This window comes from Nesterenkonia sp. Act20, from assembly GCF_019173455.1.
In the GTDB taxonomy this organism is placed as follows: Bacteria; Actinomycetota; Actinomycetes; order Actinomycetales; family Micrococcaceae; genus Nesterenkonia.
This window is the reverse complement of the sequence record NZ_JADPQH010000001.1, coordinates 2006574-2062268: the sequence shown is the minus strand read 5'-3', so window position 1 is coordinate 2062268 and position 55695 is coordinate 2006574. Positions and strand designations below refer to the sequence as shown.

General features: G+C 66.9%; 54 protein-coding genes (2 of these 54 running past the window's edge). 29 read left to right on the top strand and 25 right to left on the bottom strand.

Translation table 11 applies throughout. The features are described 5' to 3' along the window. A protein-coding gene (locus tag IY716_RS09520) for a M20/M25/M40 family metallo-hydrolase (protein WP_218221280.1) crosses the window boundary here: on the bottom strand, positions 1-771 show its 5' portion. It extends 399 nt beyond the left edge of the window; 771 of the gene's 1170 nt are visible here — the first part of the coding sequence; its start codon is at positions 769-771; the stop codon falls past the left edge of the window. Between the two features lie 50 nt (positions 772-821). Here IY716_RS09520 and IY716_RS09515 point away from each other — a divergent pair, with 50 nt between their 5' ends. The 4 genes from IY716_RS09515 to IY716_RS09500 all read left to right on the top strand — a co-directional run bounded on the left by IY716_RS09515 (position 822) and on the right by IY716_RS09500 (position 3811). Next, positions 822-1637 carry a hypothetical protein gene (locus tag IY716_RS09515; protein ID WP_218221279.1) on the top strand — a complete coding sequence of 272 codons (816 nt, stop codon included), beginning with the start codon at positions 822-824 and terminating at the stop codon, positions 1635-1637. Next, positions 1634-2323, top strand: coding sequence for a MurR/RpiR family transcriptional regulator (locus tag IY716_RS09510; protein ID WP_218221278.1), 690 nt, complete (start codon positions 1634-1636; stop codon positions 2321-2323). Before IY716_RS09515 ends, IY716_RS09510 begins: the two co-directional genes overlap by 4 nt. Continuing rightward, positions 2323-3453: an o-succinylbenzoate synthase gene (menC, locus tag IY716_RS09505; protein WP_255316490.1), complete on the top strand. Its 1131-nt coding sequence runs from the start codon at positions 2323-2325 to the stop codon at positions 3451-3453. Before IY716_RS09510 ends, menC begins: the two co-directional genes overlap by 1 nt. A 79-nt stretch (positions 3454-3532) precedes the next feature. Then, entirely contained in the window at positions 3533-3811 is a 279-nt protein-coding gene (locus IY716_RS09500; protein WP_036476260.1) for an Lrp/AsnC family transcriptional regulator, read from the top strand. A 103-nt stretch (positions 3812-3914) separates the two neighbouring features. Here the strand turns inward: IY716_RS09500 and IY716_RS09495 are convergent, their stop codons facing one another. Next, the gene (locus tag IY716_RS09495) at positions 3915-6032 is read right to left on the bottom strand and encodes a TRAP transporter permease (protein ID WP_218221277.1); all 2118 of its coding nucleotides are present in this window, start codon (positions 6030-6032) and stop codon (positions 3915-3917) included. After that, positions 6029-7036, bottom strand: coding sequence for a TAXI family TRAP transporter solute-binding subunit (locus IY716_RS09490; RefSeq protein WP_218221276.1), 1008 nt, complete (start codon positions 7034-7036; stop codon positions 6029-6031). The genes IY716_RS09495 and IY716_RS09490 overlap by 4 nt, the downstream gene beginning before the upstream one ends. Positions 7037-7263: 227 nt before the next feature. Between IY716_RS09490 and IY716_RS09485 the strand changes: the two genes are divergently transcribed. Beyond that, a complete protein-coding gene (locus tag IY716_RS09485) occupies positions 7264-8226 on the top strand; it encodes a DUF4031 domain-containing protein (RefSeq protein WP_218221275.1) in 963 nt (320 codons plus the stop codon). Here the strand turns inward: IY716_RS09485 and IY716_RS09480 are convergent. Genes IY716_RS09480 through IY716_RS09460 form a run of 5 tightly spaced genes read right to left on the bottom strand, consistent with a single transcriptional unit; the run spans position 8213 to position 12138 of the window. Continuing rightward, a complete protein-coding gene (locus IY716_RS09480; RefSeq protein WP_218221274.1) occupies positions 8213-8518 on the bottom strand; it encodes a thiamine-binding protein in 306 nt (101 codons plus the stop codon). The genes IY716_RS09485 and IY716_RS09480 overlap by 14 nt on opposite strands. A 10-nt stretch (positions 8519-8528) precedes the next feature. After that, entirely contained in the window at positions 8529-9122 is a 594-nt protein-coding gene (locus tag IY716_RS09475; protein ID WP_218221273.1) for a type II secretion system F family protein, read from the bottom strand. Beyond that, positions 9115-9864 (bottom strand): hypothetical protein, encoded by a 750-nt coding sequence (locus IY716_RS09470; protein ID WP_218221272.1) that lies wholly within the window; start codon positions 9862-9864, stop codon positions 9115-9117. The genes IY716_RS09475 and IY716_RS09470 overlap by 8 nt, the downstream gene beginning before the upstream one ends. After that, positions 9861-11012 carry a TadA family conjugal transfer-associated ATPase gene (locus IY716_RS09465; protein ID WP_218221271.1) on the bottom strand — a complete coding sequence of 384 codons (1152 nt, stop codon included), beginning with the start codon at positions 11010-11012 and terminating at the stop codon, positions 9861-9863. The genes IY716_RS09470 and IY716_RS09465 overlap by 4 nt, the downstream gene beginning before the upstream one ends. Beyond that, on the bottom strand, positions 11005-12138 hold the full coding sequence (locus IY716_RS09460) for a hypothetical protein (protein WP_218221270.1): 1134 nt from the start codon (positions 12136-12138) through the stop codon (positions 11005-11007). The genes IY716_RS09465 and IY716_RS09460 overlap by 8 nt, the downstream gene beginning before the upstream one ends. Positions 12139-12253: 115 nt before the next feature. Between IY716_RS09460 and IY716_RS09455 the strand changes: the two genes are divergently transcribed. Further along, positions 12254-12988, top strand: a complete 735-nt coding sequence (locus IY716_RS09455; RefSeq protein WP_218221269.1) for a PIG-L deacetylase family protein — start codon at positions 12254-12256, stop codon at positions 12986-12988. 79 nt (positions 12989-13067) lie between these two features. On the opposite strand, the gene IY716_RS09450 is transcribed toward IY716_RS09455, so the two are convergent. Both IY716_RS09450 and nth read right to left on the bottom strand, forming a co-directional pair. Continuing rightward, positions 13068-13802 (bottom strand): CoA pyrophosphatase, encoded by a 735-nt coding sequence (locus tag IY716_RS09450; protein ID WP_218221268.1) that lies wholly within the window; start codon positions 13800-13802, stop codon positions 13068-13070. Beyond that, positions 13795-14586, bottom strand: coding sequence for an endonuclease III (nth, locus tag IY716_RS09445; protein WP_369699656.1), 792 nt, complete (start codon positions 14584-14586; stop codon positions 13795-13797). The genes IY716_RS09450 and nth overlap by 8 nt, the downstream gene beginning before the upstream one ends. Before the next feature lie 108 nt (positions 14587-14694). On the opposite strand from nth, the gene acs reads away from it, so the two are divergent. Continuing rightward, complete coding sequence (acs, locus tag IY716_RS09440; protein ID WP_218221266.1) at positions 14695-16704, top strand: acetate--CoA ligase; 2010 nt, start codon at positions 14695-14697, stop codon at positions 16702-16704. Between the two features lie 151 nt (positions 16705-16855). Next, positions 16856-17308, top strand: a complete 453-nt coding sequence (aroQ, locus tag IY716_RS09435) for a type II 3-dehydroquinate dehydratase (RefSeq protein WP_218221265.1) — start codon at positions 16856-16858, stop codon at positions 17306-17308. 61 nt (positions 17309-17369) lie between these two features. Here the strand turns inward: aroQ and IY716_RS09430 are convergent, their stop codons facing one another. From IY716_RS09430 to IY716_RS09415, 4 genes are read right to left on the bottom strand one after another with little or no spacing between them, the layout of a single operon-like run. Then, positions 17370-19238, bottom strand: coding sequence for an ABC transporter ATP-binding protein (locus tag IY716_RS09430; RefSeq protein WP_218221264.1), 1869 nt, complete (start codon positions 19236-19238; stop codon positions 17370-17372). Continuing rightward, positions 19231-21114: an ABC transporter ATP-binding protein gene (locus IY716_RS09425; protein WP_218221263.1), complete on the bottom strand. Its 1884-nt coding sequence runs from the start codon at positions 21112-21114 to the stop codon at positions 19231-19233. Before IY716_RS09425 ends, IY716_RS09430 begins: the two co-directional genes overlap by 8 nt. A 12-nt stretch (positions 21115-21126) precedes the next feature. Beyond that, on the bottom strand, positions 21127-22020 hold the full coding sequence (locus IY716_RS09420; RefSeq protein WP_369699655.1) for a metallophosphoesterase: 894 nt from the start codon (positions 22018-22020) through the stop codon (positions 21127-21129). A gap of 23 nt (positions 22021-22043) precedes the next feature. Then, a complete protein-coding gene (locus IY716_RS09415) occupies positions 22044-24242 on the bottom strand; it encodes a transglycosylase domain-containing protein (protein WP_218221262.1) in 2199 nt (732 codons plus the stop codon). Positions 24243-24371: 129 nt separating this feature from the next. Here IY716_RS09415 and IY716_RS09410 point away from each other — a divergent pair, with 129 nt between their 5' ends. From IY716_RS09410 to IY716_RS09400, 3 genes are read left to right on the top strand one after another with little or no spacing between them, the layout of a single operon-like run. Next, positions 24372-24539, top strand: a complete 168-nt coding sequence (locus IY716_RS09410) for a hypothetical protein (protein WP_166645872.1) — start codon at positions 24372-24374, stop codon at positions 24537-24539. A gap of 12 nt (positions 24540-24551) precedes the next feature. Beyond that, on the top strand, positions 24552-25025 hold the full coding sequence (locus tag IY716_RS09405; RefSeq protein ID WP_218221261.1) for a RidA family protein: 474 nt from the start codon (positions 24552-24554) through the stop codon (positions 25023-25025). Beyond that, positions 25015-26340 carry a hypothetical protein gene (locus tag IY716_RS09400; protein WP_255316488.1) on the top strand — a complete coding sequence of 442 codons (1326 nt, stop codon included), beginning with the start codon at positions 25015-25017 and terminating at the stop codon, positions 26338-26340. Before IY716_RS09405 ends, IY716_RS09400 begins: the two co-directional genes overlap by 11 nt. 92 nt (positions 26341-26432) lie before the next feature. Here IY716_RS09400 and IY716_RS09395 read toward each other — a convergent pair whose 3' ends face one another. Beyond that, on the bottom strand, positions 26433-27110 hold the full coding sequence (locus tag IY716_RS09395) for a Crp/Fnr family transcriptional regulator (RefSeq protein WP_218221260.1): 678 nt from the start codon (positions 27108-27110) through the stop codon (positions 26433-26435). 211 nt (positions 27111-27321) lie between these two features. On the opposite strand from IY716_RS09395, the gene IY716_RS09390 reads away from it, so the two are divergent. Then, positions 27322-28497, top strand: a complete 1176-nt coding sequence (locus IY716_RS09390) for a MarP family serine protease (RefSeq protein ID WP_218221259.1) — start codon at positions 27322-27324, stop codon at positions 28495-28497. Positions 28498-28660: 163 nt separating this feature from the next. Here the strand turns inward: IY716_RS09390 and purD are convergent, their stop codons facing one another. Continuing rightward, the gene (gene purD, locus IY716_RS09385; RefSeq protein WP_218221258.1) at positions 28661-30967 is read right to left on the bottom strand and encodes a phosphoribosylamine--glycine ligase; all 2307 of its coding nucleotides are present in this window, start codon (positions 30965-30967) and stop codon (positions 28661-28663) included. Positions 30968-31066: 99 nt separating this feature from the next. Between purD and IY716_RS09380 the strand changes: the two genes are divergently transcribed. The 8 genes from IY716_RS09380 to IY716_RS09345 all read left to right on the top strand — a co-directional run bounded on the left by IY716_RS09380 (position 31067) and on the right by IY716_RS09345 (position 38760). Continuing rightward, on the top strand, positions 31067-32149 hold the full coding sequence (locus tag IY716_RS09380; protein ID WP_218221257.1) for an asparaginase: 1083 nt from the start codon (positions 31067-31069) through the stop codon (positions 32147-32149). A gap of 195 nt (positions 32150-32344) precedes the next feature. Continuing rightward, the gene (locus tag IY716_RS09375; protein ID WP_218221256.1) at positions 32345-33721 is read left to right on the top strand and encodes an NAD-dependent succinate-semialdehyde dehydrogenase; all 1377 of its coding nucleotides are present in this window, start codon (positions 32345-32347) and stop codon (positions 33719-33721) included. Between the two features lie 13 nt (positions 33722-33734). Further along, complete coding sequence (locus IY716_RS09370; RefSeq protein WP_218221255.1) at positions 33735-34106, top strand: sterol carrier family protein; 372 nt, start codon at positions 33735-33737, stop codon at positions 34104-34106. Between the two features lie 137 nt (positions 34107-34243). After that, entirely contained in the window at positions 34244-34567 is a 324-nt protein-coding gene (locus IY716_RS09365; RefSeq protein WP_218221254.1) for a hypothetical protein, read from the top strand. Further along, a complete protein-coding gene (gene purF / locus IY716_RS09360) occupies positions 34554-36122 on the top strand; it encodes an amidophosphoribosyltransferase (RefSeq protein ID WP_218221253.1) in 1569 nt (522 codons plus the stop codon). Before IY716_RS09365 ends, purF begins: the two co-directional genes overlap by 14 nt. Further along, the gene (purM, locus tag IY716_RS09355) at positions 36119-37306 is read left to right on the top strand and encodes a phosphoribosylformylglycinamidine cyclo-ligase (protein ID WP_218221252.1); all 1188 of its coding nucleotides are present in this window, start codon (positions 36119-36121) and stop codon (positions 37304-37306) included. Before purF ends, purM begins: the two co-directional genes overlap by 4 nt. Before the next feature lie 130 nt (positions 37307-37436). After that, a complete protein-coding gene (locus IY716_RS09350; RefSeq protein WP_218221251.1) occupies positions 37437-38423 on the top strand; it encodes a hypothetical protein in 987 nt (328 codons plus the stop codon). Further along, positions 38416-38760, top strand: coding sequence for a GntR family transcriptional regulator (locus IY716_RS09345; RefSeq protein WP_218221250.1), 345 nt, complete (start codon positions 38416-38418; stop codon positions 38758-38760). Before IY716_RS09350 ends, IY716_RS09345 begins: the two co-directional genes overlap by 8 nt. On the opposite strand, the gene IY716_RS09340 is transcribed toward IY716_RS09345, so the two are convergent. Further along, entirely contained in the window at positions 38717-39037 is a 321-nt protein-coding gene (locus tag IY716_RS09340; protein WP_218221249.1) for a hypothetical protein, read from the bottom strand. The genes IY716_RS09345 and IY716_RS09340 overlap by 44 nt on opposite strands. A 75-nt stretch (positions 39038-39112) precedes the next feature. On the opposite strand from IY716_RS09340, the gene IY716_RS09335 reads away from it, so the two are divergent. The 4 genes from IY716_RS09335 to IY716_RS13895 are packed head-to-tail and all read left to right on the top strand — an operon-like array spanning position 39113 to position 43348. Next, on the top strand, positions 39113-40183 hold the full coding sequence (locus IY716_RS09335; protein ID WP_218221248.1) for a nucleoside hydrolase: 1071 nt from the start codon (positions 39113-39115) through the stop codon (positions 40181-40183). Beyond that, positions 40170-41114: a histidine kinase gene (locus tag IY716_RS09330; protein ID WP_218221247.1), complete on the top strand. Its 945-nt coding sequence runs from the start codon at positions 40170-40172 to the stop codon at positions 41112-41114. The genes IY716_RS09335 and IY716_RS09330 overlap by 14 nt, the downstream gene beginning before the upstream one ends. After that, positions 41092-41874, top strand: a complete 783-nt coding sequence (locus IY716_RS09325) for an energy-coupling factor transporter transmembrane protein EcfT (RefSeq protein ID WP_218221246.1) — start codon at positions 41092-41094, stop codon at positions 41872-41874. Before IY716_RS09330 ends, IY716_RS09325 begins: the two co-directional genes overlap by 23 nt. Beyond that, positions 41867-43348: an ATP-binding cassette domain-containing protein gene (locus IY716_RS13895; RefSeq protein WP_218221245.1), complete on the top strand. Its 1482-nt coding sequence runs from the start codon at positions 41867-41869 to the stop codon at positions 43346-43348. The genes IY716_RS09325 and IY716_RS13895 overlap by 8 nt, the downstream gene beginning before the upstream one ends. 40 nt (positions 43349-43388) lie before the next feature. Here IY716_RS13895 and IY716_RS09315 read toward each other — a convergent pair whose 3' ends face one another. The 5 genes from IY716_RS09315 to IY716_RS09295 are packed head-to-tail and all read right to left on the bottom strand — an operon-like array spanning position 43389 to position 47399. Further along, the gene (locus IY716_RS09315; RefSeq protein ID WP_218221244.1) at positions 43389-44000 is read right to left on the bottom strand and encodes a LysE family translocator; all 612 of its coding nucleotides are present in this window, start codon (positions 43998-44000) and stop codon (positions 43389-43391) included. Between the two features lie 9 nt (positions 44001-44009). Continuing rightward, complete coding sequence (locus tag IY716_RS09310) at positions 44010-44636, bottom strand: TetR/AcrR family transcriptional regulator (protein ID WP_218221243.1); 627 nt, start codon at positions 44634-44636, stop codon at positions 44010-44012. 16 nt (positions 44637-44652) lie between these two features. Next, positions 44653-46191 carry an MFS transporter gene (locus IY716_RS09305; RefSeq protein ID WP_255316487.1) on the bottom strand — a complete coding sequence of 513 codons (1539 nt, stop codon included), beginning with the start codon at positions 46189-46191 and terminating at the stop codon, positions 44653-44655. 59 nt (positions 46192-46250) lie between these two features. Continuing rightward, complete coding sequence (locus IY716_RS09300) at positions 46251-47195, bottom strand: Sir2 family NAD-dependent protein deacetylase (protein WP_218221242.1); 945 nt, start codon at positions 47193-47195, stop codon at positions 46251-46253. 3 nt (positions 47196-47198) lie between these two features. After that, positions 47199-47399 (bottom strand): DUF3073 domain-containing protein, encoded by a 201-nt coding sequence (locus IY716_RS09295; RefSeq protein ID WP_218221241.1) that lies wholly within the window; start codon positions 47397-47399, stop codon positions 47199-47201. Positions 47400-47676: 277 nt separating this feature from the next. On the opposite strand from IY716_RS09295, the gene IY716_RS09290 reads away from it, so the two are divergent. Together IY716_RS09290 and IY716_RS09285 are read left to right on the top strand one after the other, a co-directional pair. Beyond that, positions 47677-48276, top strand: coding sequence for a methylated-DNA--[protein]-cysteine S-methyltransferase (locus IY716_RS09290; RefSeq protein WP_218221240.1), 600 nt, complete (start codon positions 47677-47679; stop codon positions 48274-48276). Positions 48277-48424: 148 nt separating this feature from the next. Beyond that, positions 48425-49000, top strand: a complete 576-nt coding sequence (locus tag IY716_RS09285; protein WP_218221239.1) for a dihydrofolate reductase family protein — start codon at positions 48425-48427, stop codon at positions 48998-49000. A 100-nt stretch (positions 49001-49100) separates the two neighbouring features. Here IY716_RS09285 and clpB read toward each other — a convergent pair whose 3' ends face one another. Then, positions 49101-51737, bottom strand: a complete 2637-nt coding sequence (gene clpB, locus IY716_RS09280; protein WP_218221238.1) for an ATP-dependent chaperone ClpB — start codon at positions 51735-51737, stop codon at positions 49101-49103. Between the two features lie 141 nt (positions 51738-51878). After that, positions 51879-52391 (bottom strand): GNAT family N-acetyltransferase, encoded by a 513-nt coding sequence (locus IY716_RS09275; RefSeq protein WP_218221237.1) that lies wholly within the window; start codon positions 52389-52391, stop codon positions 51879-51881. Between the two features lie 606 nt (positions 52392-52997). On the opposite strand from IY716_RS09275, the gene IY716_RS09270 reads away from it, so the two are divergent. After that, positions 52998-53348, top strand: a complete 351-nt coding sequence (locus IY716_RS09270; RefSeq protein WP_218221236.1) for a hypothetical protein — start codon at positions 52998-53000, stop codon at positions 53346-53348. A gap of 33 nt (positions 53349-53381) precedes the next feature. Next, positions 53382-54347 (top strand): helix-turn-helix domain-containing protein, encoded by a 966-nt coding sequence (locus IY716_RS09265; protein WP_218221235.1) that lies wholly within the window; start codon positions 53382-53384, stop codon positions 54345-54347. Positions 54348-54548: 201 nt separating this feature from the next. Here IY716_RS09265 and IY716_RS09260 read toward each other — a convergent pair whose 3' ends face one another. Further along, positions 54549-55064: a hypothetical protein gene (locus tag IY716_RS09260; RefSeq protein ID WP_255316486.1), complete on the bottom strand. Its 516-nt coding sequence runs from the start codon at positions 55062-55064 to the stop codon at positions 54549-54551. Between the two features lie 255 nt (positions 55065-55319). Here IY716_RS09260 and IY716_RS09255 point away from each other — a divergent pair, with 255 nt between their 5' ends. Beyond that, positions 55320-55695: the beginning of a universal stress protein gene (locus IY716_RS09255; protein WP_218221234.1), read on the top strand. The gene runs 404 nt beyond the window's last position; only the first 376 of its 780 coding nucleotides appear in the window; it begins with the start codon at positions 55320-55322; its stop codon lies off the right edge, out of view.

The following is a 55695-nucleotide window of genomic DNA, read 5'->3' as shown; positions in this document are numbered from 1 at the left end:
GACGTTGGTCTTACCTCCTCCGGTCACCGTCCCGATGTTGCACAGGACATCTCCCGGCGCGGCGGCCTCTGCCGAGGCGATGAGGCTGCGCAGCGCAGTGAGCTGATCGACCAGCTCGTCGATGGCATTGACCCCGCCCTCAGGGTCCAGCGCGGCATGAGACGCGCGACCGGTGACCTCGAGCCGCAGCCGGGTGCTCCCCAGCCGCCCCACCTTCAGGGCGCCTCCCGGGTGCGGGGATTCGAAGCCGAGCACGGCGCGCACACCCTCGGCGCAGGAGAGCAGGAGCTCCCGTGAACTCGGGGAACCGATCTCCTCATCCCCCACCAAGATCACCCGGACCGGCGGCCTGGACTGCCCGAGCGCCGTGCTGAGCCGCAGACCTTGGTGCATGATCAACAGTCCCGACTTCATGTCGAAGGACCCGGGCCCATAGGCGATGCCGTCTTCGATGCGGAAGGGCATCGACTCGAGCGTTCCACGGGACCACACAGTGTCCGCGTGACCTACGAAGAGCACCGGAGCCTCCGTGTGCTTCGACCCGGTGCCGGCGATGTCCATGACCAGGTGGGTGCCCCACTCCCCCTCATGCTCGGTGACCTCGGGGTCATGCTCGGCGAAGAGCTCCCGCACCTGGGCGCAGACTTCGCTCACTCCTTCTGCATCCCCCGTGGGTGACTCTGTCTCCACCATTCGTTTCAGAAGTTCGACGGTCTCTTCGAGGTGATCTCTTGCGAAATCAAGGGCAGCCGTGGGTGATGAGGTATCCATGGGACTATGATACGCAACGTAAGAACATGTTCAGGCTGCGAGAGGACCCCATGACCGACCAGGACGCTGCTGCACCCGAAGGGCCCGCCCTTGCCGAGTCGCTCACCCTCGAGGACGGCACCACCGTCCGCAGCCTCACCGATAACGCCGAGCTCGAGGCTGCGTGCCGGCTATACCGTGATGTGTTCTCCTACAGCGGCGAGGATCAGGGAATCAACGCCCGCCTGCTCAAGAACCTGCTCACCTACGGCGGGACGGTGGTCGGCGCCGTCGACCCGGCGGGTGTGGTGCGCGGCATGGCATTCGGCTGGACTGCAGTGGATACCAGCACCGAGGACCCGCATATCTATCACTTCTCCCAAGCCGCGGTGGTGTCCCAGGACCTGCAGGGACAAGGTGTTGGCAGGGCGCTGAAGAACGTCCAGGCAGCCGTGGCACACCGTCAGGGCGCGAGCCGCATGCGCTGGACCTACAACCCGATGATCAGCCGCAATGCACACTTCAATCTTGACGTGCTCGGAGCACAGGGCCGCTGGTTCACCAAGGACGCTCTCGCGGGGCCCGGGACCGACCGGATCACCGTGGAATGGCGACTGGACGGCTCCGCCGCTGAACCGGCCTCCTCTGCCGCGGCGGAGAACCTGGAGGCTGCGCTCAGCGACGAAGAGCTCACGGAGCCAGGACAGATCCAGATGCGCCCCGACGCCGCCCTGCTCGTCGTTCCCGCACAGCAGCCCACCGATGAACAGGTGATCGGCCTGCTCCGCACCCGCTTCAGCGATCTCTTCGAACACGGCTTCATGGCGACCTCCTGCCATCGCATCACCGAGGACCTCGCTGTCTATAGCTTTCTGCGCCCCGCATGAGCGCCGAGACCCACCGCGACCAGGAAGCCAGCGCCCCGGCAGAGGAAAGCTGGTCCGACAGCCGCGGCCCCGACAACCCCGCCGCCCGATTCGGCGCCACCCTGTCCCCGCGCGCCTCCGCGAAATCCCTGCAGGCCCGCCTGATCCGCAAGGAGCGCGAGAACCTCGAACGAGTCTTCGCCGGGATAGCGGACGACGACGCGCTGGCCCGCACGGCCGGTGTCATCGCCGGCGCGCGACGCCGGTTCATCGTGGGCCACGGACGCTCGGCCGCGTTCGCACATCTGTTGGACCTCGACCTCTCACACGGGGTCTCTCAGGTCTCCCTGATCGATGGCCTGAGCACCCGCGGGATCGACGTGCTCACCGATGTGCGCAGCACCGATGTGCTCGTCGCGTTCTCCATGCGTCGCTACCGCCGTGAGACGGCTCAGCTCGCCGAGGCCTTTGCCCGTAGAGGCGGGGCCGTGGTGGCAGTCACCGATTCGGCGGAGTCCCCGCTGGTGGCCCACTGCAGCGAAGCCGTGATCGTGCCGACGAATTCCGACTCCGTGACCGACTCTGCCACCGGCGTCGCTGCTGTGATCCACCTGCTGACCGCTCTGACCACGGCAAGTGCCAAGGGCAGCCGCCGTCGGCTGACCGAAAGAGAATCATTGATCCACGAGATGGGACTGTATATCTGATGCGCGCCGTCGAGATTGTGCTCCACGATGTTGAACTGCCCCTGCGACATGCCTTTGAGACCAGCTCTCACCGCAAGTCCTCGCTGCGACACCTGCTGGTCGAGATGATCGACGCCGACGGGACCGTCGGCTGGGGCGAGATCGCCTCCCCCGCCGGTCCGTTCTACGCCCCCGAGACGACGACGACGGCGTGGCAGACCGCCACTGAGCATCTGATCCCCGCCGTGCTCGGCGCACAGTGGGAGCATCCTGACGAGATCGCGGGTCTCTACGGCAAGGTCCGCGGCAACTTCTTCGCCAAGGCCGGCGTCGAGATGGCGGCCTGGGCGATGTGGAGCGCCGCAGAGTCGATCCCATTGGCCCGCGCGCTCGGGGGCGAGCGCGAATCCGTCGTCGCCGGGGTCTCGCTCGGGATCGAGCCCAGCATCGAGGCGCTCCTCGCCGAGGTCACGCGCCATGTGGATTCCGGCTACCCCCGGGTCAAGCTGAAGATCGCGCCAGGTTGGGACGTGGCGCCCGTGCGCGCCGTGCGCGAGGCATTCCCTGACCTGGACGTCCATGTGGACGCTAACGGGGCCTACCCGGGAAGCCGGGAACCGGGTGGCGAGCAGGCCTTCGAGGTGCTGAGTTCTCTGGACCCGTTCGGGCTGACCATGATCGAGCAGCCCTTCGCGCCGAAGAACTTCCTCGACCACGCGCTGCTCACCGCGGAAATCGAGACTCCCGTCTGCCTGGACGAGTCCGTGGAGACGCTCGATGACCTTCGCACCGCCCTGGCGCTGAAGGCCGGCAATGTGCTGAACATCAAGGTTTCGCGCATGGGCGGGCTCAGCGCCGCCCGCGACGCGCACGCCATGGCGCTGGAAGCCGGCTGGCCGGTCTGGTGCGGAGGGATGCATGAGTTCGGAGTCGGGCGCGCCGCGAACGTGGCGATCTCCTCATTGCCCGGGTTCACTCTGCCTTCGGACGTCTCGGCCTCCGAGAAGTACTACGCCGAAGACATCATCGATCCACCGGTGACAGCCGAACAGGGCATCGTGCAGGTGCCCACCGTCGCCGGACTCGGGCACAGCGTGCGAACCGAGGTCATCGCCGCCCACGAGACTCGACAGCAGCGCTTCCGGGCCTGAGCTCGCCCCTTTGCGCGCAGTACGCTGTGAGTGCAGAAGTGCTCAAGAAGTCTCACCGGCTGAGAGGCAGCGAAAGAACATGGTCACCGCATTCGTCATGATGAAGACCGATCCGCATCGGATCCCCGAATCCGCGCAGGACATCGCCAATATCGAAGAGGTCCAGGCGGTGTACTCCGTGACCGGGAAATGGGATCTCGTGGCGATGGTCAAGACGCCGAATCTCGAGGATCTCAGCGACCTGGTGCCCGCGAAGATCTCCAAGGTCGCCACGGTGCACGACACCGAGACGATGGTCGCGTTCCGCACCTACTCCGATCAGGAGCTGGAGGCGAGCTTCAGCCTCGGCGGCGAGTAGCGCGCGGAGACCCTAGGGAGAAAGGCTGAGGGCCCGACCGGATACCGGTCGGGCCCTCAGCCTTTCTCGCTGGATCAGCGCTGCCCCGGGGCAGCCGAGCCGATCAGGTTCCGCGAGGCGCGGCGTCCGCGCTCACGGTGCTGGTTCGTGACTCGGCGGGCGCGTCGTCGTCGGAGTCCTCGTCCTCAGGCTCCGGAGCTCCTCGACCACGGCGGGCGAACTGCAGGACTACGCCGATTGCCAGGGCGACCATGCCGACCACCGAGATCATCAGATCCGGGTAGATCAGCAGCAGACCGCCCGCGACCAGCAGCGCGCGCTCGATGATCGTGGCCCGGAGGAACAGGAATCCCGCCAGCCCGGAGGCGAGCGCGATCATTCCCACGATCACGGTCAGCAGCGACACGGTGAGCTCATCCCAGCTGCCCTGCAGCAGAAGTGCCGGCTGCAGGATGAACACGTAGGGGATGAGGAAGCCGGCCAGCGCGATCTTCACGGCGGCCACACCTGCCCGCATCGGGTTCGCGTTCGCGATGCCGGCGCCGGCGTAGGCCGCGAGACAGACCGGCGGGGTGATGTCCGCCAGGATGCCGAAGAAGAACACGAACATATGGGCCGCGATCAGCGGGACCTCGAAGTTGTTGTACAAGATCGGTGCCGCCACTGAGGCGGTGACCACGTAGTTCGCGGTGGTCGGCAGGCCCATGCCCAGGATGATGCAGGCGATCATCACGAAGAAGAGCACCAGCAGGAAGTTGCCTCCTGCGATCGCGACGAGGCCTCGGCCGAGCTGGCCGCCCAGGCCGGTGGCCGTGACGGTGCCCGCGACGATTCCGGCGGTGGCGCAGGCAGCGATCACCGGCAGCGCGGTCCGCGCCGCGGCGACGAAGAGCTCCATGAAGCCACGCAGGTTGAGCCTGGTCGAAGAGCGGAAGAAGCTCAGCACGATCGCCGTTCCGATGCCCAGCAGCGCCGCCCGGGTCGGGGTCAGGCCGGAGAGCAGCGTGCCCACGATGACCACCAGGGGCAGCAGCAGATCGATCCGCGTGATCAGCCCGCGGACGCTGGGCAGCTCCTCCACGGGCATTCCCTTGATGTGCTGGCGCTTCGCTTCGAAGTGCACCGAGAGGAAGGCGCCGAGGAAGTAGAGCAGCGAGGGGATGATCGCGATGACGATCAGCTCGTTGTACTCCACGTTGGGCACGTTCTGCGCCATGATGAACGCCGCAGCGCCCATGATCGGCGGCATCAGCTGCCCGCCGGTGGAGGCGGTGGCCTCCGTGGCGGCGGCGAAGTGCGGCTTGAAGCCGGCTTTCTTCATGATCGGAATCGTGAAGGAGCCCGATGCCACGGTGTTCGCCACGGAGGACCCGGAGACCATGCCCTGGAGTCCTGAAGCGGCGACTGCGGCCTTGGCCGGTCCGCCGGTGTACTTGCCGGCCGCGCGGAAGGCCAGGTCGTTGAAGAACTGGCCGATGTTCGTGCGCAGCAGCACCACGGCGAAGAGCAGGAACAGGAAGATGAAGTCCGCAGAGACCTGCAGCGGGGTGCCGAAGATCGATCGCGTGGAGAGGAAGGTCTCCGTGGCGAAGGCATCCCAGGACCGGCCGCGGTGCGGGAAGATCGGGCTCAGGTTGCCGAAGATGCCGTAGGCGATGGCCACGCTCGCGATGATGACGATGGGCAGACCCACGCAGCGGCGGGTCGCCTCGAGCACCAGCAGCGTGCCGGCGACGGCGACGGCGTAGTCCATGTTGCTGAAGCCGAGGATCTGCACCGCGTTGCCCACGAGGTAGTCGTAGCGGAAGACGATGTAGAGATTGCAGGCGATGCCTGCGACGGCGAGCAGCACGTCGTACCAGGGGATGCCTCGTCCGCGCCCCAGGAGCAGGTCCTTCCAGAGGACTCCGCTGGGCTTGGCGTTGAGCAGTCGCTTGCTCGCCGGGTAGAGCATGAACACCAGCGAGGTGGCGCCCGCGAGGTGAATGGCGCCGTGGATCCAGCCGGTGAATGGCCGCTCCAGCGCGTAGTAGAGGTGGTAGAGCGTGAAGGCCACGGAGATCCCGCCCACGATCCATGTCCAGAAGCCCAGGTCCGTGCGGAATCGACTGGAGGTGTCGTGCTGCCGGAGAATCTCGGCGGCTCTCTCCTCGGCGCCGACCCCCGGCTCCTGCTGATCAGCAGGAGCCGGGGAACGCTTTTCAGCAGTGCTGCGTGTCACGGCAGGTCAATGCCCTGCTCTTCAAAGTAACGCTCCGCACCGGGGTGCAGCGGCACATCGCCGATGCCGGTGAGCGCGTTCTCCTCAGTGATGTTCTCGCCGACCTCGAGCGTGATGTCGCCGGCGTTCTCGAAGGTCGCCGCGGTGATCTCGTAGGCGAGGTCCTCGCTGACCTGGGTGGTGGAAGCGACCAGGGCCGCGAACACCGAGACCGTGGTGACGTCCTCATCGAGGAAATCATAGGCATCGGCGGAGATGTCATAGGACTCGGCGCCGGACTCTTCGGAGATCGCGTCGGTCATGTCATCTTCGATGCCCAGGAGCCGGACGTCGGTGGAGGCTGCCAGCTGGGTCAGACCGGCCACCGGGGTGCCCACCACGAAGATGGAGGCGTCGATCTGGCTGTCGGCGAGCATATCCGTGGAGGATCCGAAGTCGGCGACCTCAGCGGTGTAGTCGCCCTCTTCGATGCCGTGGGCAGCGAGGATCGCGTCGGAGATCGCGCGGGTGCCCGAGCCGGCGTCACCGACGGCGATGGTCTGACCCTCGAGGTCTTCGATGGACTCGATGCCGGAGTCTTCGCGGACGATGATGTGCGCGGCCTCCGGGTAGAGGTTCGAGATCCAGCCGAAGTTGTCCAGCTGCACATCTTCAAGGTCCGGGATCTCACCGGCGACGCCGCTTGCGGCGGTGTCATTCTGAGTCAGGCCCAGCTGCATCTCTTCCTGATAGATGCCACCCAGGTTGTCTGCGGAGCCGCCGGTCTCGATGGCGGTGACGCTGACGTCCTCAATGTTGTCCTCATAGATGGCGGCCAGCTCATCGCCCAGCGGGAAGTAGGTGCCGGCGGTGCTGCCGGTGCCGAAGGTCAGTTCGTTCGTGTAGCTGTCTTCATCTCCGGTGGCAGCCTCACCCTCGGCTGTCTCTTCGTCTCCTCCGCCGCAGGCGGACAGAGTCAGGGCGGCGGCAGCTGTGACCGCAATGGCGGTGCGACGCATTCTCATGGGTCTTCTCCTCATTCAAAAGGTGTCGTGGTGCGTGGAGTGATTCATGCGATGGGCAAAAGTCGGCTTCGATACACGGTGCGATGTGTATTCCGACACTTTACCGTGGTGTGTGCCACTTTAGGGGGTTCGAGGCCCTCTCCTAGACTGACTGATGCAGATGAGCGGGGTGTTTCAGGTTTTCCGCCCAATGGAATGGGACGAAATGCAGAGGATGAAAAACGTAGATGACCATCTATATCGACCCGCCCAGTTGGCCCGCCCACGGGACGGTCTTCTCACACCTGATCTCGGACACTTCCCTGCAGGAGCTGCATGACCTCGCCGCGACGGCAGGGATCAGCATTCGCGCCTTCGACCAGGACCACTACGACGTCCCGGCACACCGATACGAAGATCTGGTCTCCCGCGGCGCCGTCCCCGTCTCAGGCCGTGAGCTGACCCGGGTCCTGCTGCGCTGCGGATTGCGCATCCCGGCCGCACACCGCCCGGAGAAGCTGCGGCCCAATCTCTCCCGCGCCTGGTCCCGCCTGGGTCACACCCTTCAGGCCGCTGAGGCACTAACCGACGACGACGCCGCCCGCTCTCCGGCCGCGGATTTCAATCGGCTTTGGGGACTGCTGGGGGAGGAGCTGCTGGACCGGTGGTCCGAACCGCACCGCAGCTACCACGCGATGACGCATCTTGCGGCCGTGCTGCGCGGGGTGGGCACGCTCGACCGTGCCGGGGAGCTGCCGCACGCCCAGCGCCCTGTCGTGTCTCTCGCCGCATGGTTCCACGACGCCGTCTACTCCGGTGCCGCGGGGGCAGATGAAGAGGAATCCGCTCTGCTCGCCGAGACGCGGTTGGGACCCCTGCTGGGTGCCGCGGCGGTGAGCGAGGCGGCACGACTGGTCCGGGTCACCGAGACCCATGACCCTCTTCCTGATGACCGCAACGGGGCGGTGCTGGTGGACGCAGACCTACAGATCCTGGCGCAAGACCCGGCCCGGTACGCCCAATACACGGCGGCGGTGCGCCAGGACTACCGGCACGTGGCAGAGACGGACTTCCGCCACGGCCGCGCGCAGGTGCTGCAACGGCTGCTGGAGCGTCCGACGCTGTTCCACACCGCTATGGGTCGAGCCCGGTGGGAGTCTCAAGCGCGAGCCAATCTGCATGCGGAGCTCGAGCTGCTTACTCGCGGTTGAGCTGTTCCTCAAGCCTGGTGACCTTCTCGGTGAGCTGATTGGTGAATCCTGGCCGGATATCTGCCTTGATCACCAGACTCACGCGTGAACTGACCGCGGTCACGGCCTCGGTCGCGCGTCGGATGACCTCGAAGACCTCATCCCACTCACCCTCGATGGTGGTGAACATGGATGTGGTCTCGTGCGGAAGCCCCGAGGCCCGCACGATGCGCACCGCCTCGGCGACGGCGGCACTGACGGACCCCTCGGGGGTGTCTGCGGTGGCAGGGGCGACGGAGAAGGCGACCAACATGAGGCTCAGGCTACGCCAGTTCCTGCATCAGGCCTAGGACCACCGGGATGACTCCGAGCAGGATGAAGGCAGGCAGAAAGCAGAGCCCCAGCGGCAGCACCATCTGGACTCCGAGCCTGGCCGCCTGCTCGTCGATGCGCTGCCGGCGTCGCGCCCGCTCCTGGACCGCTGTGAGTTCAAGAAGCTCCGCCGTGGGGGCACCGGTGGTGTAGGCAAAAGCCAGATTCTCACCGAAGCGCCTCAGCGCGGAGTCCTGGTCCACGCACTGCCACGCGTCCTCCCATTCCTGACCCAGCGTCAGTGCCCGATAGACGCGATCCAGCGGCTCCGCTCCCGGCACATCGTGGGCAACCCGCTGCAGCGCACCCTCGATACCCACTCCGGCGCGCAGCACAGCCGCGGTGAGATCCAACAAGGTCGCCGCATCCGGCGCAGGGGCGACTTCGACTCGCCGTCGGGAGAGGACGGCACGCACGCGGCGCAAGACCGCATGTTCTGGGCCCGGGGAACTGCCAGCTGATATCCGGGTCGGAACAGCGAAGAGCGCACCGAGGGTCAGCAGCAGCGCACACACCACGGGGGCTAATAGCGCGGGCTCAGACATGCTGACTCACTGAACGAATCAGCCGTGAACTCCAGCACCTGCCCAGCACCAGCATCGCCGTCCCCATCAGCAACGCGCCGGCTCCCCACGGTGTTCCCAGCAGCACCGTCAGCGGAGATGCGCCCATCAGCATCCCCATGCCCAGTCCGCCTGCCGGCAGAAGTGTGAGCAACAGCTGGGTCAGCCGCGGACCGGCGGCCGCCGTGCGAATCGCCGCGTGCAGCGCAGTCGCCTCATCCAATGCGCCTGCCGCTCGGCGACACAGCTCGGAGAGCGGCGCGCCCGTCGTCTGCGAGAGCGCGTGCAGGCTGATGAGAGCGACAAGCACCTCGCGCAGGACCTCAGTCTCCCGAAGGTCCTCCGGAGAGCTGGAGGTCTGCAGAGCGCGGCGCAGCCCGACGACTGCTCCCAGACCTGCCTGTTCCGCCGCAGACGCCTGCGCGCAGACTTCGGCCAGTGGATGCCCCGGCGTCCGCGAGCGCCAATGAGCGCTCAGGTCCGCCCAGGCCTGCGGCTGTGACCGTCCGGACTGTAACAGTGCGGCGTACTGTCGCAGCAGCTGTCCCGCCTCGCTGCGGAGACGCTCGGCGGTGTGCTGACGACCCGCTCTGCGGGACACCCGGCGGGCCACCGCCTCACGGAACCTTCCGGGCCATCGGACCGTGACTGTCCGCCGGTCGGGCCGAATGCCAAGCAGGACCGCGACGGCGAGCGCCAGTCCGGTCGCGGCGGAGATGGTCACGGCAGGCCGATCAGATCGGTGAGCTCGGTCCAGCCCGGCCCCGTCTCGGTGCGCCACTGGCCCCCCGCTGCCGGCTGAGTGAGGAGCGCCGGCGTCATAGACAGTGCGTGGTCGTCGAACGTGACCAGCGAGATCGCGGTCGGCAATCGGCGTCCCTGACGTCGTTCCACATGGATGACGGCATCCAGGGCGGCACTGGCTTGGAGCGCCACGGCCAGGGGTGAGAGGTCCGCCAGCGCTCCCATGGCGACCAGTCGCGCGGGGACCGAGTCCGGCGAGTTGGCGTGAACGGTGCCGACGGCCCCGCGGTGACCGGTGTTCATCGCGGTGAGGAAGTCGCGAAGCTCGCTGCCCCGGCACTCTCCGACGATGAGTCGGTCAGGTCGCATGCGCAGGGTCTCCCGGACGAGCTGACCCATGCCGAGCTTCCCGGCGCCTTCGACATTTCCCCGCCGCTGCTGCAGGTGGAGCACGTGTGGGTGGTCTGGCTGCAGCTCAGTGGTGTCCTCCACGATGATGATGCGCTCGTGGTGGGGACACTCGGCCAGCATCGAGGCGAGCAGGCTCGTCTTTCCCGAGCCTGTGGCACCTGAGATGAGCACGTTGAGCCGCGCCTCCACCATGCCTCGGATGATCGGCAGCCAGATGTCTGAGCCGGACCATTGCTGCGCGAGCTGCTCCAGGGTTCCCGCCATGCCCCGGGCGACTCGTACCGAGATCATGGTGCCCTCCACCGCTACGGGCGGGATCACGGCGTGGATGCGGCAGTTGCCGATACGCCCGTCGGCGCAGGGCTGACCCTCATCAAGCCGCCCTCCCGCGAGTGCGATGAGCCGTCTCGCGAGTCCGCGTACCTGCTCCTCGGAGGCGAACTGGACCGTGGTCCGCTGCAATCCGCTGGCCCCATCGGTCCACACCTGCCCGCGCCCATCGACCAGCACGTCGGTGATGTCTGGTTCGTCCACCAACGTCTGCAGCGGACCGAGTCCCACCAGTTCGTCACGCAGCATCCGGATGAGCTCCCCGGTGGTCGCGGAGCCGAGCGCCCATCCCGAGGCCCTGACCGCCTCCGCGATCCGTGCCGCCGTCACCGGTTCGGCGGAGGAGGTCAGCTTCTCGCGCAGCTCGTCGAGCTTCGCATCACTCATGCAGCACCTGCGTTCCAGCAGCTCCTTCAACTCCCACGACTCCCCCGGCTCCCCCAGCATCGCTGTCGAGGGACTCCAGGAGCGTGCCGATATAGGCCGCGCCGCGGCGGGAACGCAGGAGCTCATAGGCGCTGCCGAGCTCGGCTTCTCGGCGCATCCAACGCTGCTCGGGCACATCGCCTGCCAGCGGGATGCCTGTGGTGCCGGCGACCTCGTTCGGGCTCCACCCCGCGTGGCTCAGCCCGTTGACCAGCAGTGCGAGCGGCAGCTCCGGGTAGCAACGGCTCACCTGCCGCGCTGCCCGGGCACCGGCGGCGCTGCAGGATGTCACCAGGAGGAGGTGATCGAGATGCTCCAGCACAGTCAGGCACGCCTCGTAGTCTCGGGAGACGTCGAGGATCACCCAGTCGAAGGCACGCCGAGCCGCGTGCACCACGGGTGGGAGCATGCGCCGTCGCACCTCGGCCCCGGGGGCGCCGCTGATCACGTGTATACCCTCCGTGACTGGCAGCGCGGCACTCAGCTGCGCCGCGGAGATCTCTCCGTCCAGCGCTCCGAGCACCTCCCATCCGATCCTCTCGCTGTCGCCGAGACCTTCGTCCCGATGCTTTCCTGAACGGAGTCCCTCCACCAGCGACGCGATGCCGGCCCCGGGTGAGGGGTCCGCATCGACGAGCACTGCCGAGGCGCCGCGGACGACCAGCTCCGCGGCCAGAAGATAGGCGATCGTGCTGACACCGGCTCCGCCGAGCGCTCCGGCCACTGCGACCACGCGCCCCGGACTGCGGTCGAGCACCGCCTCACTGAGGTGTCGCGCCAACCAAGACTCACCGGCAGGCAGCGGAACCGGCCGCAGCCCCGGATGCTCGGCTGCAGTTCTCCAGAGCTCATGTTCCGCGCTGGGATCGCCCTCGGTGCGAGTGACCAGCAGTGACTGGCGTGCCAGCCGCTGCTGGGGTGGAGGGTGATCCGGTCCACACATCAGCACCGCCCACTGCTGCGGCTCGACGCCGTGCCAGCTCTCACGCGAATCGAGCCCCGCCCCCACCGTTGCCGCGATCAGGGCCACATCATCACGCAGCTGCGCATCTCCGCTGATCAGCAGCACCCGAGCTTCTGTTTCCATAGAATCAGCCTGCCGCCCGCTCGCTGGCTCAGGTGGTCTGCCGGTCCCTCGGTGGAGAACCCCGAGGCACCCCGATCCCTGGGAGGAGCTGGGGAAAACTGCCTAGACTGATCCGATGAGCACTGAATCACCGGACCTTCCGTTCTACGAGGATTCACAGCTGCGCCGAGTGCTGTGCGTGGTCGCCCATCCTGACGACATGGAGTACGGCGGATCTGCCGCCGTCGCGCGCTGGACGGCGCTGGGGGTCGAGGTGTCCTATCTGCTGCTCACCGCCGGAGAAGCCGGAATGCGCAGCCAGGATCCCGAGGATGCCGCGGAGATCCGGGCGGCGGAGCAGCGGCGAGCCTGCGAGCTGGTCGGTGTCGAGGATCTGGTGATCCTTGATCTGCCGGACGGGGTGCTCGAGCCCTCGCTGGACGCGCGTCGGCAGATCGCTCGACGCATCCGGCAGGTCCGGCCCGACGTGGTGATGACACAGACCTGGGATCTTCAGGTGGGGTGGGGGCTGAATCACGCAGATCATCGCGCTGCCGGGCTGGCGACCCTCGATGCGGTCCGCGATGCCGATAACCCGTGGGTCCTCCGCGAGCTGCTGGAGCAGGAGCGGCTGGAGCCGTGGGGAGCACGCGAGCTGCTTGTCTTCGGCGCGGCTGCCACGCACCTGGTCGATATCAGCGGAGAGCCGCTGCGGCGAGGGATGGCCTCACTCGAGGCACATGAGCAGTACTTCGCCGAACTGGGCGGCGCCGCAGGCACGCGGGAGATGCTGGAATCGATGGCCGCACGTCAGGCCGAGTCGATTCAGGGGGTCGACCACGCCCTGGGCGTGGCCGTGCACTCGATGTAGCGCGAGGGCCCAGACCCGGGGCCTCAGAGCCCTTGCCTTAGAGCCCTGGAATCAGAGCCCTGGAATCAGAGCCCTGGAATCAGAGCCCTGGAAGATGGTCCCGCGGGTCCACGTTCAGGCTGGTGTCCCAAGGCTCTTCCCAGCCGAGCCGGTTGAGCATCCGATCCACCAGGATCGCGGTGAAGCCCCAGATCAGGGTGCCCTCGACCAGGAACGCCGGGGCGCGGAGGACGGCGCCTGGGCGGCTCAGCACCGTGGTGCGGCGATTCTCCGGCAGGATCAGCTGATCCACCGGCACCTCGAGCACTCGTTCCACCTCCCCGCTCTGCGGCGTGAGCGTCCCGGTGGTCCTCGCGATCCCCACCACCGGGGTCACCATGAATCCGCTGACCGGCACCGGCGCCGGGGGGAGCGCGCCGAGCACGCGGACCCGCGCCGGATCCAGTCCCACCTCTTCCTTCGCCTCGCGCAGCGCGGCCGCTGTGGGGTCGAGGTCGAAATCCTCCTGCGCTCCGCCGGGGAAGGCGATCTGACCAGGGTGTTTCTTCAGCCCCGGGGACCTCTCGGTGAGCAGGAGGTGCGCGGCGTCGTCGTGATCGCGGGCATGGAAGAGCATCAGCACGGCCGCCTGGCGAGCCTGCTCCATGCCTTCGGGGGTCTTCTTCGGCGGGCGGAGGCTCGGCTGCTGGTTCCACCATCCGCCGTGACCAGAGGCCTCGGGGTGCTCGGCGGTGTAGCGGACACCCTGCTGCACCAGGGATTCGAGAGGGGAAGTGATGGCAGAGCCAGCCAGGGAGAGCGGATCGTCACGCACTGAGCGGATACCCCTCTGCTCGAAGCTCTCGGCGGGTGTGTCCGGCCCGCATCTTGGCAAGCAGCTCCTCGCGTCCGGGCGCCATCTCGTAGCGCAGCAGACCGGCCGCCGCCTCCGGCTCGACCTCACCGATGCCGAAGGAAGGACACAGTGCCGCGATCGGGCAGGCTCCGCAGGCTGGTTTCTTCGCATGGCAGATGCGCCGACCGTGGAAGATCAGCCGCTGGGACAGCTGAGTCCAGTCCCTGCGCTCGAACAGCGCCGCCACATCCTGCTCGACCTTGACCGGATCCTGCTCCTGCGTCATGCCCAGGCGTCGGGCCAGTCGTCCGAAGTGGGTGTCCACGGTGAGCCCAGGCTGGCCGAAGGCGTCACCGAGCACCACGAACGCCGTCTTCCGGCCGACCCCCGGCAGCTGGACCAGCTCGTTCAGCGAGTTGGGCACCTGGCCCTCGTGATCGCGCACCAGTGCCGCAGCGAGCCCCAGCAGCGAGCGGGTCTTGGCGCGGTAGAAGCCGGTGGGCCGGATGACCTCGGCGAGCTCTTCCTCATCCGCGGCCGCCATGGCCTCGGCATCGGGCCAACGGTGGAAGAGCTCGGGAGTGATCGAGTTGACCCGGACATCGGTGGTCTGCGCCGAGAGCACCGTGGCGACGAGCAGCTCGAAGGGAGTCTCGAAGTCCAGCTCCGCCACCGCATAGGGGTAGACCTCCCCGAGCACACGGTTGATCCGTCGCACGCGGCGCTTCTTCCCCAACGCTGTCTGATCAGGCATCCGGACCATTCTACGGAGGCCCGTGAATGCCTTGTGCGGTGTGACCTGCACCTCAGACCTGAAGGGTGAAAACATGTATTGTGATCGGCAACACAGGAGTATCTAAGGAGGAACCGCATGACGCCCCAATCCGAGCCAGAGAACAAGCTGGATACGATGCAGAAATCGGGTCAGATCTTCCCTCCGAGCGAGGCCTTCGCCAAGGACGCCGTCGCCACTTCCGAACGCTACGACAAGGCCGCCGAGGACCGCCTCGGGTACTGGGCCGACCAGGCTCGCTCCGTGCTGAGCTGGGACAAAGACTTCACCGAGGTGCTCGACTGGTCCGAGGCTCCGGTGGCCAAATGGTTCGTGGGCGGCGAGGTGAACGCGGCCTACAACGCAGTGGACCGCCACGTCGAAGCCGGCCACGGCAGCCGCGTGGCCCTGCACTTCGAGGGCGAGCCCGGCGACTCCCGGAGCATCACCTATCAGGAGCTCGCCGACGACGTCGCGCGCGCCTCCAACGCCTTCGAGTCCCTCGGCCTCACCAAGGGCGACCGAGTGGCCATCTACATGCCCATGATCCCGGAGACGGTCGTCACCATGCTGGCCTGTGCCCGCATCGGCGCGATCCACTCGGTGGTCTTCGGCGGATTCTCCTCCGACGCGCTGCGCTCGCGCATCGATGATGCCGAGGCCAAGCTCGTGGTCACCGCCGACGGCTCCTACCGCCGCGGCAAGCCGTCCACGCTGAAGCCAGCCGTCGACGACGCGCTCGCCGAGCCCGGGCACACCGTGGAGCACGTAGTCGTGGTGAAGCGCAACGGCGAAGAGGTGGCCTTCAACAAGGACCTCGACGTCTGGTGGCATGACCTCGTGCCGGAGCAGTCCACCGAGCACGCCTATGTGGCCCACGACTCCGAGCACCCGCTGTTCATCCTCTACACCTCCGGCACCACCGGGAAGCCCAAGGGCATCCTGCACACCACCGGCGGATACCTGACGCAGACGGCAGTGACCCACCGCGACACCTTCGATCTGAAGCCGGAGACCGACGTCTACTGGTGCACCGCCGACGTCGGCTGGGTCACCGGGCACTCCTATATCGTCTATGGACCCATGGTCAACGGGTCCACCCAGGTCATCTATGAGGGAACCCCGGACACCCCGCACAAGGGTCGGCTCTGGGAGATCGTGCAGAAGTACGGGGTCACGCAGTTCTACACCGCGCCGACGCTGATCCGCACCTGCATGAAATGGGGCCGCGAGATCCCGGACCAGTACGACCTCTCCAGCCTGCGCGTGCTCGGCACGGTGGGCGAGGCGATCAACCCCGAGGCCTGGCTGTGGTTCCGCGAAGTCATCGGTGCGAACAACGGCGTCGGCAAGGCGCCCAAGGAAGACCCGGCGCCGATCGTGGACACCTGGTGGCAGACCGAGACCGGCGCGCATATGGTCTCGCCGCTTCCCGGCGTGACCGCCACGAAGCCAGGGTCAGCGCAGGCCGCGGTGCCCGGCATCTCCATCGGCATCGTGGACGAGATGGGCAAGCCGCTGGACAAGGGTGAAGCCGGGCTTCTCGTCATCAAGGAGCCGTGGCCCGCCATGCTGCGCGGCATCTGGAAGAACCCGGAGCGCTACCAGGAGACCTACTGGTCACGCTTCGGCGATGTCTACTTCGCCGGCGACGGTGCGCGCACCGATGAGGACGGCGATGTCTGGCTCATGGGACGCGTGGATGACGTCATGAACGTCTCCGGGCACCGGCTCTCCACCACGGAGATCGAGTCGGCGCTGGTCTCCCACGAGAAGGTGGCCGAGGCCGCCGTGGTCGGTGCGAAGGACGCCACCACCGGTGAGGCTGTCGTGGCCTTCGTGATCCTGCGCAATGAGGCCGAGGGCGGAAACAAGGAAGAGGTGGAGCAGGCGCTGCGTGCCCATGTGGGCAAGGAGATCGGCGCGATCGCCAAGCCGCGCAATGTGCTGGTGGTCCCCGAGCTGCCGAAGACCCGCTCCGGGAAGATCATGCGCCGTCTGCTCAAGGATGTCGCCGAAGGGCGCGAGGCGGGAGACGCCTCCACGCTGGCGGACCCGTCGGTGATGCAGCAGATCGCCGAGGACATGCGCGCCAAGCACGGCGCCTGACCCGGCGAAACCCCGACCACCCCACCCCACCCGACCCGATCGTTGAGGGGCGGATTTTACGGCTGGTTTGCCCCTTGAGAGGGGTGAAATACCCGGAGAATCCGCCCCTCAACGTGTGTGGGGAGGTTGAGGGGCCCGGTAGTGTGTGAGCATGTCGAACAAGACCGGACGTCTGCTGATCGTCAACGGACCCAACCTGAACATGCTGGGGACTCGCGAGCCAGGAATCTACGGGTCGTCGACGCTCGGCGATGTCGAGGACCTCTGCCGCCGGGCGGCCAGCGAAGCCGGATACGAGGTCGAGCTGGTCCAGTCCAACCACGAGGGCACGATCATCGATGCGATCCAGTCCGCGAAGGACAGCGCCGACGGCATCATCATCAACCCTGCGGCCTATACCCACACCTCCGTCGCCATCGCCGACGCTCTGCGCGCGGTGGCGCTGCCCGTGGTCGAGGTGCACCTCTCCAATGTCCACGCCCGCGAAGAGTTTCGCCGTCACTCCTTCATCTCCCCCGCCGCCGTCGCGGTGATCGCCGGGGCAGGCCTCAACGGGTACCGCTACGCCGTGGACCATCTGGCCTCGCTGCTGCGCGAGGACTGAGTCGACCAGCCGCTGTTTTCGACCAGTCGCCGGCGTCGCCCGAGGCTGCTCAGGCTCGTGCTCAGGCTCCCATCGAGGTCTGCCATGCTGCATGAAGCTTGGCGTAGTACCCGCCGGCCTCGGCCAGCTCCGCCGGGGCTCCGTCCTCCACCACGCGGCCGTCGTCGATGACCAGGACGCGGTCAGCGATGGCCACAGTGGAGAGCCGGTGAGCGATGATCAGCGCGGTGCGGTTGCCCAGCAGCCGCTCGAGGCCCTGCTGGACCAGCGCCTCGCTCGGAAGATCCAGCGAAGAGGTGGCCTCATCCAGGATCAGCACCGCCGGATCTGCGAGGAAAGCCCGCGCGAAGGAGATCAGCTGCCGCTGCCCCGCCGAGAGCCGGCCGCCGCGCTTGGCCACATCGGTGGCGTAGCCCTCCGGCAGCTCCATGATCAGCTCGTGACAGCCCACTGCCTTCGCCGCCGCGATGATCTCCGTCTCGGCAGCGTCCGGGCGGCCCAGGGCGATGTTGCTGCGGATCGTGCCGGAGAAGAGGAATGCCTCCTGGGTCACCATGGCCACATGACGGTGATGATCCGCCACAGCGAGCTCACGCAGGTCGACGCCGTCGAGCCTCACCGCACCGGTGCTCACGTCATAGAAGCGGGCGAGCAGCTTCGCGAGCGTGGATTTCCCAGCCCCGGTCCTGCCCACCACGGCCACGGTCTGACCGGCCGGGATATGCAGGTCCAGCTCGTGGAGCACCACCGGGCCGGCGTCGGAGTAGCGGAAGGAGGCCCGGTCGAACTGAAGGTCACCGGCGGCGTTCTTCAGGCGCACCGGGCTGCTGGCTTCGGTGACCGAGGGGCTCTCCTCGAGGAGTCCCGAGACCTTCTCCAGCGCGGCGGTGGCGGATTGCAGCGAGTTGTAGAACATCGCGATCATGTCCAGCGGCTGGAACACGCGCTTGGTGGCGAGCACCAGGGCGACCAGGACACCGATGCCCAGGTCCCCTTCGAGGACGCGGTACCCGCCCCAGAGCAGCACGGCGGTGACGGTGAGGTTGCCGATGAGCATCAGCGAGGGCTGCAGCACCCCGAACAGCGAGATCGAGCGGATCATGTCGTCGCGATAGATCGCCGCAAGTCGGCGGTACTGACGTGAGCGGGAATCCTCGCGACGGAACGCCTGTACGGCGCGGATGCCGGTCATGGACTCCACAAAGTGCACGATCATCTTCGCGGAGGAGACCCGGGTCCGGCGGTACGCGACCTCCGAGTTCTGCTGATACCAGCGCGCCATCACGGCGATCGGGATGAGCGCGGCGAAGAGCACCAGCCCGGAGTGCCAGTCCATGATCCAGATCGTCACACCGGTGAAGAACATGAACATCACGCCCTGGACCAGTGAGTTCACGCCGCCGTCGAGCAGTTCGCGCAGCGACTCCAGGTCCGAGGTCTGCCGAGAGATGACCTTTCCGGAGGTGTAGTCCTCGTGGAAGTCCAGGCTCAGCGCCTGGGTCTTGCGGAAGACCTCCCCGCGGAGGGTGAAGAGCATCTCCTGGGAGGCTTCGGCGGTCATCCTGGTGTAGTGGAAGATCAGAATGCCGGCGGTCACCGCGCAGGCGATATAGGCACTGCCCGGCAGCCACATGCCCGAGCTGCGCCCCTCGGTCATGCGCGGCAGGCCCCAGTCGATGGCCCAGGCCACGATCAGCGGAATCGACGCCTGTGCTGCCTGGGCAATCACGACGAAGATCGCGGTGAGCAGCAGCTTGCGCCGCACCCCGACGGAGAGCTGGACCAGCAGCCGCCAGGAGCGACGACGGATGAAGCCGCGCTCCTCGCGGTCGAGTTCGATCTGTTCCTCACCGGCCGTGCCGCGCAGGTGGGCGAAGCGGTCGCCCGTCTCGCCGCTCCCTGAAGCGTCTACTGCGTGCGTCTCACTCATAGCTGAGCACCTCCTCCGCGCTGACCGGGCGCACGCTGGCGCTCATGACCTCGCGATACTCCGGGCTGCGTTCCAGCAGCTCGGAATGCGTGCCGACCTCGGTGACGCGTCCATGCTCGAGCAGCGCCACGCGGTCCGCCAGCGCCACGGTGGAGGGTCGGTGGGCCACGATGAGCGTGGTCGTTCCCTGCAGCGCCTCGCGCAGGCGCAGGGTCACTGCTTCCTCGGTGCGCACATCCAGCGCGGAGAGGGGATCATCGAGCAGCAGCACCGACGGTGAGGCGGCGATCGCGCGGGCCAGCGCGAGACGCTGCCGCTGACCACCGGAGAGGCTCAGCCCTTCCTCTCCGACGGGAGTGTCCACACCCTGGGGCAGGCCTTCGACGAACTCGGCGTCGGCAATCCTCAGTGCGCGGTACATCGCCTGCTCGAGGTCCTCCTCCGCCGGGGCAGCCGTCCGAGAAGGGTTCTGCGGGTCATCGGCGTCGCGCAGGTGGGAGGTGCCGAGCAGCACATTGGACTTCACCGAGGTGGAGAACAGGATCGGGTCTTCGAAGGCGATGCCGATGCGGGAGCGCAGATCCGCCAGCGCGAAGTCCCGGACGTCCACGCCGTCGATCAGGATCGCTCCCCCGGTGACCTCATAGAGCCGCGGAATCAGGTTCATCAGGGTGGAGGTCCCTCCGCCGGTGGCCGAGACCAGCGCCATGGTCTCCCCCGGCTCGACGCGCAGGCTGACCCCGTCGATCAGGTCCCGCTCGCCGTCCTTGGCATCGGGATAGCGGAAGTGCACGTCCGCCAGTTCGAGCACGCCATGCTCCTCGGCGGTCTTCGCGGTGGCCGGCGAGGTGATCTCGGTGTCGGTGTCCATGACATCGGCGTGCCGGTCGATCGCCGTCTTGGCAGTGAAGGTCATCCCGAGCATCATGCCGACACCCTCGATGGGACCCTTGAGCACGGCAGCGGTGGCGAAGAAGGCCGCCAGCGCTCCCACACCGACCCCGGTGCTCTCCTCGTTCGCTACCTGCCAGAGTCCGATCAGCAGGCACAGCCCCAGGATGCCCTCGGGAAGGATGACCATGGCCATGAGGAACTTGGCCAGCGTCCGCGCCTTGGAGACCTCGAGGTCGCGCAGCTCATCGGCCTCTTGGGTGAAGCCCTCCAGGGCATAGTCGCCGCGACCGAAGGCCTTGAGCACCCGGATGCCGTGCACCGACTCCTCCACCTTGGTGGCGACGTCACCGGCCTGGTCCTGCGAGGCGCGGGAGAAGTGGACGAACTTCTGCCGGAACTTCGGGCCGATGACCATGATCGGCAAGGCGGCGCCGAGGAAGACCACTGCCAGCAGCGGGGAGAGTGTGGCCATCAGCGTGAAGCCCACGATCAGGCTCACCACCGAGGTGATCAGCATCAGCGAGCCGAAGGCGAACCAGCGGCGCAGCAGGTTCAGGTCCGCGATGGCGCGCGACTGCAGCTGGCCGGCGCCCCAGGCGGAGTGGAAGGAGGCGGAGAGGTCCTGAAGCTTGTCGAAGAGCCGGGTGCGCATGGATGTCTCGGCGTCGGAGGCCGGCGGAATGACGAAGAAGCGGCGCAGGTACACCAGACCGGCCTCCAGCACCCCGAGGGCCAGGATCACCCCACTGGCGCTCCACACGGCGCTGACCTGGGCGCCGTCGTCGAGCAGGGAGTTGACCAGGGTCTGCAGAACCTGCGGAATGGTCAGGGCGACGACGCCGGCCGCGATGGCTGCGATCAGACCCAGAGTCCAGCGGAGCTTCAGTCCCCCGAGATAGGGGCCCAGCCGCGCGAGGGCCTGCCACAGGGTACGACGACGCCCGGAAGCCTCAGTGCCCTGGGCATCAGATTCTCGTTGCATCAGGCAACTAACCTACTCCGTGTCGCGGTGAACTTCCAACAGTGTGGCCTCGGGTGGGCAGAAGAGGCGCACCGGCGCGGTGGCGCTGGTGCCGATTCCCGCGGAGACATGCAGCGGCACCCGTCGACCGGGCTGGCCGGTACCTTCACTCGGCGGTTCTGCCGAGGCGGGCAGACTGATGCTGCTGAGCCCCTTGGCCTGTGACCGGGGCAGATCACAGTTGGTGACCAGCGCGCGGCCTCCAGGCAGGCAGACCTGGCCGCCGTGGGTATGACCGGCAAGGACCAGGTCGGCTCCGGTCTGCGCGAAGGTGTCGAGCACCGATCGCACCGGCGCGTGGGCGACCCCGATGCGCAGCGGGGACTCGGACCCGGGGCTTCCGGGCCGTGTTCCAGGAGCGGCGCCCGGCCAGCCCTGAAACTCATCGCGACCGATGTGCGGATCATCCACGCCGCTGAAGTCCAGAGCATGTCCGCCGACGTCGAGCTGCGCGGTGTGGTTGCTGAGATTGCGCCAGCCCGTCCCCTCGAAGGCGGCGAAGAGCCGCCGCCAATCCAGCTCCTCGGGCTCCTCGCCCAGCTTCGAGGGGCCGCTGAGGTAGCGCAGCGGGTTCTTCCACTTCGGGGCGTAGTAGTCGTTGGACCCCGGGACGAACACTCCAGGGAACTGCAGCAGCGGCCTGAGGGCGTCGAGGACCTCATCGACGGCCTTGGGATGCGAGAGGTTGTCCCCGGTGTTGACCACGAGATCGGGCTTCAGCTCGGCCAGGGACTGCAACCAGTCGAACTTCCTGCGTTGACCTGGGATGTAGTGGATGTCAGAGATATGCAGAATGCGCAGTCCGGCCCCGCTGCGCAGGGGCAGAGAAAAGTGGCGGAGCGTGAAGTCGTTGACCCCAAGCCCCACCACCTTCAGCTGCGCGTTGACGCTCAGTCGTCGTCTCCGTCATTGTCGTTCGAGTTGATGGCCTCGTCGTCGTCGGGAAGCTCTCCACCGTCGCTGTAGCGGCTGCGGTCGCGCCGGTCATCGAACGGAGAATCCTCGGCCTCACGGAAGTCGGAGGTGTCGTAATCGCCACCGACCTGCTCCATGTAGTCCAGCCACATGGGGGCCGCGAGGGTGGAGCCGTAGAAGTCGTCATAGTACTGACCGTTGATCGTGGTCTCCCGGTAACCGTCTCGGTTGCCCTCGGGGTTGCCGATCCAGGCCACGGTGGAGACGCCGGAGGAGTAGCCGACGAACCAGGTGTGGACTGCGTCGTCCGAGGTGCCCGTCTTGCCCGCCATCGGGAACGGTGGGTCACCTGCGGCGACGGTGCCCTCGGCGATGTTGATGGTGATGTCGTTGACCTGCGCCACGATCTCTTCGTCGATCGCCTGCTCGCAGTTCTCCTCGGGCACGTCGTACTCATTGCCGTGGGTGTCGGTGACCTCGAGCAGGGCACGCGGCTCGCAGAAGTTGCCGTCATCCGCCAGGGCTGCGTAGGCGGCCGCCTGGGTCAGTGGGGCCACACTGTCGGTGCCCAGCACGAACGAGGGGTTCTGCGGGGAGAGCCCCTGTTCCGGGTCGCTGGCGAGGTGAATCCCGAGCCGGTCGGTGACATCGGTGATCGCACAGAGGTCCATCTCAGTGACCGTGGCCAGCGTCGCGGTGTTGACCGAGAAGTACACGCCGTAGTCGATGGTCATGCGACGATTCGAGTCCTCCTCGACGTTCTCGACGTTCCACGGCTCTTCAGTAGTCGTGTAGCCCCGCTCCAGGCAGCTGGCCTCCCAGCGCTGGGTGTCCGCCCATTCATCGGGAGAGGCGTCCACCACATCTTCCGTGGAGCCACCCTCCTCAAGGTAGGCGGCGACGACGAAGGGCTTCAGCGAGGAGCCCGGCTGGAAGCCCTGGCCGCCGCCGACATCAGAATCGACGTTGTAGTTGATCGTCGTGTTCCCGGTTCCGTCCTCGGGGGTGAAGTTTCGGTTCTGCGCCATCGCCAGAATGTTGCCGGTCCCCGGCTCCACGGAGGAGATCGCCGCACCCGCGCCCGAGCCGTCATCGGAGGGGACGGTCGAATCCACCTCTTCCTGGGCCGCCTGCTGGGCGTCGGGATCCAGCGTGGTGGTGATGCTCAGGCCGCCACGGTTCAGCAGCTGCTCCCGGGCCTCCTCGTCGGGTCCGAAGGTATCGCTGGCGAGGATCTCGCGGCGGACGTAATCGCAGAAGTACGGGCCCATGCTGGCGGAGATGCAACCCGTCTCCTCAGGGTTGGTCTGCTCCACACCGAGATCCTCGGCGATGGCCTCGTCGTATTCCTGCTGGGAGATGGTGCCTTGATCCAACATCGCACCGAGCACCACGTCGCGCCGGGCCTTGGACTCTTCGGGATTGACAGCGGGGTTGTACCCGTTCGGGGACTGCACCATGCCGGCGAGCACCGCCGACTGGGCGATGCTCAGCTCTGAGGCGGGGATGCCCCAGTAGAACTGCGCCGCGGCCTCCACACCGTAGTTGCGGCCGCCGAGCAGCACGATGTTCAGGTAACCCTCGAGGATCTCCTCCTTGGTCATCTCCTGTTCGACGGCGACTGCGAGCTTCATCTCACGCAGCTTGTCGGCGTAGGTCTTCTCACCGGTGCCGGAGATGGTCAGGCGCCCCTCGCCGGTGAGCACCACGGCATTGATGAGCATGTTGTTCACGTACTGCTGGGTGATGGTCGAGGCACCCTGCTGGGAATCCGAGGTGAGGTTGTTCACCAGTGCGCGGGTGACACCGCGGGGATCGACACCGCCGTGCTCGTAGAAGCGTTCATCTTCGATCGCGAGGATCGCGTCCACCATGTTCGGTGAGATCTCATCCATCGTGACGGGCTGACGGTTCTCCGCGTAGAACGTCGCGATCTCCGTGGTGCCATCAGAGGCGTAGATGTGTGAGGGCACGCTCAGCGGCTCCTCATCCAGCTCCGCAGGGATGTCTGCGAGCAGGTCCGTGCCGGTGGCGGCCGCGGCCCCTCCGGAGGCTGCCAGCGGGAAGATCAGACCCGCCGCCAGCAGACCACACAGGGCGCTCACGCCGAGGAAGGACATGATTTTCCCGACGGTGGTGGCCGTGTCAAAGAGGGGGGATTTACGTGACGCCATGGGCTTCATCTTACCGTTAAGGACAAAGCGGCTCGGGCAGGCGCATCGGCTGCGCTCCGATCGCGCTGTGATGCCTGTGGAACGGCGAGATCTCTTCGGCGCGGGACAGCCGTCGGATAGTCTGAACAGATGAGCGCTTCAGAGACCCAATGGGAATATGCCACGATTCCGCTGATCATCCACAACACCAAGGGCATCTTGGACCAGTGGGGCGAGGATGGCTGGGAACTCGTCACCGTCCTCCCCGGCCCCGAGGGCAATGCCCCGGTCGCCTACCTCAAGCGGCCGCGGAACTGAGCGAGGCTTCGTATGACGCAGCAGCTCTCCGCCGTTGAATCACGCCTGGCCGAGCTCGGTCTGAGCGTGCCCGACGTGGTTCCGCCCGTCGCCTCCTACCAGCCTGCGGTGATCGTCGACGGCGTGGTCTACGTGTCCGGCCAGCTGCCCTTCGTCGACGGCGCGCTGCCGCTGACCGGCAAGGTCGGAGCCGAAGTGACCGAGGAGCAGGCCTATGAGCTTGCCCGCCAGTGCGCCCTGAACGCGATCGGCGCGCTGAAATCCGCCGTGGGTGATCTGGATCGGATCACGCGCATTGCCAAGGTCGGTGGATTCGTCGCCTCCGCACCGACGTTCACCGGCCAGCCGAAGGTGATCAACGGCGCCTCAGATCTGCTGGGCCAGGCCTTCGGAGAAGCGGGGCAGCACGCCCGCAGCGCCGTGGGCGTGCCGGTCCTTCCGCTGGACACTCCCGTGGAAGTCGATCTCATCGCCCATGTCCGCTGAGGCCATGGGCCCGACGGATCGACGCTGGGCCGAGAACGAGCGCCGCTGGGCCGAGGTGGGGTTCGTCCCGGTGATCGTCGGCGGCGATGCCGGCGCCTACGGGGCAGCTCGTGCATTCCACGAGGCCTACGGCATCAGCTCCGTGGTGCTCTCCAAACATCAGATGTGGATGATCCGGCATTCGAAGATCATCGAGCACCTGGAGGTGGAGAACGGCACCGTGATGGAGCATGTCCGCACCGGACTTGCTGCTCCGCAGATCTCCCGGCTCCGGGGGCAGGGCATCCGAATCCTGCTGCTGGGAGCGATCGACTCCACCGTCGAGGCGATCATCGAGCTCAAGGAGACTCACCCAGAGGACCTGGGCGACGACGTCGTCGTGCCCTATGTGGACAGCGTCCGCTTCGAAGCGGGCACCGTGAAGGACAACTTCACCGCGCTGGCGCAGCGCCTCGGGGTCGATCATCCGGTGACCCGCGTCGTGGATTTCAGCCAGGATCTGGGGCCGCAGCTTCCGCTGGATCTGAGCTTCCCCGTCTGGGCGAAGCCTGCGGATGTGACCGCCTGGTACTGGACCGAGTTCCAGGGCAAGCACAAGGTCCATCGGGTCGAGACCGCTGAGGATCTCGATGAGCTCTTCGGCAAGATCCATGCGGCCGGCTATCGGGCGAGCTTCGTGGTCCAGGAGGAGGTCCCCGGTGACGATCAGAACATGCGGGTGCTGACCTGCTACTGCGATCAGGACTCTGTGATCCGCTTCGCCTCGTGGGGCGAGACGGTGCTGGAGGACCACTCCCCCGCAGCACTGGGCAACCCGTCGGTCATCCTGAGCGGGCAGTACTCCACGGCCGTGGATCAGGCGCAGCTGCTGCTCGCCGAGCTCGGCTGGGTGGGCTACGCCAACTTCGACCTCAAATACGACCCCCGCGACGGCAAGACGAAGTTCTTCGAGCTAAACCCGCGGTTGGGCCGCTCGAACTACTACATCACCGGTGCCGGGAACAATCCGGTGGAGTACTACGTGCGCGACTGGATCCGCGGTGAGCTCTCCGGGCGCGGTGAGACCTCGCGGGTGGAGGACCAGGCCGAGACCGTCTACACGGTGCTGCCCCGCTGGCTCACGGCGCGCTATGTCTCGGATCCGGCGCGTCGGCGTCGCCTTCGCAAGATCATGAGCTCTGGTGGGACGCGCAACCCGTTCTTCTACGCCAAGGACCGTGATCCTCGGCGACTGGCCCTGCTGGTGGCGGCGCAGGCCTCCACGGTGCGGAAGTTCCTGCGCTTCTACCCGCCCTCGCGGGTCACTGGGGAGTAGCTTCGGGATCGGAGAAAGCCCCGCCAGACAGAGGAAGAGCGCCCGACTCAGGTCGGGCGCTCTTCCTTTTGCGTCTGCTGGGCAGACCCTGCTCAGCGGGAGCGCTGGCGAATGCGCTGGATGTCCAGAATGACGACGGCGCGCGCCTCCAGGCGCAGCCAGCCGCGCTGGACGAACTCGGCCAGCGCCTTGTTGACGGTCTCGCGGGACGCGCCGACCAGCTGGGCGAGCTCTTCCTGCGTGAGCTCGTGGGCCACGAGCACACCGTCCGGAGCCGGACGCCCGAAGCGATCCGCGAGGTCCAGCAGCGCCTTCGCCACACGACCGGGGACATCCGAGAAGACCAGGTCGGCCAGGGACTCGTTCGTGCGGGTCAGCCGCTTGGCCAGCGCCTGAAGCAGCTGGACGGAGACCTCGGGGTTGGTGTTGATGACCGAGCGCAGGCTGTCGTGGCGCAAGCCCGCCAGGCGCGTCTCGGAGACCGCGGTGCCGGTCGCTGTGCGCGGCGCCGGGTTGAACAGTGCCATCTCGCCGAAGATCTCGCCGGGGCCGAGCACTGCCAGCAGGTTCTCGCGACCGTCCGGCGTCGTGCGTCCGAGCTTGATCTTCCCGGAGATGATGAAGTAGAGCTGATCGCCCTGGTCGCCCTCGTGGAAGACGGAGGATCCGCGGGAGAGGTCCACCTCGGTGAGCTCTTTGATCAGAGCGGAGAAGACGTCGTCGTCGAGCGTGGCGAACAGCGGTGCGCGACGCAGTACTTCAAGATCCATGGGCGATCCGTTCTTCCTGGATGTGTGTGAGACAACAGATTCTCGTTGATTAGAAGTTACCAGTTCGCCCCGACCTGCGGAAACGTTCCGCAGGCGGCGAACGATTCTATGTCATTCTTGTGGAGCCGTTTCACGCGACCGCGAACCGCACGATCGCGCCCATAGGTGGCGGCGCCACTCACCAGCATGAGCCATAAGGAGCGCCCTGCCCATGGGAATCACCGTACTCGACGTGATCTTGGTGCTTGTGCTCATCGGATTCCTGATCGGCGGGCTGCGCAAGGGCGTCTGGGCGACCCTCGGCGGCGTCTTCGGCTTCCTCGTGGGCGCCACCGCGGCCTTCTTCGCGATCCCTCTGGTGGCCTCCTGGGTGGCGGACCCGCTCTGGCGGGTGATCGCGGTGCTCGTGGCCGCCGTCGTCCTGGTGGCAGCGGGGCATGGGCTGGGCTCCGCCGCCGGGGCGGAGATTCAACGAATGTTCAACTCGCGGGCAGTCCGCGGGCTGAGTTCGCTGGTCGGCGGAGTGCTCAACCTCGTCGTCGCCGTGTTCGTGATCGCCCTGCTGTCCTTCTCGGTCTCCGCGATGGGCTTCCCCGCGGTGAACCAGGCGATGAACCAGTCCACCGTGCTGCAGACCATCAACTCCTCCGTGCCGGACCGGGCTGAGTCCTGGTTCGCCCAGGTGCGTTCGGCGGTGCTGGAGTCCGACATCCCCGAGATCGCCCAACTGGTGCCGCAGCCGGCCGAGCTGCCGGAAGACCTGGACCTCAACGACGCCGCACAGACCTCCGCGGCCTCGGTGGGACGGATCATCGGGGTGGCCGAGCAGTGCGGACAGTCCCAGTCCGGCTCCGGCTTCGCCGTCTCCCCCACCCGAGTGGTGACCAACGCGCACGTCGTCGCCGGCGTCGCGGAGCCCTCGGTGGAGATGCCCGACGGCGAGGTGGTCACCGGGCGCGCCGTCTACTTCGATCCCTCCAACGATCTGGCCCTTCTCGCCGTGGATCCGCTGCAGGCCGCGCCGTTGAGCGTCGGGGACGGCCTCGGGATCGGCGACTCCGCCTACGTGATGGGCTATCCGGCCGGCGGCCCGTTCTCCGCGGGACCCGCCGTCGTCCAGGCGCGCGACGTCTCCCAGGTCAACAACATCTACGGCAGCTCCCCCTCAGAGATGGAGATCTTCCAGCTCAACGCCGATGTCCGGCAGGGCAACTCCGGCGGCCCGCTGATCGATCAGGCCGGCGACGTGGCAGGCGTGGTGTTCGCCCGCGCCGTGGAGGGAAGCAACGTGGGCTTCGCGATCACCGCCGCCCAGGCCGGCGATGTGCTGACCGACCCGGAGCGCTACACCGAGACGGTCTCCACCGGCCAGTGCGTGGACGGCTGAACGCGCCCCGAGTCGCGATTGGCTCCCCACTCCCGCGAGCGCGATTGGCTCCCCGCTCCCGCGAGCGCGATTATCGTAGAGCTTTCGCGAAATCGTAGGGCTATAGCTCTACGATTCGCTACAGCCCTACGATAATTTCCCGGGGCGGAGAGGGGCGGGGCGGTCAGAGGAGCAGCTCGGTCCCGGTGAGACGTTCGTACGCCTCCAGGTAGCGCGCACGGGTGGCGGTGACGACCTCCTCGGGCAGCTCCGGGGGTTCCTGCGCGGAGCCGCGATCCCAGCCGGACTCAGCCGAGGTCAGCCAGTCCCGGACGAACTGCTTGTCGAAGGAGGGCTGGGACTTGCCGGGCTCCCAGGTCTCGGCCGGCCAGAACCGCGAGGAGTCCGGGGTCAGCACCTCATCGGCCACGGTGAGCGTCCCGTTGGGATCGAAGCCGAACTCCAGCTTCGTGTCCGCCAGGATCACCCCCGCCTCACGGCAGGTCGCCTCCGCCAGGGTGTAGATGCGCAGCGTGGCCTCACGCAGGCGCATCGCCAGATCGACCCCCACCGTCTCGGTGAGCGTCTCGAAGCTGATGTTCTCGTCGTGATCGCCCTGCTCGGCCTTGGAGGAGGGCGTGAAGATCGGTTCCTCGAGCGCTGAACCGTCCTGGAGTCCCTCCGGCAGCAGCAGTCCGGTCACCGTGCCGGACTCCCGGTACTCAGCGAGGCCGGAACCGGTCAGGTAGCCACGGGCGATGCACTCGGCCTCCACCATCTCCAGCCGCCGGCAGATCATCGCGCGGCCGGCCACCTCCTCCGGAACGTCGACCGAGACCACGTGATGCGAGATCCCCGCCGCCTCGAGCTGGTCGAACCACCACAGGCTCAGCTGGGTCAGGATGATGCCCTTGTCCGGAATGGGCGTGGAGAGGACATGGTCATAGGCGCTGATCCGGTCGCTGGCGACCATCAGGACCACGTCCTGGCCCTCCCAGCTCGACCCGGGCGCGGGCGCGTAGAGATCGCGCACCTTGCCCGAGGACAGGTGCACCCAGCCAGCGGGGTGTTCCGCGGGCGGATCCTCGCTGCTGGGCGGCAGCTCGGTGCTGCGCACGCCCTGCTCGGTCAGCGAGACGTCCTCGGTCCGCCGCGAAGCACCCCCGCCGCCCGGCTCACTCCGGCGGTCCAGCAGGATCTCTCCGGCGAGCGCCTTCGCGGCGATGTCGCTGCGGTGCTGCTCGCCCTCCCAGGAGATCTCCGCGACCCCCGCGTAGGCGCGGTCCACGGCCTCGCGCAGCGAATCTCCGGTGCCGACGACGGCGAGCACGCGCCCTCCGGCGGTGACCAGCTGGCCCTGGTCGTCCCGAGCGGTGCCGGCATGCAACACGGCCACACCCTCGAGCGACTCGGCCTGCTCGAGTCCGCTGATCACATCCCCACGTCGCGGAGCCTCCGGGTAGTCCTCCGCGGCGAGCACGACGCTGGCCGCGCTGCCCTGCGCCCATTCGAGCCTGCGGTCCGGGCCCAGTGAGCCGGTGGCGCAGTCCAGCAGCAGCTGGCCCAGCGGAGTGGCGAGGCGTTGCAGCACCGCCTGGGTCTCCGGATCACCGAAGCGGGCGTTGAACTCGATCACCCGCACCCCGCGCGAGGTCACCGCAAGCCCGCAGTAGAGCACTCCCACAAAGGGTGTCCCGCGGCGGGACATCTCGGCCAGCGTGGGCGCGGCCACGGTGTCCAGCACGATCTGCACGAAGTCGCGCTCCACTCCGGCCACGTCGGTCTCGGTGTAGCCGTCGAGCCATTCCAGCGGGGTGTACGCGCCCATCCCGCCGGTGTTGGGGCCGGCGTCGTCGTCGGCGATGCGCTTGAAGTCCTGGGCTGGGGAGAGCGGGACCATGTTCTCCCCGTCGGAGAGCACGAACAGGGAGACCTCGGGTCCGTCGAGGAACTCCTCGATCACCACGGAGCCGCCGGCGTCGAAGCAGGCCTCGGCGTGGGCGAGCGCGGCGGCGCTGTCCTCGGTGACCACGACCCCTTTTCCGGCCGCCAGCCCGTCATCCTTGATCACATACGGCGGGCCGAAGCGGTCCATCGCCTCCTCCGCCGCGGGGAGCTCGCTGGCATGCACCGCCTGCGCAGTGGGCACGCCCGCGGCCTCCATGACCTCCTTGGCGAAGGACTTGGAGGCCTCCAGCCGGGACGCCTCGGCCGAGGGACCGAAGACCGGAACCCCCATGTCACGCACGGCGTCGGCCACACCTGCTGCCAGCGGCGCCTCGGGTCCGATGATCACCAGATCAAAGCGCCCGACGACGGCGAGCGCCGCAACGGCCGCCCCGTCCTGGGCATGGAGGTTGTGGCAGGTCACGTCCTGCGCGATCCCCGCGTTGCCTGGGGCTGCCTCGACGGTGGTGACTGCCTCATCACGCAGCAGTGCTCGGACAATGGCGTGCTCGCGGCCTCCGGGGCCGACTACAAGTACCTTCACGCCGCTCAGCCTATCGAACGGGTCAGCAGATGGACCGTGCGGCGGCCAGGTTCGGAACGGCTCCCCAGAAGACAGGCTCCGGCTCCGTAGACTGGACGCATGGATCACGTGCGCCGCTCGGCCGAAGCCCCCTCCGCTCTGCACTCCTCGGAATTCAGCGCGGGCGACTCCCCCGAACTGGCCACCGCAGCCGTGGAGGAGTCGGTGGAGCTTGCAGTGGTGACCCGAGCCGGCGTCGTCGAATCGCGCCATATCGGCTCTGCCGTGGTGGTGGGCCCCGACGGGCAGGTGCTGGAGTCCATCGGCGCTCCGCATCGGCTGATGTTCCCTCGCTCCACGCTCAAGCCGTTCCAGGCGATCGCCTCGCTGCGCTCCGGCGCGCTGATCTCTCCCGAGGCGGTGGCCCTGGCATGTGGCTCCCATGTGGGGTCGCGCAGGCATCAGGAGCTGGCCGCGAGCGTGCTGGAGGCCGAGGGCCTCGATGAGTCTGCGATGAAATGCCCCACCGCCTGGCCCGCCCGTACGCAGGATCTTCGGATCCACCTGGAGGCGGGCAAGAGCGAGACCCGGCTGGCGTTCAACTGCTCCGGCAAGCATGCCGCCTTCCTCGCGGCCTCACGCACCAATGGGTGGCGGCTGGCCACCTACCTCGAACGTTCCCACCCGCTGCAGCAGGTGATCATGGACGTGATCACCGAATACTGCGGCGAGGAGCCTGCGGTGGTCGGCGTGGACGGCTGCGGTGCACCGGCACCCGCGCTCTCGCTGACCGGGCTGGCTCGCGGCTTCTCCACCCTGGCGGCCTCCACCTCCCGGCGCGACGCCGAGGTGCATGCCTTCACCGTGAACCAGGCGATGCTGGACTACCCCTGGGCCGTCCACGGACAGGGAGAGGCCAACACCCTCGTGCTTGAAGAGTTGGGTCTGACGGCGAAGCTCGGTGCCGAGGGCGTGCTCGTCATCGGGGCCCCGGATGGCACGGCGGTGGCGGTGAAGGTGCTCGACGGCTCCTCCCGGGCCACGAATCTGGTCGCGCTGAGCCTGCTGGCGGCCCGGGGGATCATCGATGTGGACACCCTGGGACCGGTGCTGCACAAGATCGTCAAACCCATCACCGGTGGCGCCGCCGGGGAACAGGTCGGCAGCATCCGCCTCGCCCCCGCCCTGCTCGACCGGCTCTGAGCTGCGCCACTGTGACGCCAGCACCTAGCGGTGTATTTATTCCTCACATCGGCCAGTTTCGCCAGGTGATGAACAACCCCCGCATTCGCGCCTCCGAGCTTGTGGCGGGGCGCTCCGGGTCATAGCGTCGAGAGTGCTCGCCGATTCGGCGGGCAGGTCACGATACGACCACTGAGAAGCGAGGCATTGATTTCTATGGCCGACTACAAAGTCACCAACCCAGCCACCGGTGAGGTCGAGGCGGAGTTCGCCACCCTCACCGACGAGCAGCTGCGCGAGTCCCTGGACCGCACTGCTGAGACCTTCACGACCTGGTCACAGTCCGAGCTCTCCGAGCGCGCCAACCTGCTGCGCCGCGCCGCGGACCTCTACGAGGAGCGCAAGGACAAGCTCGCCGAGATCATCACCCGCGAGATGGGCAAGCCGATCAAGCAGGCCCGCTCCGAGCTCGACATCGTCATCTCGATCTTCAACTACTACGCCGACCACGGCACAGAGTTCCTGAAGGACGAGGAGATCACCGACGCACCCGACGGACGCGCGTTCATGCAGAGCGAGCCCTTCGGGGTGCTGCTGGGCATCATGCCCTGGAACTTCCCGTACTACCAGGTGGCACGCTTCGCCGCGCCGAACCTGATGATCGGCAACACGATCCTGCTCAAGCACGCCTCCCAGTGCCCCGAGTCCGCGGCGGCCATCGAGCAGATCTTCCACGACGCCGGCTTCCCGGAGCATGCCTACACCAACGTGTACGTCTCCAGCCAGCAGATCGCCGAGATCGTCATCCCGGACCCGCGCGTCCAGGGCGTCTCGCTGACCGGCTCCGAACGGGCCGGCACCAAGGTCGCCGCCACGGCGGGCGAGAACCTGAAGAAGGTCGTCCTCGAGCTCGGCGGCAATGACCCGCTGCTGGTGCTGGATCGCGAGATCCTCCCGAAGGCGGTCAAGGGCGCGGTCTCCGGCCGGATGGCCAACGCCGGCCAGGCCTGCAACGCCGCCAAGCGCGTGATCGTGCTCGAGGAGTTCTACGACGAGTTCATGGAGCAGTTCCGCGAGTCGCTCGGCAAGATCGAGCTGCGCGATCCGATGTCCGAAGACTCCTTCGTCGGTCCGATGTCCTCGGTCTCGGCGGCCGAGGATCTGCACGAGCAGGTCCAGGACACCGTGAAGCAGGGCGCAACCCTGCACATGGGCGGCGACTTCGACGAGCGCGGCGGTGCCTGGTACCAGCCCACGCTGCTGACCGACATCACCCCGGAGATGCGCGCCTACGGCGAAGAGCTCTTTGGCCCCGTGGCCATGGTCTACAAGGTCGCGAACGAGGAAGAAGCCGTCCGCCTGGCGAACGACACTCAGTACGGTCTCTCCGCCTCGGTCTACGCCTCTGACGAGGCACGCGCCCAGCGCGTGGGTGAGCAGATCCAGACCGGCATGGTCTTCGTGAACCAGCCCCCAGGCACCTCCGCCGAGCTGCCCTTCGGCGGCGTGAAGCGCTCCGGCGTGGGTCGCGAGCTGGGCCCCTACGGGATGGCCGAGTTCGTCAATAAGCGGCTGGTCAAGATCGCCGGCTGATCAGGCGATAGATATGGCCCGACGTCGCATCTCCACGGAGAAGGGAAGAGCCGCCGTTCTGCATTGGCAGGACGGCGGCTCGGACCGCGCCACCCTTGCCACCGCCGTGCGCTACCTCCTGGAGGAGCTCGCCGAGGTGGCGCCGGGGAACTCCGTGGAGGTGCGCGTCCCGCCCTTCGGGGTGACCCAGTGCGTCGAGGGCCCGACGCATTCGCGCGGCACTCCCCCCAATGTGGTGGAGCTTGCCCCGCAGACCTGGCTGGAACTGGCCACCGGCGGGACCGAATGGGCGGAAGCGGTGGCCGAGGCACGCGTCGCCGCCTCCGGAACCAGGGCCGATCTCTCTGCCCTGCTGCCGCTGAAGGTGACACGAAGCAGCCGCTGAGCTGGACCGAGCCAGCCGACTGGGCTCGACCAGGACCGGCCGGATGACCATGGCTCAGCGCAGCCGTGGCAACCACCCTCACGCACCGAGCCTCCCAGGGTGCAGGACACTCAGGCAGGGCCGGTAGCATGGGTCATATGTCTTCACGCGAGCAGCCCGACGCGTCAGCGCGTCGGCAGGTGACAGTTCGCCCCACCCCCCGGCTGAGCCCGTTCCTGATCGCAGGAGTGCTGGCGGGCGTGGTGGCCGCCGTCGTCGTGGTCCTGGTCACCGGACCCGCCGAGGACTACACCACAGCGGGCTCGCTGGGGTATCTCACAGTGGCGTTCGCCATCCCCGGGCTGGCCCTGGGCGCGGTGGCCTGGCTGCTGATCGACTGGCGCTCACGGAAGCGCACCCGCACTTACGACCTGCAGAAGCTCGACGCTGCAGAGAGGACACCTGCGCATGGCTCGGAGTGATGGCCGGCTGAATTTCAACCTCCTCGACGAGGACCCGCTGCCGCAGGATGAATGCGGCGTCTTCGGCGTCTGGGCCCCTGGGGAGGAAGTCTCCAAGCTCGCCTACTACGGGCTCTACGCTCTGCAGCACCGCGGCCAGGAGTCCGCCGGAATCGCTGCCTCGGACGGCAAGAGCATCCGGGTGTACAAGGACCTCGGCCTGGTCTCCCAGGTCTTCGACGAGTCCACGCTGAACTCGCTGACCGGGCACATCGCCGTCGGACACTGCCGCTACTCCACCACCGGAGCCAGCCAATGGTCCAACGCCCAGCCCACCCTGGGCGACACCCCGCACGGGACCGTGGCGCTGGGGCACAACGGCAACCTCACCAACTCCGCGGATCTGCGCGATCGCATCCTCGAACGCCACGGCCGCGCCGACTTCGGCGAGCTCAACCAGGGCAACACCACCGACACCGCCCTGGTCACCGCCCTGCTCAAGGACCAGCCCGGCGATTCCCTGGAGGAGCAGGCCCTTGCGCTGCTGCCCACCCTGGAGGGCGCGTTCTGCCTGGTGTTCATGAATGAAGGCACGCTCTACGCCGCACGGGATCCCCATGGTGTCCGTCCGCTGGTGCTGGGCCGGCTCGCCAGCGGCTGGGTGGTCGCCTCCGAGCAGTCCGCGCTGGCCACCGTGGGCGCCTCGATCATCCGCGAGATCGAGCCCGGCGAGCTGATCGCCATCGACTCCGACGGCGTGCGGTCCCACCGCTTCGCCGCCGCCACCCCCTCGCGCTGCGTCTTCGAGTACGTGTACCTGGCCCGTCCGGACGCGAACATCAACGGCCGCTCGGTCTACGAGTCCCGCGTCGAGATGGGCCGCCAGCTGGCCCGCGAGGACACCCACGACGCCGACATCGTCATCCCCGTCCCGGAATCCGGGACCCCCGCGGCCGTGGGCTACGCGGAGGCCTCCGGGCTTCCCTTCGCCCAGGGCTTCATCAAGAACGCCTACGTGGGCCGGACCTTCATCGAGCCCTCGCAGACGCTGCGCCAGCTCGGCATCCGGCTCAAGCTCAACGTGCAGGACCATGTGGTCCGCGGCAAGCGCGTGGTGGTGGTAGATGACTCGATCGTCCGCGGCAACACCCAGCGCGCCATCGTGCGGATGCTCAAGGAGGCCGGCGCCGCGGAGATCCACGTGAAGATCTCCTCCCCGCCGGTGAAGTGGCCCTGCTTCTACGGGATCGACTTCGCCTCCCGCGCGGAGCTGATCGCCAACGGTGCCACCATGGAGGAGATCACCCAGGCCGTGGGCGCGGACTCACTGGCCTACATCTCCGAGGACGGCATGATCGCGGCGACCAAGCAGCCACGCTCTACGCTGTGCACCGCCTGCTTCTCCGGGATCTACCCGATCAAGCTGCCCCCGGAGAGCCGTCGCGGCAAGATGCTGCTCGAGACCCCCTCCGCCACCGATGCCGGTTCCACGCAGAACCCCGGCGGCGGCTGCGACCCGGGACCTGATGCCGAATTCGAGATCGACGAGATCCCCCTCGCGGAGGCCAAGAAGTGACTGCACAGAACACCGACGCCGAGACCAGCTCCGGCGCCCCGATCACCTATGCCTCCGCCGGAGTCGACGTGGAGGCGGGAGACCGCGCCGTCGAGCTCATGAAGGCTCATATCGAGGCCACGCACACGCCGCAGGTCTTCGGCGGTTTCGGTGGATTCGCCGGCCTCTACGACGCCAGTGAGCTCAAGCGGCTGCCGCGTCCGCTGCTGGCCACGTCGACCGACGGGGTCGGCACCAAGGTGGCGATCGCCCAGGCCATGGACATCCACGACACCATCGGTTTCGACCTGGTCGGCATGGTGGTCGACGACATCGTGGTGATGGGCGCCAAGCCGCTGTTCATGACCGACTACATCGCCACGGGCAAGGTGGAGCCCGCGCGGATCGCCGCCGTGGTCTCCGGGATCGCCAAGGCCGCCGCAGAGACCGGCACCGCACTGATCGGCGGAGAGACCGCCGAGCACCCCGGGCTGCTCGCCGAGGATGAGTACGACGTCGCGGGCGCTGCCACAGGCGTGGTCGACGCCTCCGCAGTGCTCGGCCCGGAGCGGGTGCGCGCCGGTGACGTGATCATCGGCATGGCCTCCTCCGGCATCCACTCCAACGGATACTCGCTGGTCCGCCGCGTGATCTCCTCCGCCGGCTGGGGCTACGAGCGTGAGGTCTCCGAGTTCGGCCGCACACTGGGCCAGGAGCTGCTGGAGCCCACCCGGCTCTACACGAAGCCCTGTCTGGACCTGGTCACCGCGCTCAACGGTGATCCGGCCGAGGCCGAGGTCTCCCCCGAGGCGCCGGTCCGCGGCTTCAGCCACGTCACCGGCGGCGGCCTCGCCGCCAACCTGGCGCGCGTGCTTCCCGCCGGGCTCATGGCCACCGTAGACCGCTCCACCTGGTCCTGGCCCGCGGTGTTCTCGCTGATCGCCCGGCTCGGCTCGGTCCCGCAGGCGGATCTGGAGCGCACGCTGAACCTGGGCGTGGGCATGGTCGCCGTGGTCTCGGCAGACAAGGCCGACGACGCCGTCGCGCACCTCAACGCCTCCGGCCAGTCCGCCTGGGTCATGGGCGAGGTCAGCGCCTACCGCCCCGAGGAACCTCGCGTGGCTGACGCGGGTCTGGACTTCGTCCAGGGCGCCAAGGGAGTCGACGGCGGCGGAGTGCTGCTGACTGGGAGCTACGCCTCCTGATCGTTCCAGTGGGTGAATAGGAGCCGCCCATCGGACTTCTTGTACTGTTCAGCTGACACAAATTCTTGTACGTTGTCAGTGATATAAGAACGTCCGCTGCGGCGGAACCGCCTCTTCACTTGGAGTGACCATGCCTGTCTGGCAGATCTTCCTCGATGCACCGATCGTGATCCTTGCGGCGCTGATCGTCGCTTGCTTCTCGATTCCGTTGCTGCGCGGCTGGCTGCCGCGTGCGCCGCGCCTGCGGGACCAAGCTCGGCCCGACGGCATCGTGCGCCTCGCACTCGGGGTGCTGGCACTGGGTGCCCTGCTCTACTCCGTCTCCTACCGACTGAGAAGCTACTTGGCGGACGGGATGCTCCTGCTGGACTATCACTGGTGGTCCTATGCCGATCTCCTGCTCGGAGCATGCATAGGACTGCTCTGCCTCGGGCTGCTGACAGCGCTGTTCCGCCGAACCCCAGCATCCCCCGTCGCCCCGGCGCGGCCGCGGACCTGGCGATCCTTTCTGGGTGCGCGTCAGCTGTTGCTGCTGATCATCCCCACTGCACTGCTGTTGGTGTTCGTCGCCTTCGCAGGCTCAGCCTCCAGCCCAGATGAAGACGGCATCTACCGCATCCTCGAGCTCGACGTCGGCGAGGATGCGAGCGGCGTCGGGGGCGGAATGCGCATGACCTTCTTCGGCTGGGCCTATGGACTGCCGGTCGCCGGGGTTGCGTTGGCCCTGGTGCTTCTGACGCTTCTGGTGCTGCATGTGAACGCCGCGCGCCCGTTCCTACGGCCAGAGACGGTGACAGCGGAAGAGGCCTCGCGATCGACCCTCTCTTCCCTGGTCATCTTCTTCAGCGCCGGCGCGGTGCTGGTCACGCTGGCTCGGGCCACACGTCTGGTGTCCAAGGCAGGTGACATCACGCTGGTCAGAGACGGATACGTGTGGGAGACCAGCGTCTCCGCGATCTCACCTTGGCTGTTCTGGGCCTCACTGGCCCTCCAGCTGCTCGGCTACGTCCTGCTGCTGCTGGTGGCTCGCATCGCACTGCGCCGGCCACGAGCGATTCCCGGCGGACCGTCCAGCTCGGCAGCGCGCTCACACGGAGAGCTCAACGCTCATGGCTGAGTATGCGTCCGAGGACATCGCGGACCACTACCGCGGCCTGATCCTCTCCGGCCGCGTGGGCGCCGGAGATCGTCTGCCCACGGTTCGGCAGACCGCGCGGGACCTTGGAGTGGCGGCCGGTACCGCCGCCAAGGCCTATCGATCATTGGAATCGGAAGGTCTCATCGTGACCCGAGGCGCTGCGGGCACCCGCGTGGCAGAGCACCCCTCAGTACTGCCGGGAGAACTGCTCGGCCACCTGCGCGAGGCGGTGACGCAGGCAAAGTCTGCAGGAATCTCCCGCAGCGAGCTGCTCAGTGCGCTGCAGGCGACGTGGGCTGATCAGCCCGAGCTCTGATCCGGCGCAGTCTCAGTCCAGCCCAGAGGTAGAAGAGGCCTCCCGCGATCAGCAATGGTCCGAGCACCTGGGGGTTGTGGAGCCAGCCGTCACTCGCCTCCGTGAAGAACCGCCAGGTGGCCATCACTCCGTTGTAGAGGAGTACTGCACTGATACAGAGGCAGAAGGTCACACTCAGCTTCCTGATGTCGCCCAGCATCCACCTGGACCACCGCGGCCACTGCTGCACGGCGTCGGCGCCGCCGTCGTCGTCGTGTGTCCGGAATGATTCCGTCATCTCGCTCACCTCTTGTTCCACCCTATGGACAGAGCAACAGCCCTCGTCAAGACCCCCTCAGCGGAAACCGGCACAATGGGACAGGTGATCCCCCTCTTTCTTGACTGTGACCCCGGCATCGATGACGCCCTGGCGTTGGGCTGGCTGTTCTGCCAGGACGACGTCGAGATCCTCGGCCTCGCGGCCAGCGGCGGCAACGTCTCCACAGATCAGGTGGTGACCAATACCCTGGGCTGGCTGCAGCTCGCGAGCCGCACCGAGATCCCGGTCCATCCTGGGGCCCAGCATCCGCTCGCGGGGGTCTCCGAGTACGCCGAGGAGACCCACGGAGACACCGGCGTCGGGTACGCCCAGCTTCCCGCCGGTGGGAACACCGCCGATGAGCTCAGTGCCGCGGAGGCCTGGGTCCGCGCAGCGCACGCCCACCCTGGGGAGCTGATCGGCGTGGTCACCGGCCCTGCCACCAACCTCGCGCTGGCGCTGCAGTTGGAGCCTAGGCTTCCGCAGCTGCTGAAGCGGCTGTTCGTCATGGGCGGGGCCTTCAACTATCGCGGCAACACCCGACCCACCACCGAGTGGAACATCAGCTATGACCCTGAGGCCGCCAAGGCAGTGCTGGATGCCTTCGGTGAGGCCGACCATCTGCCGGTGATCGGTCCGATCGAGGCCACGGAGGCGGTGGCGCTGACGCCTGAGCGTCTGGGACAGATGCTCGCCGGACCCACGACCCCGCAGTGGTCGGCCTGGCTGGCTCAGCTGGCCGAGGCGCTGCGCTTCTACTTCGAGTTCCACGAGTCCGACGGCCACGGCTACCTGGCCCACGTCCACGATCCCTATGTCACTGCAGCAGCGGTCGCCTGGGCCCGGAAACAGCCTGAAAGCTCCTCTCCAGCGGACGAGGCTGACGTGGATTCGTCTGCGCAGGAAACACACGGGATAATTCCCTGGGCGCACAAGACCGAGAAGGCAGCGGTCGACGTCGAACTCTTCGGCACCCTGACCCGCGGCGAGACTGTGGCCGATTGGCTGGGCCGCTGGGGCCGAGCGCCCAATGCCGAGATCATCCGAAGCCTGGACGCTGACGCGTTCCTTGATCACCTGACCGACACTCTGAGAAAAGGACCACATCATCATGACCCCCACTGACACGCACTCTGGGCAGGGGTCCGTCACCGCGGCGGATCCCGGAGAAACCCCGAAGCACCGCACCACCCGCACCACCGCAGACCGGGCCGGCAACCACCTCCGCCCTGCTCCCCCACTTTGGTCCGTCCTGGCGCTGACTGCCGGGGCCGCCGTCATCGTCGGGACCTACCTCTGGGTGCTCACCACCCAGCCCGCGACCCTCGGCGCCGACCTCGGCACCACTACCCTCGGGGTGATGGTCGGCTATCTGCTCGGCGCAGCCCTGATCGCCGCCGGCGCCCTCCCCCGCATCCCGCGCAGCGTGCTGGCGCTGATGCCCGTGATGATCGCGCTGAACATCGCCGCCGGGCAGGTCGTCGGCACGATGACCGCCCTCCCGCTCTATCTGGATTCCCTGGGCACTGTGATCATCGGTGTCATCGCAGGGCCCGCTGCCGGCGCGCTGACCGGCATCCTGACCAACGTCATCTGGGGCGTGACGATCAACCCGACGGTCATCGCCTTCACCGCGGGGGCTGCCTTCATCGGCGCCGCCGCAGGCTGGGCCGCCCGGCTCGGCGGATTCCGCCGCATCTGGTGGGCCGTCATCGCTGGCGCCATCGCGGGAATCCCCACCGGTCTGATCGCCACGCCCGTCGCGGCCTTCATCTACGGAGGCGGACTCGGCGTGGGCACGGGCAGCCTCGTCGCAGCCCTGCAGGGAGCCGGGGCCTCCATGCTGGGTGCCGCCACCATTCAGGGGCTGGGAAGTGACATCGCAGACAAGGCCATCATCTTCGCACTGGCCTTCATCGTGGTCGCGGCCCTGCCCAAGCGGCTGCGCAGCAGATTCCCCTTCACCGAACATTCCGCGGTCAAGCGATCCGCAGCGCGAGGTTCGGGTAAGCGGAGCTCTGCAGGAGCCGCGCATGCGGCTGCACCCAGCCACTGAGCTGGTCCTGCTCGGCTGCGCGCTGCTGCTCGTCTACGGGATTTCCTCACCGCTGGTCCCGGCCGCCGTGCTTACGTGCACGGTGGTCGGGGCGGCGGTCTCCCGCCGGGTCCGCTTCCGCAGCTGGGCGCTGACCCTGCTGGTGCTGGCTGGACCCATGCTGGTCATGGTGGGCATCATCCAAGGACTGTTCTACCCCGGCGAGCAGGCCCAGGTCCTCGCCGAGTTCGGCCCAGCTGCGGTCACCGCGGAGGGGCTCGCCCTGGCGGTCCAGCTCTGGCTGCGCGTGGCCGCGATGGTCGCCGTCTGTGCGCTCTTCGCCTTCGGCTCGGATCCTTCCCGTGCCTTCGACGGACTGCTGACCCTGCGGGTGCCGCTCGCCCTGGCCTACGTCTGCGCGGCGGCCCTGAGCCTCATCCCGCTTGCCCAGCACCAGGTCCGCGCCGCCCTGGCTGCCCGCGCCGCGCGAGGCTGGGACACCAGCCGGCTCCTGGTGCGGCTGCGCCTGCTCGCCGGGGTGCTCACCGGACTGCTCGTCACGGCGATCACTCAGCTGGACCAGCGTCACGACGCCCTGGTCCAGCGTGGCTTCGGCGAGACCTCCCAACCCACCCCGGCCCAGTTCTACCCCCAGGGGACCACGCAGCGGGCGCTGCGTTGGGGAGCCGTCCTCTTCTCGGTGTCTCTGGTCTGCGCTTCGCTCGCCGGGCTGCTGCCGCTGCCCGCCGCCACTGATCTGATGGGGCTCTCCGATGCCTGACAACTCCCCGCAGGCCATGCCGCTGCTCAGCTTGGGCGGGTTCAGCTTCACCTACCGGGGCGCCGACGGGCCGTCCCTGCGCGACATCGACCTGGTCCTGCGCCCCGGGGAGGCCGTGGCCGTGCTCGGACCGCAGGGGGCGGGCACCTCCACACTGGCCCGCGCCGCAGCGGGACTCCTCGGCGAACACGGCCACGCCACGGGCACCCGGATCCTCGACGGCGCGGGGATCGGCATGCTCGGCGATGACCCGGAGGCCCAGCTGACCGGCCTGACCCGCACGGTCCGCGAGGAGGCGGCGCTGCCGGGGCGACTGATCGGTCTGCCGCTGCAGGACTGCCTAGATCGCGCCGCGTCCAGCCTCGAATCTCTCGGCATCGAAGCACTGGCCGAGCGCGCGCTCTCAACACTCTCCGGCGGGGAACGCCAGCTCACCGCCCTGGCCGGGCTGCTCACCCTGGGCCCAGGCGTGCTGGTGTTGGATCAGCCCTCTCAATCACTGGACCACAGCGCACGACGCCGCCTGGCCCGGTCCATGCGCGAGTTTCGCGCTGCCGGTGGCGCAGTGCTGCTCACCGGGCATCAGCATGACGAACTCTCTGCGGAATGTGATCTCGTGCTGTTCCTGGATCAGGGAACCATCGTCTCGAACCCAGAAAGCAACCATCCGGGGGACCTGACGGAGGCCCAGCTTCACTGCCGGGGCATCTGGAACGCGCGCGGTGAGGCGGTGGTCCCTGACTCTGTGGTCGCAGAATCAGCGGAGAACCTCGATTCTCCGCCGGCGCTTCGCGTCCGGGAGCTGTCAGTGCGCCGCGAAGAGACTTACGTTCTGGACGGTATCGACCTTGACCTGCGACCCGGCGAGACCACCGTGCTGCTGGGCGCGAACGGCTCCGGAAAGTCCACCCTGCTCGGCGCCCTCGCAGGCCTGGTGCCGGCGGAGCCGGACGCCGAAGTGACCGGGGTTGCGGGCGTGGATCTCGCCTCGGCACCCGCGCATGTGCGAGCAGCACATCTGGCCTGGGTTGGGCAGGACCCGGGAGATCAGATCTCCGCCTCCACGGTCATTGGCGAGCTGCGGCGCGCCGTGCCGCTGAGTACTGGTGGTCGTCGACTGGGCAGGGATGCTCGCAAGCAGGCGCGCGCAGAGCGGGAGCTCGACGTGGCACAGGTGCTGGAGGCCGCCGACCTGACCCAGCACTCCGAAGACCACCCCTACGACTTGCAGCCCGCGCAGCGCAAAGACTGCGTCATCGCCTCCGCTCTGCTCCTGCGGCCTGCGGTGTTGCTGCTCGACGAGCCCACGCTTGGTCGGGATGCCCCCGGGATGGAACGGTTGAGTCGATTGCTGCGTGGATTCACCGCCGCAGGAGGAGCCGTGCTGGTGTCGACCCATGATCGGCGCTGGGCAGCAGAGATCAGTAATCACCGGTGGACGCTGCGCGCGGGACGACTGCACCCACATTCCTGACCGGTCTTTCTAGTCTGCGGTGCGCAGGAGGCTGGCAAGACTACAGGGGCAGGGATTGCCAGGTGTCGATCATCGCGGGGACCACCGAGATGACCAGCAGGACCGCCATCACCACGTTGAAGATGAGCATGTGCTTCGGCTGGGAGATCACCTTGCCGGCGCCGACGCCGAGCAGCGTCCAGGCCACGGTGAAGGGAGCGCCGAAGCACACGGCCACCAGGGCGATCACGGCGACCTCCGCCAGGAAGGAGTCCCAGAAGCCGGTGAAGGTGCTCAGCGCCGCCACGGAGAGGGTCCACGCTTTGGGATTCACGAACTGGAACAGCGCCATCTGCACGAACCCGGGTGGCTTGGCCTCCTGCTTGAGCCGCAGGTCCGTGGGTCCCGTGGCGATCTTGAACGCGAGCCAGAGCAGGTAGAGGATGCCGATCGGGCGCAGGATGTCCAAGATGACCGGCCACTGATCGAGCACCTGACCCAGCCCGATCCCGACCAGCAGCACCATGGACGGGAAGCCGACATTCACGCCGAGGATCGCGCGCAGGGTGCGCTTGAACCCGTAGGCGGCACCGGAGGCCATCACAATGGTGTTGTTCGGCCCCGGAGTGCCGGCGCCGGCCATCACGAAGAAGATCAGAGAGAGAATCGCCACTGAAAGAGACTACTCGGTGGAGTCGGCGCTGCGGGCCGCAGGGTCATCACCGCTCGACGCCGCCAGCGCCTCAGCTCTCTGCGCCAGCGCGATGATCTCCTCCGTGACTCGCTCGCGCATCCGCACATCCAGGCCTTCAGTGGAGAGCGCCTCGTAGAACCACAGCCCGTCCGCGGCGAGCCGCGCGATGAAGCGCTGGACCGCGGCGGCTTCCGCGGCGTCGTCGTCGGCCTGGTCCTGAGACTCCGGGGGCGCCGGCGGCTGCGGGGCCCAACGAGCGTAGACCTCATCCCAGGCAGCGTTGGCCACCGGGTCCTCGGAGGCCTCCAGCATGAGCAGCAGCTCGGCGCGGTCGGGATTCTGCGAGAGCCGAACGAAGGCCCGGAAGCGTTCATCCCAAGTGAGCTCATCTGCAGTCCCGCCCGCCTGCGCCTCCAGGGACCGCTCCCACTGCGCCGCCACGTGACGGTGCAGTTCCAGCAGCAGCTCCTCCCGGGAGGGGAAGTGGTAGAGCAGCCCACCCTTGGTCATCCCGGCCTCTGCGGCCACGGATTCGTAGGTCAGCGTGGTCACGCCGTCGCGCTGGACCACACGGGTCGCGGCGTCGAGGATCTCGTGACGTTTGGAGGGGCGCACAGTGCTGGGTCTCCGCTCAGTGGTTTCCGGGGTAGGCCTGGGATTCGCTGCCCGGAGTGTACCGGCGCAGCATCCAGCCTGAGGCGATCGTGGCGAGCAGCATGACCACGGCGACGCCGATCAGCACCGCAAGATAAGCGGTGTCGAAGGCCTCGGCGGCCGCCGCCATCGCGGGAGCGTTCCCGGATTCAAGCACCGCTGCCGGGGCCTGGCCGCTGAACTCCTCTGTGCCGGCGGGCAGGACCAGCACCCGGGTGTAGACGAAGGTGATCAGGCTGCCCAGCAGGGCCACGCCGACGAGTCCGCCGAACTCGTAGGAGACCTCCTCGATGGAGGCGGCCATTCCGGCGCGGCGCGGCGGGACGTTGCCCATGATCGCGGTGGAGGCCACCGACATGGAAGCGCCCAGTCCGGCGCCGAGCACACCGAAGCTGATCACCAGCCAGAGCAGGGAATCCTCGAGTGTGGCGAAGATGGCTCCACCCGCGCCCACGGCTGCAAGTGCCATGCCGCCGCCGATCAGCGTGAGCAGGCCGGAGCGGTGCAGGATCGCGCCGCCGAAGAGCGCGAAGGGCATGGAGCCCACGGCCAGCGCCGAGACGATCAGGCCGGCGTCGAGCGGGCTGAAGCCCTCCACCAGCTGGAAGCGCTGAGTGGTGCCGAGCTGGACGCCGACGATGGCGAAGATGCTGGCCCCGGCGGCGATGACGCCGCCGCTGAACCCGCGGTTGCGGAAGATGGTGAAGTCCACCAGCGGCTCGGAGGTGCGGTTGAGCCGCACCTGCCTCCGGCCGAACACGGTGAGCAGGACGACGGCGACCACCGCGGAGATCAGGAAGAGCGGCCAGTTCACCGGGGTCGCGGCGATGGTCTTGATGGCCAGCACGGCGGCGGTGAGCCCGACCATGACCTGCGCGGAGGACAGCCAGTCCCAGCGGCGGCGTGGATTGGCGATGTTCGCCGGACCCACCACGAGCATCAGCACCAGCGCGGCGACGACGATCGGCACGTTGACCAGGAAGACCGAGCCCCACCAGAAGAACTCCAGCAGCACCCCGGAGACGATGGGCCCCAGCGCCATGCCCACCGTGGCGACGGCGGCCCAGATGGCGATGGCGAGGTTACGCTCCCGCTCCACGGCGAAGGTGAGCCGGATCAGCGCGAGCGTCGCGGGCATCATCGCGGCGGCTCCCACGGCCAGCAGAGCACGGGAGGCGATGAGCATCTCGGAGCTGCCGGAGAACGCCGCCAGTGTCGAGGCCACACCGAAGATTCCGAGCCCGACCTGGAAGATGCGCTTATGCCCGAACCGGTCCCCCAGCGCGCCGGAGCCGGGCAACAGCCCGGCGATGACCAGCGGATACGCATTGATGATCCACAGCTGCGCCGACGACGAGGCCCCGAGCTCCGCGGTGAGCGTGGGCAGCGCGGTGTAGAGGATCGTGTTGTCCAGGGCGATCAGCAGCAGGGCCGAGGAGACGATGGCGAGCATGGTCCAGCGCTGCCACGCGGTGAGCGTGTGGCCGAGCGAGGCATGCAAAGAAGGAAGGGTCATCACCGGAGTTACTATACTATACGTACGGTAAAGTAACTACCTCGCGGAATCCTTCCAGGTCAGTGCAGAAGCGCGTCGAGCTCTTCCAGCGCGGGAGTGATGCGGGTGCGCCAGCGCCAATCAGCCTTCGCGTCTGCGCGGGACGGTCCGCCATTGATCACACCGATCGCGCGGTTCGACTGGTGCATGGTGAGTGCGATCTTGAACCCGCTCATCACCGCCATGGAGCTGCCCACGACCAGAAGTGCGGAGGAAGCGGTGACCAGCTCATCCACCGCGGCCTTGCGCTCGGCGGGGACGGATTCGCCGAAGTAGACGACGTCGGGCTTCAGCCTGTCCGAGCCGCAGACCAGGCAGGTAATCATGTGGAACTTCTCCACCCAGGACTGATCCAGGGTGACGTCGCCGTCGGGGTTGACGTTCTCCGCGGCGGCGAAGGCAGCCTCGGCGTAGCCGGGGTTTGCCTCCTGCAGCCGGGAGTCCATGGAGGAGCGCGTCTCGCGGTTGCCGCAGTTCAGACAGATGACCGAGTCCATGTCGCCATGGAGTGCGATCACCGGATCTGAACCGGCGGCGCGGTGGAGACCGTCGACGTTCTGGGTGATCAGCCCACTGATCAGGCCGTCCGACTGCCACTTCGCAAGGAGTGAATGCGCTTCATTCGGATCAGCGCGGTGCATCTGACGCCAGCCCACAAACCCGCGAGCCCAATAGCGACGGCGCGCCGCGGGGTCATGCTGGAACTCCTGGTAGGTCATCGGGCGGTGCCGGTGCAGGGAGCCCTGGGGACCGCGATAGTCAGGTATGCCGGAGTCGGTGGAGACGCCTGCGCCGGTGACGACAAGGACGTTGCCGGAGTCCAGCATCGCGCGGATGCCTTCCCGTGCAACCTCGTCCGGCTGCGGCTCGGCGGTGTCCTCGACGACTCGAGCGATGGAACGCAGCGCTGCTCTGTGCGCGTTCTCGACAGGCTTCGTGAAGGCCTCAGAGGTGGGCTCAGTCACGGGTCAGCGCCCGTACTTATCCTCGTACGGGTCAAAGCTGCTGCTGCGCTCTTCAGCATCCGGTCGCGATCGGACTGGAGTGTCCACGTCACCGCGGGTCTTGGCGAGCTCCCTCTCGAGAGCGGTCAGGTCGGTGTCCGGAGTGTAGTACTTGATCTCCCGAGCCTGCTTCGTAGCTTTCGCCTTCTGACGGCCACGCCCCATAAGCGAGACCCCCTCTGTCTTCTCGTGTCCTCTACGACGCCGGGCAGGGCTCATCGCGGGATCAGCTGTTTAAAAGTAGTTCGTGCTCACTAGGTTAACATGACTGGCCCTACTCCGTCGTCGAATGTCCGCTGGAGGTCATCACGATCACACAGCGGCGAGACTTTCCCAGGATCAGTCTTCTGCTTCAACGCCGCGAGGGCGCACTCTGTTCCGCTCCTCCACAGGTCCGCTGCCCAGGTGGACCTGGCTGGCCGGGCGGTGGAGAATTCGCTCTATGACTGATGCGCCACTCCCGCCGGAGTCCAACCTGCCCGAACTCCGCTGGTGCTCGGCGTCCCTTGAGGGCCTGGGCGCGATCGTGGTGATCTACTCCCCCGAGGACGAGACCATCCGCGCCGCCTCACTGGCCCAGGCGCTCGACGACGAGCCCGAGGTGGCCGCGATCGGCCGAGTGCTGGAGCAGCTGATGGATCGGCTGGAGTTGCTGGCCCCCTCCACTGCCGCCCGGGAGATGAAGCCCCTTCCCGCCAGCACCGGCAAGGTGGCCGAGGCCGTGGCAGCCTATGCCGCCGGTGAGCACACCGCGCTGGATGAGATCCCCGTGGTGCAGCCGGGCTCGGAATACCGGCAGGACGTCTGGGCTGCGATGCGCGAGGTCCCCGCCGGGGAGACGGTCTCCTATGCGGAGCTCGCCCAGATGGCGGGCCGGCCGCTGGCCCACCGGGCCGCGGCGAGTGCCTGCGCGAACAACCTGGTCGCCTTCGCGGTGCCGTGCCACCGGGTGATCCGCTCCGACGGCGGGATCGGCGGATACGGCTTCGGCGGCACCGGGACCAAACGGGCGCTCCTCGCCCGCGAAGGCCTGCTTCTCTGACTCTCCTGGGTGGTTGAGTTCTCCGGTCACTACGTACCGACCGGAGAACTCAACTGCCCCAGTGGAGGGGTTGAACTTCAGGGCCCTCGCCCCGTGACATCCTCGAAAGGCCTCGTGCATACTCAGCCTTCTCAGAAGAGGAGGTCACATGTCCCGGGAATTGGTGTGGACAGGTTTCATGTCGGTCGATGGCGTCGTGGATTCACCGGGTGGCACCATCGAGGGCCACCGCAGCGGCGGGTGGGTGCTCGACACCAAGTTCATTCCTGAGGCCTTCTCGCTCAAGGAAGAAGAGCTGGATGAAACGACGGCGCTGATGTTCGGCCGTCGCAGTTACGAGTACTTCGCGCCGGTCTGGCGCGACTCCGAAGATCACGTCGCGTTCAAAGAGCTGCCGAAATACGTGACCTCCACCAGTCTGGACGAGAGCTCATTGATCGATGGCTGGGGGTCCATCACGCTGCTGCGCTCCACCGATGATGTCGCCGCGCTCAAACAAGACGACGGCGGCGCGATCTTCATCCACGGCAGCGCCGCTCTGGCGCGCAGTCTGCTGGACGCCGGGTTGATCGATCGATACAACCTGCTCATCTATCCCGTGCTGCTGGGAGCCGGAAAGCGCCTGTTCACTGCGGAGGACCGGCCGGCGAAGAAACTGACCCTGCGCGAGGCGGCGCACTACGCCAACGGAGTCATGAAGGCCATCTACGACGTCGAGCATTGAAGCCACCACGGGAGCTACCCCCGCTTCGCCCAATTCTCCAGGCTGGTTGAGTTGTCCGGTCACTACGTACCGACCGGAGAACTCAACTGACCATGAGGGTTCAGCTGTCCAGAAGCAGCGGACCGTTCACCGGCTTCTTGGACACCGTGAGTCCGTGCATCGATTCACCGTCCAGGGTGAGCTCCTCGCGGTCCACCAACACAGTGTCTCCATCCTCCACCTCGCCGGAGAGCAGCGCGCGGGCGAGCTGATCGCCGATCTCGCGCTGCACCAGCCGGCGCAGCGGCCGAGCGCCATAGGCCGGGTCATAGCCGGTGAAAGCCAGCCAGTCCCGGGCAGCCTCGGTGACCTCCAGGGTGAGCCTGCGCGCCGTCATGCGGTCCTGCAGCAGTTTGATCTGCAGCTCCACGATGCCGCTGAGCTGCTCCATGGAGAGCGGATCGAACATCACGATGTCATCGAGCCGGTTGAGGAACTCAGGCTTGAAGGAAGCGTGCACCACGTCCATGACCCGCTGCTCCTTGAGCCTCGGCTCCAGCGTCTGATCGACCAGGAACTGAGAGCCCATGTTCGAGGTCATGATCAGCACCACATTGCGAAAGTCCACGGTGCGGCCGTGGCCATCGGTCAGCCGGCCGTCGTCGAGGACTTGCAGAAGGATGTCGAAGACCTCGGGATGCGCCTTCTCCACCTCATCGAGCAGGATCACCGAATACGGACGACGCCGGACTGCTTCAGTGAGCTGGCCACCTTCGTCATAGCCCACATACCCTGGGGGCGCTCCGACCAGACGGGACACCGAGTGTTTCTCCGAGTACTCCGACATGTCGATCCGGACCATGGAGCGTTCGTCGTCGAAGAGGAACTCCGCGAGCGCCTTGGCCAGCTCGGTCTTGCCCACGCCGGTGGGGCCCAGGAACATGAAGGAGCCGGTGGGCCGGTCCGGGTCCGCGACGCCGGTGCGCGCGCGGCGGACGGCATCGGAGACCGCCGTCACGGCCTTGGTCTGACCGATCAGCCGGGAGCCGATGAGGTCTTCCATCGTCAGCAGCTTCTCGGTCTCGCCCTGCAGCAACCGGCCGGCCGGGATACCGGTCCACGCGGCAATGACCCCGGCGATGCCGTCGGCGTCGACCTCATCGGCAACCATCTTCTTCTCCGGAGCCGGAGTGGAGGCATCCTCCTCCTCCGCGGCGGCCAGATCCTTCTCCACCTGCGGGATCTCGCCGTAGAGCAGACGTGAGGCCTCGGCCAGATCGCCGTCACGCTGAGCGCGTTCGGCGGCGGACTTCAGCTCGTCGAGCTTCACGCGCAGCTCACCGGCACGGTTGAGCTCACCCTTCTCAGCTTCCCAGCGGGCAGTGAGCTCAGCGAGCTCCTCTCGCTTGTCCGCGAGGTCACCGCGCAGGGACTGCAGCCTCTCGGCGGAGCCCGGGTCGGTCTCATTCGCCAGGGCGAGTTCTTCCATGGTGAGCCGGTCCACCACGCGGCGCAGCTCATCGATCTCCACCGGGGCGGAGTCGATCTCCATGCGCAGCCGGGACGCAGCCTCGTCGATCAGGTCGATGGCCTTATCCGGGAGCTGGCGGCCGCTGATATAGCGGTCAGAGAGGGTGACCGCGGCGACCAGGGCGTTGTCCGCGATGCCGACCTTGTGGTGCGCCTCGTAGCGTTCCTTGATCCCACGCAGAATCGCGATCGCGTCGGCCACGGATGGCTCGCCCACGTAGACCTGCTGGAAGCGACGCTCCAGGGCGGCGTCGGCCTCGATGTTCTCGCGGTACTCGTTCAGCGTGGTGGCGCCGATCAGCCGCAGCTCACCGCGGGCCAGCATCGGCTTGAGCATGTTGGAGGCATCCATGGAGCCCTGCGAGGCACCGGCGCCGACCACGGTGTGGATCTCGTCGATGAAGGTCACGATCCGCCCCTCGGCAGCCTTGATCTCTTCGAGCACTGCCTTGAGCCGCTCCTCGAATTCACCGCGGTACTTCGCCCCGGCGATCATCGCGCCGAGGTCCAGCGAGATCAGCGTCTTCTCGCGCAGGGACTCGGGGACGTCACCGGCGACCATGCGCTGCGCCAGGCCCTCGACGACGGCGGTCTTGCCGACCCCGGGCTCACCGATCAGGACCGGATTGTTCTTGGTGCGGCGTGAGAGCACCTGGACGACGCGGCGGATCTCGGAATCACGACCGATCACCGGATCCAGCTTGCCGGAGCGGGCGATCTCGGTCATGTCGGTGCCGTACTTCTCCAGCGCCTGGAAGGAGTTCTCCGGGTCCGGGGTGGTGACCTTGCGGTCTCCGCGCAGGCCGGGGAGCTCGGCCTTGAGTGCCTGGATCGTGGCGCCGGCTTCGGCGAGCGCCTTGCCGGTGGGGCCGGCGTCGGAAGCTGCGCCGATCAGCAGGTGCTCGGTGGAGACGAAGTCGTCGCCGAAGTCCTCAGCCTGCGCTTGGGCGGCCTTGATGACACTGAGCCCGGCCGGGGAGAACTGCGGGGCGGCTACGGAGTCCCCGCTGGTGGCCGGCAATGACTTGATGATGGCTGAGGCGCGCGTGCTCACGGCGTCGGGGTCTGCGCCTGCGGCCTTGAGCAGGGCGACCGCCATGGACTCCCGCTGATCCATGAGCGCCTTGAGGATGTGTGCGGGCTCCACCTGCGGATTGCTCGCGGTGTTGGCGTTCATCGCGGCGGCCGAGACCGCCTCCTGTGATTTGGTCGTGAGTTTGACGTCCATGTCTGCCCCTCCCAGTGCGTGATAGCGCTGACTGCCGGCCAGCGATTCTAAACTTGAGTCCATCATACTCAACTTTGCGAACAGTGGAGATATTCCTCTGGTTCGCCTAGGGACGAGTGCGGGCGCGACGCCGACTTGCGGTTACTCGATCTGAAATTTGAATCCGCGGTGGGAACCCACAAATCCCAGCCGCTCGTAGAACCTGTGGGCCTCCGTCCTTTGTGAGTCTGATGTGAGTTGCACCAGGGAGGCGCTGGCTGCTGGAGCAGCCACCTCAAGCGCCCACTTCATCATCGCGGTACCGATGCCGCTTGACCGGGACTCACCGGCAACTCTGACCGCTTCGATCAAGAGGCGTGTCGAGCCCCTACGGGCCATGCCTGGGATCCTCGTAAGTTGCATCGTGGCCAACGGATAGTCATCCTCACCGACAACCACCAGAATCTCGTTGGAGCGGTCTGCCATCAACTCCAGGAGTGCGCTCTCGTATAGATCAGCGTCGCTGGAGACGGCACGGTCACCTCGTCCGGCGCTGATTGCATCGTCGGCGAGAAGGGCCATAAGTCCCACCAGGTCATCGTGACGTGCTCGCCGGAGAGCCAAGGTGCCGCTTCTGACGGACATCGGCGCGGGAAGCAGCAGATTCGAGATCATTTCATCAGTCTTCCACTGGGGACGCTCTGGTTCACCTACCGAAATCCGTCCATGCGATCCACGCCAAAAACCACTCAGTCTGTGACTGGACCCTCACGCGTTCGCTCCTCGCAATAGGCAAGCAGCGCACTTGCCACCCCGCGTCGCAGGAACTTCGGCGCGACGAAAGCATGTCTACGCATCCGTCAGGGCTCACGTCCGAGAACCCGACCACTTGTCTACTCACGGTCCCGACGACACTGCCCCGGGCCAGCATCGCGGCGTCCCAGCCGTCGAGGCTCACGCCTGGATCACTACGGAGTCGTGCATGGGCCTCCACACTGAATCGTTCAGTTCCGTACTTCAGCTTTTGACGCTGGAGTCCCTCGGGGCTGAACCCGGCGTTGGCAGCAACTCTGCAAGAGGCCGGACTCAATTCCCAGAAGACCCGGGAGCAGATCGCCGATCGGGCACGGACCGCGTCCCCAGATGCAATCCGCCGAGACCCGAGCGCCGGGCTGAAGGCCTGCCCTGCCGGTATAGAGATCAGTTAGAGTCCAGTGCGCGCCCCATCATCGGTCTCGTGCACGATATCGGCACACAGTTCATGGACACAGGGCACTACTGATGGCTGACTCTCAATCGATCACCGTCATATGGGTCGGACCATCCATCACCCTTCCCAGCGGCGTCCGCGCAGAGCAGAGGTCCAGCCCCCTCCGCACATTGCGAAACAGGTCCTTGAAATCCCAGGTCGTGACGGGGAGACGCTCCCGGGCAGGCACCGAGGACCTGCCGATATACGCGAAGACAGCAATCGTGAGGACCACGGGCAGCAGTGACAGCATCATATTCCTTTCGATAGGCGACCTCTCTCGGGACGACGCCGGCGGCAACGGTGTCAACTGCCGCGGCGGCGAGGAGTTCGAGGTCTTCATCATCGAACTCCTGAAGCCCAAGGAACAGTGGCAGAAATGACCGGTTACGATAATTTTCTGCCATACTCTTGTCATGATGAAGTCAGTAGCTGTCATCGCTGTTCCCACACTCTCCCTCTTTGAGTTCGGCGTGGTGGGTGAGGTGTTCGGGATCGACCGCTCAGCCCTGAACGTGGGACTTCCCGCGTTCGAGTTCACCACCTGCACTGCTGTGCCAGGCCTCATGGCGACGAACGCTGGGGTCTCTGTGAGCATCGAACACGACCTCTCAGCCGTGCAAGACGCGGATCTCGTAGTCATGGCTCCGTACTCCCGAGGAACACCTCTTCCATCCTCCGTCGCCGATGCGCTGCAGGCTGCCAATGACAGGGGCGCCCGCATTCTTTCGGTATGCTCGGGGGCTTTTGCCCTGGCCGAGGCTGGGCTACTCGATGGACGCAAAGCGACGACCCACTGGAAGTACTCTCAGCAGCTCGCTGCGGAGTATCCCAACATCGACGTCGATGAGGACGTCTTGTATGTAGAAGATGGAAATATCATCACCAGCGCAGGAACGGCTGCGGGTATCGATGCCTGCCTCTATCTGGTCCGCGAAGAGTTTGGAGCGAAAGCTGCCACCGCGATCGCCCGAGGGATGGTGGTTCCGCCCCACCGAGACGGCGGCCAGGCGCAGTACATCGACCGGCCGGTGCCGATACGCACCGGCGACCCGATGGAAGAGCTCCTGGTCTGGCTCAGCGAGAACGTGGACAAGCAGTTCTCCATCACAGAACTGGCTCAGCGCATGCACATGTCTGATCGCACCTTCGCGCGTCGCTTTCGCGCCGCGACCGGCACGACACCGGCCTCGTGGATCACGTCTCAACGCATCCTCCGAGCGCAGACCCTGCTCGAAGACAGTCAGCTCAGCATCGATGAGATTGCTCGCGAGGCCGGCTTCGGACACGCAGTCCTCCTTCGGCATCACTTTCAACGGACGCTTGGCACCAGCCCCGCGTCCTACCGGCAAGCGTTCCGCGGTCGCGTGCTGAGCCCCTAAAGGCGTCGAAGCGACCTCATCCCTGACGGGCGCCAACTGAAGCGCGCCAGTCTTGCCGTGCGGTGCCCAAGGAACAGCAGCCAGCTACTGACGAGGTCTTCGTAGGAAGAACCTCGGATGCCCCCAAGGTTCAACCACGGACGCCTCGGCCCCAGCGAATGCCGACAGAATCGGTGAGGACGCACGGGGGCCCCGCCTCTTTTACTCGCCGGTGTTCTGACGTCCGATCTTGCCTGTAAGTCCATCCACTAGCAGGATCACGAAAAGGACCACCAGCGCGGCGGCGCTCAAGGCGTAAAGCACCATGCCCCAGGGCGCATGATCTGCCCCAGTCGTTGCGAAGGTGTCGGCTATCCCCATGCCGGCCGGGAACGATGCGATCCAATGCGCAGGTACAGCCAACACGAGTATCAGCACGTTCATCGTGACGACTACCCGCACCCGGGGGATGGAGCCAAGCAATGCCGCAAGGAGGACCGCTGCGGCCAACAGCACCCCGATAACGGCCCATGCCATGACCAGTGGTGCGGCTAGGGTCTCGTTCGCCTGCGCGAGCTCCGAGTTAATCTCACTGAGCGTTGCCCCGGGCACGGCGGCCAGCGGGTTCCACACGAGGATCTGCAGGGCCCCGACCACTGCATACCCGGCCATAACAATGAACCCCACCACTCCCGCCTGGATAGTGCGATTCCGCGCGTCCCGCCCCCCGTCATTCATAGCCGCAGACTACTGGATTCCTCCAGTGACTCACCCCGCCTGATACGTCGAGTCATTTGTGCATCCTTCTGCGGGCAGCGAATCCTCAACCGGACGATGAATGCCTGCAAGACGACCGGCTTACGGGCACCGGCACGCCCAAGAGAACACTGAGACGGACCAGAACTCTGACAGTAAGTCTTCAAGCGGGAAAGAGGTCCGTTGAAGCGCGCTCACTGAATCCTTCGAACACTCACGTCATGTTAGGGTCGGCTCATGATGACACCAGAAGGAGCAATTGTCCTCGGCTATGGCGGATCAGAACACAGCAAAATCGCTCTGGCCTGGGCCGACAATATTGCCGCTGAACTGTCTCGCCCTCTCCAGGTGATTGTCTCAGCACTGCATGTGCGGGGAGCAGCTGAGGTGCCTCAGCACCTCCGGGCGGGTCATGTCACCGATGAGTTAAACCAGCTGCTCGCTGATGCGAAGGCCCCTCAGACTTCAGTCACCAATGTACTCAATGCTCCGGGTGAGGCCCTCGTGCGTGAAAGTAAGCATGCGTACCTCACTGTGCTCGGTTCGCGAACGCATGGCCCGCTCCAGAGCATGGTGTACGGCTCTGTAAGCCAGCACGTTACCCGCCAGGCCG

Bases quoted from the DNA above. Each gene is read 5' to 3' on its own strand.
- IY716_RS09475 (WP_218221273.1), bottom strand. From the start codon at position 9,122: ATGTCTGAGCCCGCGCTATTAGCCCCCGTGGTGTGTGCGCTGCTGCTG.
- IY716_RS09295 (WP_218221241.1), bottom strand. From the start codon at position 47,399: ATGGGGCGTGGCCGTCAGAAGGCGAAAGCTACGAAGCAGGCTCGGGAG.
- purF (WP_218221253.1), top strand. From the start codon at position 34,554: ATGGCTCGGAGTGATGGCCGGCTGAATTTCAACCTCCTCGACGAGGAC.
- IY716_RS09425 (WP_218221263.1), bottom strand. From the start codon at position 21,114: ATGCAACGAGAATCTGATGCCCAGGGCACTGAGGCTTCCGGGCGTCGT.
- clpB (WP_218221238.1), bottom strand. From the start codon at position 51,737: ATGGACGTCAAACTCACGACCAAATCACAGGAGGCGGTCTCGGCCGCC.
- IY716_RS09275 (WP_218221237.1), bottom strand. From the start codon at position 52,391: ATGATCTCGAATCTGCTGCTTCCCGCGCCGATGTCCGTCAGAAGCGGC.
- IY716_RS09285 (WP_218221239.1), top strand. From the start codon at position 48,425: ATGTCCCGGGAATTGGTGTGGACAGGTTTCATGTCGGTCGATGGCGTC.
- IY716_RS09340 (WP_218221249.1), bottom strand. From the start codon at position 39,037: ATGACGGAATCATTCCGGACACACGACGACGACGGCGGCGCCGACGCC.
- IY716_RS13895 (WP_218221245.1), top strand. From the start codon at position 41,867: ATGCCTGACAACTCCCCGCAGGCCATGCCGCTGCTCAGCTTGGGCGGG.
- IY716_RS09410 (WP_166645872.1), top strand. From the start codon at position 24,372: ATGAGCGCTTCAGAGACCCAATGGGAATATGCCACGATTCCGCTGATC.
- IY716_RS09370 (WP_218221255.1), top strand. From the start codon at position 33,735: ATGGCCCGACGTCGCATCTCCACGGAGAAGGGAAGAGCCGCCGTTCTG.
- IY716_RS09325 (WP_218221246.1), top strand. From the start codon at position 41,092: ATGCGGCTGCACCCAGCCACTGAGCTGGTCCTGCTCGGCTGCGCGCTG.
- IY716_RS09515 (WP_218221279.1), top strand. From the start codon at position 822: ATGACCGACCAGGACGCTGCTGCACCCGAAGGGCCCGCCCTTGCCGAG.
- IY716_RS09260 (WP_255316486.1), bottom strand. From the start codon at position 55,064: ATGAATGACGGGGGGCGGGACGCGCGGAATCGCACTATCCAGGCGGGA.
- IY716_RS09480 (WP_218221274.1), bottom strand. From the start codon at position 8,518: ATGTTGGTCGCCTTCTCCGTCGCCCCTGCCACCGCAGACACCCCCGAG.
- IY716_RS09270 (WP_218221236.1), top strand. From the start codon at position 52,998: ATGGCTGACTCTCAATCGATCACCGTCATATGGGTCGGACCATCCATC.
- IY716_RS09500 (WP_036476260.1), top strand. From the start codon at position 3,533: ATGGTCACCGCATTCGTCATGATGAAGACCGATCCGCATCGGATCCCC.
- IY716_RS09375 (WP_218221256.1), top strand. From the start codon at position 32,345: ATGGCCGACTACAAAGTCACCAACCCAGCCACCGGTGAGGTCGAGGCG.
- IY716_RS09350 (WP_218221251.1), top strand. From the start codon at position 37,437: ATGCCTGTCTGGCAGATCTTCCTCGATGCACCGATCGTGATCCTTGCG.
- IY716_RS09265 (WP_218221235.1), top strand. From the start codon at position 53,382: ATGATGAAGTCAGTAGCTGTCATCGCTGTTCCCACACTCTCCCTCTTT.
- IY716_RS09345 (WP_218221250.1), top strand. From the start codon at position 38,416: ATGGCTGAGTATGCGTCCGAGGACATCGCGGACCACTACCGCGGCCTG.
- IY716_RS09380 (WP_218221257.1), top strand. From the start codon at position 31,067: ATGGATCACGTGCGCCGCTCGGCCGAAGCCCCCTCCGCTCTGCACTCC.
- IY716_RS09365 (WP_218221254.1), top strand. From the start codon at position 34,244: ATGTCTTCACGCGAGCAGCCCGACGCGTCAGCGCGTCGGCAGGTGACA.
- IY716_RS09400 (WP_255316488.1), top strand. From the start codon at position 25,015: ATGTCCGCTGAGGCCATGGGCCCGACGGATCGACGCTGGGCCGAGAAC.
- IY716_RS09510 (WP_218221278.1), top strand. From the start codon at position 1,634: ATGAGCGCCGAGACCCACCGCGACCAGGAAGCCAGCGCCCCGGCAGAG.
- IY716_RS09415 (WP_218221262.1), bottom strand. From the start codon at position 24,242: ATGGCGTCACGTAAATCCCCCCTCTTTGACACGGCCACCACCGTCGGG.
- aroQ (WP_218221265.1), top strand. From the start codon at position 16,856: ATGTCGAACAAGACCGGACGTCTGCTGATCGTCAACGGACCCAACCTG.
- menC (WP_255316490.1), top strand. From the start codon at position 2,323: ATGCGCGCCGTCGAGATTGTGCTCCACGATGTTGAACTGCCCCTGCGA.
- IY716_RS09485 (WP_218221275.1), top strand. From the start codon at position 7,264: ATGACCATCTATATCGACCCGCCCAGTTGGCCCGCCCACGGGACGGTC.
- IY716_RS09430 (WP_218221264.1), bottom strand. From the start codon at position 19,238: ATGAGTGAGACGCACGCAGTAGACGCTTCAGGGAGCGGCGAGACGGGC.
- IY716_RS09290 (WP_218221240.1), top strand. From the start codon at position 47,677: ATGACTGATGCGCCACTCCCGCCGGAGTCCAACCTGCCCGAACTCCGC.
- IY716_RS09405 (WP_218221261.1), top strand. From the start codon at position 24,552: ATGACGCAGCAGCTCTCCGCCGTTGAATCACGCCTGGCCGAGCTCGGT.
- IY716_RS09390 (WP_218221259.1), top strand. From the start codon at position 27,322: ATGGGAATCACCGTACTCGACGTGATCTTGGTGCTTGTGCTCATCGGA.
- IY716_RS09395 (WP_218221260.1), bottom strand. From the start codon at position 27,110: ATGGATCTTGAAGTACTGCGTCGCGCACCGCTGTTCGCCACGCTCGAC.
- IY716_RS09465 (WP_218221271.1), bottom strand. From the start codon at position 11,012: ATGAGTGATGCGAAGCTCGACGAGCTGCGCGAGAAGCTGACCTCCTCC.
- IY716_RS09335 (WP_218221248.1), top strand. From the start codon at position 39,113: ATGGGACAGGTGATCCCCCTCTTTCTTGACTGTGACCCCGGCATCGAT.
- nth (WP_369699656.1), bottom strand. From the start codon at position 14,586: ATGGTCCGGATGCCTGATCAGACAGCGTTGGGGAAGAAGCGCCGCGTG.
- IY716_RS09330 (WP_218221247.1), top strand. From the start codon at position 40,170: ATGACCCCCACTGACACGCACTCTGGGCAGGGGTCCGTCACCGCGGCG.
- IY716_RS09490 (WP_218221276.1), bottom strand. From the start codon at position 7,036: ATGAGAATGCGTCGCACCGCCATTGCGGTCACAGCTGCCGCCGCCCTG.
- IY716_RS09460 (WP_218221270.1), bottom strand. From the start codon at position 12,138: ATGGAAACAGAAGCTCGGGTGCTGCTGATCAGCGGAGATGCGCAGCTG.
- IY716_RS09305 (WP_255316487.1), bottom strand. From the start codon at position 46,191: ATGACCCTTCCTTCTTTGCATGCCTCGCTCGGCCACACGCTCACCGCG.
- IY716_RS09455 (WP_218221269.1), top strand. From the start codon at position 12,254: ATGAGCACTGAATCACCGGACCTTCCGTTCTACGAGGATTCACAGCTG.
- acs (WP_218221266.1), top strand. From the start codon at position 14,695: ATGACGCCCCAATCCGAGCCAGAGAACAAGCTGGATACGATGCAGAAA.